Genomic DNA, 54815 nt, shown 5'->3' on the forward strand with positions numbered 1-54815 from the left:
CCTGGACGGCGGCCGGCGGCCCCGGCATCGCCGCGCCGCCGGCCACCCTGGCGCTGCAGATGATCGACCCGCCGAAGAACTGATCGGGCCCCCGGCTCCCGCCCGGCACCCCGGAAGCCGTGCCACGCCCGGGGCCTTGTCACGGTCGGCCAAGGGGTGCGGGTGAATCTTGGTGGTTTACGTCAGCGGTTACCCATCAGTCGCTGGCAAGACTGGGGGATCCTGCCGACGATCGAACCACCGAGGGGGTCCCGGGATGACCGGCACTCGCATTGCCGCGCTCGGGCACTACCAGCCCGCCAAGGTGCTCACCAACCACGACCTCGCCGCACTGGTCGACACCGACGACGCCTGGATCACCAGCCGGGTCGGCATCCGCACCCGGCACGTCGCCGGGCCCGACGAGCCCGTCGACGAACTCGCCGCGCACGCCGCGGGCAAGGCCCTGGCCACGGCCGGGCTCACCCCCGACGACATCGACCTCGTCCTCGTCGCCACCTCCACGGCCATCGACCGCTCGCCCAACACGGCCGCCCGCGTCGCCGCCCGCCTCGGCATGACCTCGCCCGCCACCATGGACCTCAACGTGGTCTGCGCCGGGTTCACCCACGCCCTGGCCACCGCCGACCACGCCGTACGGGCCGGCGGAGCGCGCCGTGTCCTGGTCGTCGGCGCCGACAAGATGACCGACGTGACCGACTGGACGGACCGCACCACCTGCGTCCTCGTCGGCGACGGCGCGGGCGCCGCGATCGTCGAGGCCACGGAGTCCGACACCGGCGCCATCGGACCGGTCCTGTGGGGTTCCGTCCCGGGCATGGGCAACGCCGTCCGGATCGAGGGCACCCCGCCCCGCTTCGCGCAGGAGGGCCAGAGCGTCTACCGCTGGGCCACCCAGCGGCTGCCCGCCCTCGCCCGGCAGGCCTGCGAGCGGTCGGGGATCGCCCCCGAGGACCTCGCGGGCGTGGTCCTGCACCAGGCCAACCTGCGGATCATCGAACCGCTCGCCGCGAAGATCGGCGCCGTCAACGCGATCGTCGCCCGCGACGTCGTCGACTCCGGCAACACCTCGGCCGCCTCGATCCCGCTCGCCCTCGCCAAGCTCGTCGAACGCGGTGAACTGGCCTCCGGCGCGCCGGTCCTCCTGTTCGGGTTCGGCGGAAACCTCTCGTACGCGGGTCAGGTCGTCCGGGTTCCCTGACGGCGGCGGGTCGCAACCCGTTCGGCGGGGCCCGGTGGCGGCGCGCCGGGGGCGGACCTAGCTTCGATCGCGGTGAGGGTCGTCGCCTTCCGGCACGGAATCGCTCCGCGGCCGGGCCCTCCCGGGATCTGGAGGACACCGCCATGCGCGCGATACGTGCCGCCGCCGCAGCCCTGCTGAGCGCCGCCGCCGTGGTCGCGGTCGCGCCGGGGGCCCTGGCGGGCGAGGAGAAGCCCGACGTCACCTCGTTCGGTTTCTCCGTCAGCCCCGAGACCGTCGCCCCCGGCGGCACGGTCACCCTCACCTCCGAGGGCTGCGAGGTGCCGTCGGTGAGCGTCACCTCCGGTGTCTTCGACACCGTGACCCTGGAAGAGGGCCGTCCGGGCACCGCGACCGTCGACTTCGACGCCAAGGCCGGCGCCCAGTACGAGATCACCTTCGACTGCCAGGGCGAACGCGGCACGACCACCCTCACCGTCGCCCAGGCCGACACCGGCGGGAAGACGACCGGGCACGACGACCGCACGCAGGTCGCGGCGCACAAGGGCGTCAAGGCCGGCTACGGGACCGTCGCCGCATCCGAGGCGGAGTCCGACGGCCTCGGCGTCGCCGAGGTGGTCACCGGCGTCCTGCTCATCGCGGGGGCGCTCGGCGCCGCCGTCGTCCTGATCCGCCGACGCGGCGCCGACCGCATCTGACGGCCGGGAACCGGGGGCCTCCGTCGGCCCCTCCGCCCCGGTGTGACGAGGTCCGGGGCGGAGGGGCGCCATGCCCACCGGCGAGGACGCGAGGAGGGACCCGGGTCGGCCGGGCCGACGGGGCGGTCGAAGATGACGGTACGGAGCGGTGGAGCGGAACGGGGCGGTCGTACGTGACAGGGTGGGCGGACGGTACGGGACGGCGCGGCGCCTGGGGTGTCGTGGCCGTGGTCCTGCTCGTCGGCGTCCACCTCGTGCGCGGCGGTACGGAGGAACTCCGTCCCGCGGGCCCGCCGCAGCCCCTCGCCGCCGCCGCGCCCCACGGCGACCGGGCGGCCGCCGTGCCCGTACCCGGTCCGCTGCCCCCGTCCACACCCGTACGGGTCCGTGTCCCCGCCGTCCGGATCGACGCGCCCGTCACCACGGTCGGGCTCGACGCCGACGGCTGGATCGAGGCCCCGCCGCCCGAGGACGACCGGCTCGCGGGCTGGTTCAGCGGTGCCGTCACGCCCGGCGAGCGCGGCACCGCCGTCGTCGTCGGCCACGTCGACGTCCCGAGCGGACGGGCCGTCTTCCACGACCTCGGGGCCCTCGGCAGAGGAAACCGGGTGGAGATCACGCGCCGCGACGGACGGACCGCCGTCTTCGCCGTGTACGGGGTCGAGGTCGTCCCCAAGGAGGGCTTCCCCGCCGAACGGGTCTACGGCGACGCCGGCGTCCCCGAACTCCGCCTGATCACCTGCGGCGGCACCTTCACCGAGGAGAGCGGCTATGCCGGGAACGTGGTGGTATCGGCCCGCCTGGTGCAGGTCAACTGACCTGACGGACTCCCGGGCGGAGGATTGGCCTGGACCGCGTGGAGGTCGCAAGGTTGCCTCCACGGAGCCGGCGTCGGGGGGCGCCGGGCTCCCCACCCCGCCACCGACCGCGCACGGGGGCGAGCGGTCCGTGACGGGTCCGGGGGAATCGGGTCGCCCCACCCCACTGACCACGGAAAACGTGGGTGAAAGGCGCCTCGAACCCCTGGTAGAGTTACATCTGTCGCCGCGAGGGAAACCCCGAAGCGACAGACACCTTGTCCGGGTGGCGGAATGGCAGACGCGCTAGCTTGAGGTGCTAGTGCCCTTTATCGGGCGTGGGGGTTCAAGTCCCCCCTCGGACACCAGTGGAAATGCCGGTCGATCTTCGGATCGACCGGCATTTCGCGTATGCGCGCCCTCGATCAGGCCGTTCGCTCCTGGGGCTTCCGTGCCACCACGAGCCGGCACCGCGGGCTCCCGTCCTCCCTGCGGCCCAGGGTCTCGACCGGGGTGAGGGAGACGTCGAAGCCCGCCTCCCGCAGTCGGCCGCGGACGTCCGCGAGGCGGAAGGTGCGGTAGTACATGACGAACGGCGGGCGCCACACGGCGTTGCGGACGCGCATCGCCGCGTCGAAGCCCCACAGGATCCAGTAGAGGCGGGATCCGACCGGCGGCGGGGCCGGCAGGGGGAAGGCGAAGGTGCCCCCGGGGCGGAGGGAGGCGTGGACCTGGCCGAACAGGGTGCGCTGGGCGTCCGGGAGGAAGTGCCCGAAGGCGCCGAAGCTGACCGCCAGGTCGAAGACCGGGGCGAAGGGCAGGGCCAGGGCGTCGGCACGGACCAGGTCGGCGCCGGGGTGCGCGTCGCGGGCCCGGCCGAGCATGCCCGTACTGAAGTCGACGCCGGTGACCCGGCCCGCGCAGACCGCGCGGAGGACGCCGAGCCCCGCGCCGGTACCGCAGCAGACGTCGAGCCCGGAGTCGAAGGGCCCGAGGGGCTCCAGGGTGCGGGTGACGGCGGTCAGCAGTCGGTCGGAGGTACGGAACGGGGTCGCGTCGAAGGCGTCGGCGAGGAGGTCGTAGCCGTGCTCGACCGAGGAGAGGCCCTGGACGGCCAGCTCGCGGAGGCTGGGACCCTGCGGGGTGAACATGCTCCCGACCCTATGCCGTCCGTGGCCCCCGCGGTCAGAGCGTGCTGCCCACCTGCGGCGCCGTCCAGGACGGTGCGATCCCCGTCAGCTGGCAGACCAGCAGGTAGAGGGGGATCGGCGGGGTGTACGGCGAGGTGCCGTCGGGGTGGTGGATGAGGCGCGGCCGGCGGTCCGGGATCTCGGCGCCCGGCGCGTAGCAGCCGGGCAGGGGCCAGGCCAGGTCGTGGTCGGAGCCGGCCGGGACCAGCCACCACCACCAGTCGGCGTCCGCGTAGACGCAGCCCTTGGCGGGGAGGCGGGAGAGGATCTTGAAGCCGAAGCGGGCGGGGACGCCGACGGCGTCGCAGCCGAGGCCGGTGTGCAGCCCGGCGGGGACGGTGAGCCGGGTGGCGCCCAGTTCGCGAGGGCGGCCGGCACCGGAGCGGAGTCCGGAGGAGAGGCGGGGCTCCTGTGCGCGGCCGGAGCCGGGGGACCTGCGGGTCCCGGGGAGCAGCGGGATCATGCGGGTGGCCCTCGACCTCAGCATGGTTCCCCCATGCCGTGGGCCAGTTCCGCCCAGACGACCTGGGCCGTACCGAGTCCGGTGCGGTCGGCTCCCCAGGCGGTGCACAGCGCGTCGACGATCAGGAGTCCGCGGCCGCGCTCGTCCTCGCCGCAGTTGTCGCGTATGCACGGTCCCGCCGGGCCGCCCTCGTCCCGTACGGCTATCCGCAGGGTCTCCTCGTCCTCGCGGATCTCGCAGACCACCCGGCCGCTCGCGGTGTGCACGACGGCGTTGGTGACCAGCTCGGAGACGACCAGGGACACCGTGTCGCGGATGCCGGGGCCGCAGCCCCAGAGGATGAGCCGCTCCTCGGCGAGTCTGCGGGCCCGTGCGACCGAGGCGGTGAGGGCGGGGAGCTCGAAGGCGAACCGGCGGACGGAATCGGCGTGCGGCAGTGGGCGCTGGGCCATGACCCTGGGGGCTCGAGGACTCAAGAGACCTGAGGGCTGCGCGTTACCAGAAGCCACGACCGGTTCCTCACAACAGTGGGCAGGACTGCCGTACGGCGCTGTCGCCGTGGCTGGGTGGCGCACGGCGGCAGCGTGTACTGGTTCACCGGAACACTGTCCTCCTGAGTCGGACACTTGGCAAGTGGCACTCTGAAAATTGCAGAGTGCCGTGTTCTCAGGGGCCCTGCTTCGTGGCACACTCATCGAAACAGTGCGTCGGGGAGGTCTGAGAGTGAGCGAGCCGCGGTCCGCCCCCACGGTGGGACAGGTCGTTCTCGGGAGGCGCCTGCAGGATCTGCGGGAGCGTGCCGGCCTGAAGAGGGAAGAGGCCGCGAAGATCCTCCGGGTGGCCCCGGCCACCGTCCGGCGGATGGAGACCGCCGAGGTCGCACTGAAGATCCCGTACGTGCAGCTCCTGTTGAAGGAGTACGGGATCACGGACTCCGAGGCGGAGGGCTTCATCGCCCTCGCGGAGGAGGCCAACCTCCCCGGCTGGTGGCAGCGGTTCCACGACGTGCTGCCCGGCTGGTTCTCCATGTACGTGAGCCTGGAGGGGGCCGCCAGCCTCATCCGGGCGTACGAGCCCCAGTTCGTCCCCGGCCTGCTCCAGACCGGGGACTACGCCCGCGCCATTCTGCGCAGCGGGGCGGTCGGTGGCGGCAGCGATGCCGACAAGGAAGAGGAGACCGAACGGCATGTAGCCCTGCGGATGGAGCGCCAGTCCCTGCTGACCAGGGAGGACGCCCCGAAGTTCTGGGTGATCATGGACGAGACGGTCTTCCGCCGACCGGTCGGCGCCGGGCCCGAAGTGATGCGCGACCAGCTCGACCGGCTGCTCGAAGCGTCCGAGCTGCCGAACGTCACCCTGCAGATCGCGGAGTTCGCGTCCGGCCACCACCCCGGCACCTACGGACCGTTCGTCCTCTTCCGCTTCGCCATGCCGGAACTCCCGGACATGGTCTACAGCGAGTACCTGACCGGCGCCGTCTATCTCGACGCGCGCCCCGAGGTGGCATCCCACCTGGAGGTCATGGACCGCATGGCGGCTCAGGCCGCGACTGCACAACGCACGAAGGAGATCCTCCGGGACCTCCGCAAGGAGCTGTGAATGGATCGCATATACAACGGCATGCCCGCCGCTGAGCTCGGTGCCGAGGGTTGGCACAAGCCCTGGAGCGGCGGGAACGGGGGCAACTGCGTGGAGGCCATGAAGCTGGCCGACGGCAGAGTCGCCGTGCGACAGTCCGCAGACCCTGAAGGACCCGCGCTCATCTACACCCACGGGGAGATCGCCGCCTTCATCCAGGGGGCAAAATCCGGTCAGGCTGACTTTCTCCTCACCTGACCCCTTCCGCCCCGGCCCTACCGTCGCGTAACTCTTGCGGCAGCGCCACTCGTTCATCCCGACCAGGAGAGCCGATGACCCAGGACCCGACCGTCCCGCGGAGTGAGATCCGCATCGACACCAGCACGCCCCACCCGGCGCGCATGTACGACTGGTTCCTGGGCGGCAAGGACAACTACCCGGTCGACGAGGCGATGGCCCGCCAGCTGCTCACCGTCGACGCCCGGGGCCGGGACATGGCCCGCGTCAACCGGGCCTTCATGCACCGCGCCATCCGCTGGCTCAGCGCCCACGGCGTCCGCCAGTACCTGGACGTCGGCACGGGCATCCCGACCGAGCCCAACCTGCACCAGATCGCGCAGGAGGCCGCGCCGGAGTCCCGCATCGTCTACTGCGACAACGACCCGATCGTGCTCGCCCACGCGGCCGCGCTGCTGCGCTCGACCCCCCAGGGGGCCACCGAGTACATCCAGGCGGACGCCCGCGAACCCGAGATCATCCTCGAAAGGGCCGGTAAGGTCCTTGACTTCGATCAGCCCATCGCGCTTTCGATGCTCGCCCTGCTGCACTTCGTCGGGGACGAGGACGGCGCGTACGAGCTGGTGTCCAAGATCGTCGACAAGCTCGCCCCGGGCAGCTATCTGGTCCTCTCCCATGTCACCGGGGACTTCGACCCCGAGGGCGCGGCGAAGGCGGCCGCGATGTACAGGGCGCGCGGCCTGACCCTGCGGCCCCGCTCGCGGGACGAGCTGGCCGCGTTCTTCGACGGCCTGGAGTTCGTCGAGCCCGGCGTCTCGCTCACCGCGGAGTGGCACCCGGAGCTGGGCGAACCCGTCCCGGTCATGGGCGACGAGCCCATCCCGGGCTGGGCGGGCGTGGCGCGGAAGCCCTGACCCCGCCCCTGCGAACGGCGCGAACGGGCCCGCGGACCGAGGAGGTCCGCGGGCCCGAGCCGTCTCCGCGAGCCCGCCCGTCTCCGCGGGCCGACCCGTCTCAGCGTCCCGGCGGCACCAGCGTCACCAGGAAGCTCCGGGCCGGGCCCACGTTGCCGGCCGCGTCGATCGTGCGGTACTCGATCCGGTGCGTGCCGAGGTCGGGGGTCGCGTCGTCCCACGGCACGGCCCGGCTCCGGCCCAGCTTCCCGTACACCAGGCCGTCGATCACCGTGCCGGCCGGCGTGAAGCGGAACGGCGCGTCGGCGTCCGTCGGCCAGCCGTAGTACGTGTACCAGCCGTCGCCGTCCACCCGGAACTGGCTCACCACCGCGCCCTCCTGGTCGTCACGGGCGGTCAGCCGCATGGTGAACGGGCCGTCGTGGACGTACTCCACGGGCCGCCCGGGACGCCGCACGGTACGCAGCGGTTCGGACAGTTCGTACGCGGCCGTGGCCGGACGGGCGTCCACCGTCCAGGTCAGCTCCTCGTCCCCGCCGGCGAGACGCGCCGTCAGGGTATGGGTCCCGGGAGCGAGGCGGAGCCGGCGCAGGTCCAGGTCGCGGTCGCCGGGACCGGTCGCGACGGGACGCCCGTCGAGCCGCCACCGTACGGCCGGAACGCGGTCCACCGGGTGCGTGGTGTCCGCGTGGACGACGGTCCGGGCCCCGACGGGCGAACCGGTGGGGGTGTGGCCGGTGAACGCGGCCCGGGTCCCGTCCCGCACGGTGGTGAGGGACGGGTCCACCGTCCAGCTCACGGTCCGGGTGAGGGCGGCGGAGGCGCGGACCGCCGGGTCGCGGACGAAGGGCGTCGGGTCGGTGACCGTCGCCGTCAGGGTGTGCGGGCCGGGGGAGAGCCGCAGCCTCCGCAGGTCGACCGTGCGGGCGCCGCGCGCGGGAAGCGTCCGCCCGTCGAGGCGCCAGGTCACGGAGAGCGCGCCGCCCAGAGGGTGCAGGGTGTCCACCCACACCGTCCGGTCCGCCCCGATGGACGAGGTGTTCGGAGTGTGGTCCTGGACCAGGTTCACCTTGGCGGAGATCGCCTGGACCATGACCTCGCGCTCCACCTGGTCGAAGGCGTAGCCGAGGGTCTTCATGAGCGAGTGCCGGCTCGGGCGCCAGACGCCCTTCGTGCTGTACAGGCCGCCCTCGTGCCGTCCGATGACCCCGCCCGACTCGCTCTCCTCGCCCAGCCAGCGCCACCACTTGGCCCGCTGCTCCCGCAACTGGTCCTCCGTGAGCAGCGTGTGGTGGGCGGAGGAGGGCTCGGGGCCGGACCAGGGGCCGCCGGGGACGCCCCGCGCGTAGTAGTCGTACTCGTCCTGGAGGCCACCGAGGGAATGGCCCAGCTCGTGCGGGGTGATGAGCGCGGAGAGCGCGTTGCCGCCGGAAGCGGTGGCGTAACCGCCGCCCGCGCCCCCGTAGGTGGAGCTGTGCGCGAGCGCCACGACCTGCCGGTTGGCGCGGCTCGTGCCGGGGACGAGATCGGCGAGCTCCGCGGCCTTCCTGCTGTCGACGGTCAGGAGCCTCTGCACGCTGTCCGGGTCGCAGCCGCCCCAGAACCCCATGTCGAGCGCGGTGTCCCGGGCCGGGGCGTCCAGCCCGGGGTCGCAGTCCACGCCCGACTCGGCCGAAGGGGCCTCCACCGCCCACACGTTGACGTACGAGCGGTACGAGGCGAACGGCTCGATGCTCCACAGGGTGTTCAGATGCCGTTCGAGGTCCGCGCGGAACACCGGCATCTCCGCCGCGGTGTAGCCGTCGCCCATGAACACCAGGTTGAACCGCCGGTCCGCGGGCCCGGTGGTCTGCACGGGGACGACGACCGGGCCGTCCCCCCGCGTCGGCGTCTCCGCCGCCGCCGGTACGGTGCCCACCAGCCCGGCGGCCAGCAGACAGGCGGTGACGAGGCGGGCCACCTCTCGTCGAACACCTTTGTTCTGTGAGGTCATGGGGCGCGAGCCTAGGCCGCGCCCCCGGTGCCGTAAAGGTGTTCGTCAGCCGTACAGGCGGGTGTCGGCTCAGCGTCGCAGGTACGCCAGACCCGGGTGCTCCGCGGTGTAGCCGTCGACGAGCCGGCGGGCCACGGCCACCGAGTCGACGAGCGGATGCAGGGCGAAGGCCTTGACGGCGGTCGCCCGCGAGCCGCTCTCCGCCGCGGCGAGGACCTCCCGCTCCACCGCCTTCACCGCCGTCACCAGACCGACGGCGTGGTACGGCAGCGGCGACACCGACACCGGATGGGCGCCGTTCGCGTCCACGAGGCAGGGCACCTCGATCACCGCGTCCGCGTCGAGCGCGGCGAGCGTCGAGCCGTTGCGCACGTTGAGGATGAGCGTGGTCCGCTCGTCGCGCGCCACCGCCCGCATGAGGGCAAGGGCCACCTTCTCGTAGCCGCCCGACTCCAGGTCCTCCTCGTCGCGCTCCCCGGTCCCGGCGGCCTCCCGGTTGGCCGCCATGTACGTGGCCTCCCGGTCGGCGAGCGTACGGTGCCAGGCGGCCAGGGCGGGGGTGTCGGGCTTCCCCATCTCCTGGTAGAAACCGGCCTGCTGGTCACGGAGGTAGGCCCCGCGCGTCCGCTCGGCCGTCCGGTAGGCGTGCACGGCCTCCCGGTTGAAGTAGTAGTAGTGGAGGTACTCGTTGGGGATCGCGCCGAGCGACCGCAGCCACTCCGCACCGAACAGCCGACCCTCCTCGAACGAGCCGAGCGCCTCCTCGTCGGCGAGCAGCCGCGGCAGCTCGTCGCGGCCACCGATCCTCAGCCCCCGCAGCCAGCCCAGGTGGTTGAGGCCGACGTAGTCGATCCAGGCCTCGTCCGGGTCGGCGCCCAGGACGCGGGCGACCCTGCGGCCGAGCCCCACCGGGGAGTCGCAGATCCCGATGACCCGGTCACCGAGGATCCGGGACATCGCCTCCGTGACCAGGCCCGCCGGGTTCGTGAAGTTGATGACCCAGGCGTCAGGCGCGACTTCGGCGATCCTCCGGGCGACGCGCACCGCCACGGGCACGGTCCGCAGCCCGTACGCGATGCCGCCCGCCCCCACGGTCTCCTGGCCGAGCACGCCCTCGGCGAGCGCGATCCGCTCGTCGGCGGCCCTGCCGTCGAGTCCGCCGACCCGGATCGCGGAGAAGACGAAGTCCGCCCCGCGCAGCGCCTCGTCCAGGTCGGTCGTCGCCGTCACCCCGGGCGCGTCCCGCACCCCCTCGCCCTGCTCCGCGAGGACCCGGGCGATGGCCGAGAGCCGCCCCTCGTCGAGGTCGTACAGGGTGACGTGGGTGACCCGTCCCTCGGCGTGGTCGCCGAGGAGAGCCCCGTACACCAGCGGCACCCGGAACCCGCCGCCTCCGAGAATCGTCAGTTTCATGCTCGTACGCTACTCGGACGGGCCCTCCGGGCAGCGGGAACCCGGACCGGCGTCCACGGCGGCGTCCACATGCCGGGCGCGGCCCCCCGAGCCGGGTGGGGAACAATGGCGGCATGTCCCGTCGCAAGCCCCGCCCCCGTACGACCGCCGCCGCGGCCCCCGCCGTGACCCCGTCCTCGCCCTGCCCCTGCGGACTCGACGCCCCCTACGGCGCGTGCTGCGGCCGGTTCCACGCGGGAACGGGCGGCACCGCGCCCACGGCCGAGCTGCTCATGCGCTCCCGGTACAGCGCCTTCGTCGTCCGTGACGAGGCCTATCTGCTGCGCACCTGGGCGCCCGAGACGCGTCCGGACGAGGTCGACTTCGACCCGGGCCTGCGCTGGACCGGCCTGGAGATCGAGGAGGCCACCGAGGGGACGGCCTTCCACCAGCGCGGCTCCGTCACCTTCACGGCGCGCTACGTCCACGACGGCGAGCCCGGTGCGCTCGGCGAGCGGAGCCGCTTCGCCCGCCACGAGGGCGCGTGGGTGTACGTGGACGGGGACGTCGCCCCATAGGGGTCAGCGGGCGCCCGCCGACACGGGCGACCGGTCGCGGGGGAGGCCGGTCGCGAGGTCCTCGGCGACGATCCTCTTCGCGATGGCGTCCGTCGCCACCCGCAGCTCGGGGCCGCTGGGCCGGCCGCGTTCCTGCTCGACGCGGTCGGAGAGCCAGTCGCCCCACGCGTGCGTGATGACGTCCGCCTCGCGCTTTCCGGCCGGTGTGTGGGAGAGCAGACTGCCGTCGCGGGTGAGGAACCCCTCGTCGACCATCCGGTCGAAGACCGGCAGGAGCACCTCGGGCGGGACCCGGCGGCCCGCCGAGATCAGGCCCAGACTCGCGTGCCCGACCGTCCGGGTGAAGAGCTCGACCTGCATGACCGCCCACGCCCCGGCCATGTCGAGCCGTGTGTCGGAGGCGGCCACGATCCGGCGGGCGGTGTCGAGGTCGGCGCGGCGCAGGATCCGGCCGACGGACAGTTCGAGCAGCTTCGCCGAGTCGCCCGACATGGTGGGGGAGGCGAAGCCGTCGCCCATGTCGGGCGCGGCGGCGCGGGCCGAGTCGCGGAGCGTCACCTGTTTGAGGAAGAGCGCGACGACGAAGCCGACGGCGGCGACCGGCACGGTCCACAGGAAGACGGTGTGGAGGGTGTCGGCGTAGGCGTGGACGATGGGCTCCGCGATCGCGTCCGGCAGGGCGTGCACTCCGGCCGGGCTCTGCGCGGCCTGTGCGAGTCCGGCGGGGTCCACGCCGAGGCTCCCGGCGACGACGGAGGCCTCGCCGACGCCGGCCGCCAGGTTCGGTTGCAGGGAGTTGACGTAGATCGTGCCGAAGACGGCGGTGCCGAAGGAGCTGCCGAGCGTACGGAAGAAGGTGACGCCTGAGGTGGCGGTGCCGAGGTCGGCGTAGTCGACGGTGTTCTGCACGGCGATGGTGAGGACCTGCATGCACAGGCCGATGCCGACGCCGAGCACGAACATGTACAGCGACGCGAGCCAGGTACTGGTCCCCGGCTCCATGAGCGACAGCAGGTAGAGGCCGAGGCCCATCACCAGACAGCCCGCGATCGGGAAGATCCGGTAGTGGCCCGTCTTGCTGACCACGTTGCCGCTGAAGACCGAGGCGATGAGGAGGCCGACGACCATGGGCAGCGTGCGGATGCCGGAGACGGTCGCCGAGTCCCCGTCGACGTACTGGAGGTAGGTCGGCAGGAAGGTCATCGCACCGAGCATGGCGAAGCCGACGATGAAGCTCAGCACGGAGCACACGGTGAAGACGGGGTTGCCGAACAGCCGCATGGGCAGCATGGGTTCGGCGGCCCGGGTCTCCACCCAGCAGAACAGGGCGAGGGCGATGACACCGCCGGCGAAGAGGCCGATGATGACCCCCGAGCCCCAGGCGTACTCGTTGCCGCCCCAACTGGTCGCGAGGATCAGGGCGCTGGATCCGGCGGCGACGAGCGCGATGCCCGCGTAGTCGATGACGGGCTTGCTCGCCGAGCGCACCGAGGGGATCGTGCGGGCGGCGGCGATGACGACGAGGACGGCGATGGGCACGTTGACGTAGAAGGCCCAGCGCCAGCTGAGGTGGTCGGTGAACAGGCCGCCGAGGAGCGGGCCGATGACGGTGGAGACCCCGAACACGGCACCGATCGCGCCCTGGTACTTGCCGCGTTCGCGCAGTGGGATCACATCGGCGATGAGCGCCATGGAGGTGACCATCAGACCGCCGGCGCCGATGCCCTGCAGACCGCGCCAGACGATGAGCAGCGTCATGTTCGTGGCGAGTCCGCAGAGGAACGAGCCGGTGATGAACACGACCGCCGAGATCTGGAAGATCACCTTGCGGCCGAAGAGGTCGCCGAACTTGCCGACGAGGACCGTCGCGACCGTCTCCGCGAGCAGGTAGGCGGTGACCACCCACGACATGTGGGCGGCGCCGCCGAGGTCCGAGACGATCGTGGGCAGCGCGGTGCCGACGATCGTCTGGTCGAGCGCGGCGAGGAGGACACCCAGCATGATCGTGCCGAAGACGATGTTGCGGCGGCGGCGGTCGAGCACGGGCGGCTCGGGGGCGGCGGCCGGGGGCGCGGGCGCTGCGTCGCTGGTCGTGGTCACTCTCGCAGCGTCACACCGGCCCTGTGCGGGTGCATGCGGGGGACCGCCGAACGGGCGGACCGTCAGGAGGTGACGGGCAGCTTCGGGTGGTGCTTGGCGAGGATCTTGTTGGCCCGCGCGAGCGCGGCGAGGGCGTGCTCGCGGTCGGCCCGGTCCTCCGCGCACAGCGGCCCCCGGAACCGGTACACCTCGCGCACCGCGCAGTCCGCGTCGACCTCGGCCTGGAGGACGTGCAGCGGCAGACAGGAACCGATCAGCGCGGCCACGCGGTCGGGGATCGGCACGGGTACGAGGCGCGAGGGCGAGGTGATCACGGTTCAGTCCTAGTGGATCGGGGAAGGGCAGGGAAGAGTGTTCTCTCCATACGTACCGGATGCCCGTACGGGTTCCGGTACGGCGATGTCGCGGCGCTGCAACGACGGGGGAGCGCCCACGACGGCGCGCGCGGGAGCCGGGGTCGGGGACCGGCCGGGGACGCCGGGCGGACGCCGGGGCGTTCCCGCAGGTACGGGGCCGGGTGGCCGTCACCGTATTGCGCAGCACCCCTGTGTATCACCCGGGTGTGCGGCGAACGCATGCTCGGCGCGGGAGTGTTGGGGCGCCGTCGGCGGCCCAGGGAATGTGAAGCATCTCACTCAGCGGAATGGCATCTTCCGGACAGCCGCCGACCTGATCCGTACGAACACCGGATCTTTCCGGACGGCCGCCGCTCCTACCGGAGGATCTCCGACAGGTCGTACGAGGCCGGCTCGTCCAGTTGCCCGTAACCACAGGACTCCGGCGTGCGGTCCGGGCGCCACCGCTTGAACTGCGCCGTGTGGCGGAAGCGGTCACCCTCCATGTGGTCGTACCCGACCTCGCAGACCCGCTCGGGCCGCAGCGCCACCCATGACAGGTCCTTCTTCCCCGACCAGCGGCTCGGCGCCCCCGGCAGCCGCGCCCCCTCGTGCGCGGCCTCCTCCGCCCACGCCGCCCACGGGTGCCCGTTGGGCGGGTCCATCCGCAGCGGCTCCAGCTCCTCGACCAGCTCGGCCCGCCGGGCGGCGGTGAACGCCGCGCACACGCCGACGTGCTGGAGCGCGCCCCGGTCGTCGTACAGCCCGAGGAGCAGGGAGCCGACCACCGGCCCGCTCTTGTGGAAGCGGTACCCGGCCACCACGACATCGGCTGTCCGCTCGTGCTTGATCTTGTACATGAGCCGGGCGTCGGGCCGGTACGGCAGGTCGAGGGGCTTGGCGATCACCCCGTCGAGGCCCGCCCCCTCGTACTGCTCGAACCAGTGGCCGGCCAGTTCGGCGTCGTGGGTCGCCGGGGCCAGGTGGACCGGCGCGTCGACCCCGGCGAGCGCCCGTTCCAGAGCTTCCCGGCGAGCACTCAGGGGGGTGTCGAGCAGGGAGGCGTCCCCGAGGGCGAGCAGGTCGAAGGCGACGAACCGGGCCGGGGTGGTCTCGGCCAGCATGCGGACCCGGGAGTCGGCCGGGTGGATGCGCTCGCTGAGCCGGTCGAAGTCGAGCCGGCCCTCGTGCTCGATGACGATCTCCCCGTCGACCACGCACCGCTCCGGCAGCCGGGCCGCGAGCGCCTCGACCAGCTCGGGGAAGTACCGGGTGAGCGGCTTGCCGGTACGGCTGCCGATGACGAGCTCCGGTCCGTCCCGGTGCACGATCGCCCGGAAGCCGTCCCACTTCGCCTCGTACTGCATCCCGGGCGGAATCCGCTTCACGGACTTGGCGAGCATCGGTTTCACGGGCGGCATCACCGGAAGATCCATGAGGCGATTGTCCGGTATGCGGGAGTTGTCTGCGAGCCCTAGGCTGACCCGCATGGCAGGCAAGGCGGCAGCGGTGGAGTTGGAAGTCGGCGACCGGACCGTGCGCGTGTCCAATCCGGACAAGGTGTACTTCCCCGAACCCGGCTACACGAAGCTCGACATGGTCAGCTACTACCTGGCCGTGGGGGACGGCATCACCCGCGCCCTGCGCGACCGGCCGACCACCCTGGAGCGCTACCCCGACGGGGTGACCGGCGAGTCGTTCTTCCAGAAACGCGCGCCGAAGTACCTGCCCGACTGGATCCCGACCGCCCACATCACCTTCCCCAGCGGACGTTCGGCCGACGAGATGTGCCCCACCGAACCGGCGGCCGTGCTCTGGGCCGCCAACCTCGGCGCCGTCACCTTCCACCCCTGGCCGGTACGGCGGGACGACACCGACCACCCCGACGAACTCCGCATCGACCTCGACCCGCAGCCCGGCACCGACTACGCCGACGCCGTCCGGGCCGCCCACGAACTGCGCTCCGTCCTCGACGAGCACGGACTGCGCGGCTGGCCGAAGACCTCCGGCGGGCGGGGGCTCCATGTCTTCGTGCCGATCCTGCCCCACTGGACCTTCACGCAGGTCAGGCGGGCGGCCATCGCCTGCGGCCGGGAGCTGGAGCGGCGGATGCCGGAGCGCGTCACCATCAAGTGGTGGAAGGAGGAGCGCGGCGAGCGGATCTTCGTCGACTACAACCAGACGGCCCGGGACCGCACCATCGCCTCCGCCTACTCCGTACGCCCGCGCCCGCACGCCCCGGTCTCCGCGCCGCTGCGGTGGGAGGAGGTCGACGACGCCGTGCCGCAGGACTTCGACATCAGGAAGATGCCGGTCCGGTACGCCGAGGTCGGTGACGTGCACGCCGACATGGACGGCGAGCGGTTCAGTCTGGAGTCCCTGCTCGAACTGGCCCGGCGGGACGAGGCGGACCACGGCCTCGCCGACCTGCCGTACCCGCCGGAGTACCCGAAGATGCCGGGCGAGCCGAAGCGCGTCCAGCCGAGCCGGGCGAAGAAGGAGACCGGCTGACCGGAGGGCGGACCGGCGCTCTCCGGGTGGGCGCCGGCCCGCCTCCTCTTCGAGCCTAAAACAACACGAACGGTCGTGCTAGCATTTTCCCACTAGGACGACCGAGGAGATCCGGCATGTACCCGATGGCTCCACTCATCCGCACCGCCCTGAACGCCACCGCCCGCCTCGCCCCCGGAACGGCCGGACGCCTGGCCTTCCACCTCTTCGTCCGCCCGCTCGGCCGGGCCCGGGTCAGACCCGGGGAAGAGGCCCTCCTCGCCACCGCCCGCACCGGACACCTCCAGGTCCGGGGCAAGGACGTCGTCACCTACACCTGGGGCGACGGCCGACGGCCCGTCCTCGTCGTCCACGGCTGGTCCTCCCGCGCCTCGCGCCTCACCGCGCTCACCGAGGCGCTCCTCGCGCGCGGCTACAGCCCGGTCGCCTTCGACGCGCCCGGCCACGGCGACTCCTCCGGGCGGGCGAGCAACATCGTCGAATACCGGGAGATCATCCGGGAGTTGCACGCCCGGCACGGCGACTTCGACGCCGTCGTGGCGCACTCCTTCGGCGTCCTCGCCGCCCTCTTCGCCCTGCGGGACGGCGTCCGCACGGCCCGCTTCGTCGGTCTCGGCGGCGTCGGCTCCTTCGAGCTGCTGCTCGCGGGGTTCCGGGCCGGACTCGGCCTGGACGAGCGGGTCCTGCGGTGCATGCGGGACCATGTGGAGCGGCGGATCGCCCCCGACGAGCCCGGCATCTGGGACCGCTTCGACGCCGACCGCGACCCCGCCGAACTCGGCGCGCCCGTCCTGCTGTTCCACGACGAGGACGACGACATGGTGCCCCTCGCCCAGTCGCGCCTCCTCGCCGGAGCGCACGGCGACCGGGCCCGGCTCGTCGTCACCCGAGGACTCGGCCACCGCCGCATCCTGACGGACCCGGAGGTCGTGGCCGCGGCGGCGGATTTCCTGGCGGGGGAGGCGGGCGAGGCATGGGAGGTCCGCACGGCTCGCGCGGGCGAGGCCGTGGTCGACCGGGTGACGGCCGGCTGAGGACGGGGTGAGGGGCGGCCGAGGAGGGGGTGAGGGGCGGACCGGCGGCTAGGCGGCGTCGCCCATGCCGGCCAGGCCCCGGTCCGTGGCCTCGGCGCGCAGGCGGGCCGTGATGCCCCGCTCGGCACGGGCGTAGGTCCGGGTGTCGCCGAAGAGCACCGACTGGGCGTTCGCCGCCTCCATGAGCGCGATCACCTCGAACGCCAGCTGCTCCACGTCCAGGTCCGCCACGAAGTCGCCCGCCGCCCGCGCCTCCGTCAGCGCCCGCTCCATATAGGCGGTCCAGTCGTGGCGGGTCCGGGCGACGGCGTCGTGCACCGGACCGGTACGGGCGTCGAACTCGGCCGACACCGCGTAGAAGAAGCAGCCGCCGGCGAAGACCCGGTCCGAGGAGTACGCCAGCCAGTTCCGGCACAGCTCGCGCACCCGGCGCGCGCCCGGCGGCACGTCCTCCAGGGGCGTGACCACCCGGTCGGCGAAGACGGCGACGGCCGCCCTGACCGTGGCGAGCTGGAGCTCCTCCTTGGAGCCGAACAGTGCGAAGACGCCGCTCTTGCTCAGGTTCAGCTCGGTCGCGATCCGTCCCAGGGAGAGACCTTCGAGGCCCTCGACCGAGGCGATGTCCATGGTCCGGCCGAGTACGAGACGCCGGGTCTGGTTGCCGCGTTCGACGCGTCCGTCCGTCCGGGTCCCGGTGCCGCTGCTGCCGCTCATGCGCCCATCGTACTGACCGCACGACCGTACGGACATCTTCGCGCCGCCGGGCGGGCCGTACCGCTACCGGGCCGAAACGGACCGCTGCTGTCGGGTATGCGCCATTGATCGAACGTTGATGGCGCGTTTACGGCAGTACGACAGTGTGACGGTCATGCAGATGGACATGCGGAGGGATATGGACATGGAGACCGACGTGCTGACCGCCCCCGACCTCGCCTGGCGCGAGGACGCCCTGTGCGCCCAGGCTGGACCGGAGTTCTTCTTCCCGGCCCCCGGCTCGTCGACGCGCGAGGCGAAGCAGCTGTGCGGGGCGTGCGAGGGGCGCCTGGCGTGCCTGGAGTACGCGCTGAGCCACGATGAGAGGTTCGGGGTCTGGGGCGGGCTCTCCGAGAAGGAGCGCGTACGGCTCAAGCGACAGAGCCGCTGAGCCCCGGCGCGCCCCCGTCGGCAGGCCGCCCCGTGGCTGCCGCCCGGCCCTCGTCGCCCGGCGGCCGCAGTCGCCGGTGGCTCAGCCGGCGGCGCGCGCGGCCATGCGTGCCTTGCGGGCCGCGAGCTTCTCGTCGAACTTGCTGGCCTCGCTGTCGAGCCCGTTCATGTACAGGCCCAGCTCCTCCTGCGCCTGCAGGCCGTCCGGACCGAGTCCCTCGATCTGGAGGACCTTGAGGAAGCGCAGGACGGGCTGGAGGACGTCGTCGTGGTGGATGCGCATGTTGTAGATCTCGCCGATCGCCATCTGCGCCGCCGCCCGCTCGAAGCCGGGCATGCCGTGTCCGGGCATCCGGAAGTTGACCACCACGTCCCGCACGGCCTGCATGGTCAGGTCGGGGGCCAGCTCGAAGGCCGCACCCAGCAGGTTGCGGTAGAAGACCATGTGCAGGTTCTCGTCGGTGGCGATGCGGGCGAGCATCCGGTCGCAGACCGGGTCGCCGGACTGGTGGCCGGTGTTCCGGTGCGAGATGCGGGTCGCGAGCTCCTGGAAGGCGACGTACGCCACGGAGTGCAGCATCGAGTGCCGGTTGTCGGACTCGAAGCCCTCGCTCATGTGCGCCATCCGGAACTGCTCCAGCTTGTCCGGGTCGACGGCGCGCGAGGCGAGCAGGTAGTCGCGCATCACGATGCCGTGGCGGCCCTCCTCGGCGGTCCAGCGGTGCACCCAGGTGCCCCAGGCGCCGTCGCGGCCGAAGAGGCTGGCGATCTCGTGGTGGTAGCTCGGGAGGTTGTCCTCGGTGAGCAGGTTGACGACGAGGGCGATCTTGCCGATGTCGGTCACCTTCGACTGCGACGGGTCCCAGGCCTCGCCGTCCTCGAAGAGACCGGGGAAGTTCCGGGCGTCGGACCACGGCACGTACTCGTGCGGCATCCAGTCCTTGGTGACCTTGAGGTGCCGGTTGAGCTCCTTCTCCACGACCTCTTCGAGCGCGAAGAGGAGCCGGGCGTCGGTCCACTCTGCCGAGCTGTTGAGGTGGGGAGAGGTGAGCGTCACGGAGACTCCTGGGGACGGAGGGAAGCGGCATACGGAAATACCTACGGATTCGTAGGTTACGAAACCGTAGGTTAAGCCTCCGTAAGGCGTCGGCCAAGCCCGTCCCGGGCGATGTCCGATTACGTTCCGTTATGCCCGCTGCTCGGGTGGGGGGACGGAGACGCAGGTCACGTCCTGTGCGACACCCCGGCACTCTCCGTTTCGCTACACAGCGCAGATGCCCGACGGCTCGGTGTGGTGCCCGGCGGCGTCGGCCCCCGGGCGTTGGCACCGCACCTCTACCGCCCCTGGACCACGCCCGCCGTCCCCCGCACCTCCTCCTCCGTCGTCGACCGCAGCTCACCGTCGAGCAGCAGCCAGCGGGTGATCCCGAGCGACTCCAGGAACGTCACGTCGTGGCTCGCCACGATCAGCGCGCCCTCGTACGCGTCGAGGGCCGCCGTCAGCTTCCGTACCGAAGCCATGTCCAGGTTGTTGGTCGGCTCGTCCAGCATCAGCAGCTGCGGAGCCGGCTCCGCGAGGAGCAGCGCCGCGAGCGTCGCCCGGAACCGCTCCCCGCCCGACAGGGTGCCCACGGGCTGATCCGCCCGCGCCCCCCGGAACAGGAACCGTGCCAGCCGGGCCCTGATCGCGTTCCCCGTCGCCGTGGGCGCGAACCGGGCCACGTTCTCCGCCACGCTCAGCCCGTCGTCGAGGACGTCGAGCCGCTGCGGCAGGAAGCGGAGCGGCACCCGTGCCTCCACCTCGCCCGACAGTGGCCCCAGCTCCCCGGCGATCGTCCGGAGCAGGGTCGTCTTCCCGGCGCCGTTCCGGCCGACCAGCGCGATCCGCTCCGGGCCGCGCAGCTCGAACTCGCCGTGCACCCGGGCCCCGTACAGCAGTTCCAGATCCCGCAGGAGCAGCACCTCGCGGCCCGGCGGCACCGAGGTGCGCGGCAGCTCGACCCGGATCTCGTCGTCCTCCCGCACCGCCTCCACGGCCGCGTCGAGCCGCTCCCGGGCCTCCGAGAGCCGCTCCGTGTGCAGCGCGCGGTGCTTGCCGGCCGAGACCTGCGCCTCGCTCTTCCGGTTGTTCGCGACGATCTTCGGCACGACCTTGTTCTCGAAGCTCTTCTGCGCGTACCGCCTGCGACGGGCCAGTTTCTGCTGCGAGTCCATCAGTTCCCGCTTCTGGCGCTGCACATCGGCCTCGGCTACCCGCACCATCCGCTCCGCCGCCTCCTGTTCGGCCGCGAGTGCCTCCTCGTAGGCGGACCAGGCGCCGCCGTACCAGGTGACGGCGCCGTCCCGCAGATCGGCGATCTGGTCGACGCGCTCCAGGAGTTCACGGTCGTGGCTGACCACGACCAGGACCCCGGACCAGCGCTCCACCGCCTCGTACAGCCGCGCCCGGGCATGCCGGTCGAGGTTGTTCGTCGGCTCGTCGAGCAGCAGGACGTCGGGCCGGGCGAGCAGCAGCGCGGCGAGGCGCAGCAGGACGGACTCGCCGCCCGAGACCTCGCCGACGGTGCGGTCGAGACCGACGCCGTCGAGCCCGAGCTGGTCGAGGGTGGCGCGGGCCCGCTCCTCCACGTCCCAGTCGTCGGCCAGGGTGGTGAAGTGCTCCTCCGCCGGGTCCCCCGACTCGATGGCGTGCAGGGCCGTCCGCTTCGCGGCGATGCCCAGGATCTCGTCCACCCTGCGTGAGGTGTCCAGGACCAGGTTCTGCGGGAGGTAGCCGAGTTCGCCGGTGACCCGGACGGTGCCGGACGCCGGGGTCAGCTCACCCGCGATCAGCTTCAGGAGCGTGGACTTGCCGGAGCCGTTGAGTCCGACGAGCCCCGTACGGCCGGGGCCGACCGTGAGGCGGAAGTCGTCGAGGACCTCGGTGCCGTCCGGCCAGGAGAAGGAGACGGAGGTACAGGTGATGAACGTGGGGTGATGCGCCATGGGGGCCTCCCGGGTGCGCGAGCGCGAGCGTGACTGGATGCGACGCGTGGAGACACCGGGGCGCGGGCGGTAGAAGTACGGCTCGTACGCCGAGGTAGAGAACGGCACACGCGGCACAGGGGGCACGCGCGGCACGGTGTCTCAAGCCTCAGACGAGCAACGTCCTTCTCCGATCAGACGACGACTAGGTCGACACCGACCGTACGCATCGGCGCGGGAGGGCGGCAACCGATTTACGGGGGTGGGCCTCGGACCTCGTCACGGGTGCCCGTGCAGCAGCTTCGCCAGGTCCTCGTCCCAGTCCAGGTAGCGGTGCTCGCGGCCCGTCGGCACCAGGTGCTGCGAGCGCTCCAGGAAGCGGCGCAGCTCCGAGGTCCGCACATGGACCATGGCCACCCCCTCGGGGGCGTGGAACTCGACCACCGTGCGGTCGTACCCGTACGGACGCAGACGTACGTCGCCGTCCCCGGCCGGGCGCTCGACGCCCTGGACCAGCAGCTCGCGCGCGAAGGCCCAGGAGACCTCGACGCCCTCGAGGGTCGCGCGCGGCGGGAAGGCCATGGTCACCGCGTACGGGTCCTCACGGTCGTACCGCAGGGTGGCGGGGACCGTCTCCATCCGCGGAGTGGATGCGACCATTCGTGCCTCAACGGCTTGTTCGATGACGGCGGACAAGACCGGCTCCTCTCACGCGGGCTTCGGATCCTGTGCGTCTCCCCGACACCGGGGCACCTGACACCTGGCAAGACGAGCGAGGCGGCCGGAACGTGCACTCGGGACCCACGTGAGTTGCGTCACCGACCCGGCGGGTTCGAGCCCGTCACGGAGAGGAGTCGCAGGTCGACGCGGTGGGGGTACGCCGGCGGCGGGTTCGGCGGACGCCTCGGCGCGGGCGGAGTACGGCTGAATCCCCGAGGCCCGGCGGCCGTGCGGTGTCGCCCGCGGGGAGCTATCGGCGCGGCGCGAAGGTGACGCGGTCGCCGCCGGCCCCGGGCAACTCGCCCTGGGAAAGGCGCCCTGGACGCGGGCGGCCCGGGGTACTAGCTTCCGGCGCCATGACGTCCATGGGAAAGACGAGACGAATGATGTCGGTGGGGCTCGTCGGGGCGGCGCTCGCGCTGACCCTGACCTCCCCGGCGCGCGCCGGGGAGACCCCCGCGGCCGCGAGCGACGGCCGGACGGCGACGACCGAACGGCTCACGACAGGCTGGCAGTTGACGCAGACCGGGACCGAAGCCCGCTTCCGCGGCCTCGCGCCGGTCGACCGCAGGACCGCCTGGGCGGCCGGCTCCCGGGGCACGGTGCTGCGCACCACCGACGGCGGCAGAAGCTGGCGAAACGTCTCGCCACCCGGTGCGGCCGAGCTGGAACTCCGTGATGTGGAGGCCTTCGACGCCCGCCGGGCCGTCGTCCTCGCCATCGGGGAGGGCGAGGCCTCGCGGGTGCTGCGCACCGAGGACGGCGGAGCCACCTGGACCGAGTCCTTCCGCAACACCGATCCGCGCGCGTTCTACGACTGCATGACGTTCTTCGACCGCCGCCACGGACTCGCCATGAGCGACCCCGTCGACGGGAAGTACCGCATCCTCTCCACCCGCGACGGCGGCCGGTCCTGGGAGGTGCTGCCGAGCGCCGGGATGCCGGACGCGCTCCCCGGCGAGGCGGGCTTCGCGGCGAGCGGCCAGTGCCTGGTGTCGGCCGGGCCCCGGGACGTGTGGCTGGCGACGGGCGGCGGGGCCACCGCGCGCGTGCTCCACTCCGCCGACCGGGGGCTGACCTGGACCGCGACCGTCTCCCCCGTCCCGGCCGGGGACCCCGCCCGTGGCGTCTTCGGGCTCGCCTTCCGCGACCGCGCGCACGGCATCGCCGTCGGCGGCGACTACCGCAAGGACCAGCCGTCCCCGCGGGCCGCCGCGGTCACCCGTGACGGCGGCCGCACCTGGCGCGCCTCGGCCACGCCTCCGCCCGCGTACCGCTCCGGCGTCGCCTGGCTGCCGCACAGCCGCAGCGCGGCACTCGCCGTCGGCCCGACCGGCACGGACCTGACCACCGACGGCGGCCGCACGTGGCGCACGATCGACACCGGCTCGTACGACACGGTGTCCTGCACCCCCGACGGCTCCTGCTGGGCCTCGGGCGAGAAGGGCCGGATCGCGGTGGCGACCCGCCCGGGCAGGTCCTAGGAGGAGTCCGGGAGCAGCGCCTTCCGTCCGCAGAGCCGGACGCCCCCTAGGAGGGCAGCCGCTCCCGGTACGCGGCGAGGTCATCGGCCGTCTTGGTCGCGTAGAACTCCGTGATCCGGTACGCGCACACGCCCTCGACGCTGAAGGGGTCGGCCGCGACGATCTTCTCGATCTCCGCGCGGTCGACCCCGGCGGCCAGGATCACCCCGCCGTCACGGGGGTTCTTGCGCCCCGAGGCGACGATCACGCCCGCGGCGTACTGCGCGTCGAGCCACTCGATGTGCGCGTCGAGCAGCGCGTCGACCCGTTCGACGGGCGCGGTGTAGGTCAATTCCAGTACGAACATGATCGCCAGGCTACCCGGTGCCCTCCGGCGGGAGGCCGGTCCACGGGCGCGCATAGGGTGGCCCGCATCATGACGATCATCGAGATTCCGGCGGGCTGGCCCGCCGACGAGAGCGCCGCCCGAGCCGTCCAGCAGGAGCTGCGGGGACGCCTCGTGCGCGACGAGGAGGGGCCCGCGGCCGGCGAAGGGCATGTCACGGGGCTCGACGTGGCCTACGACGACGAGCGCGATCTCGTCGCCGCGGCGGCCGTCGTCCTCGACGCGCGGACCCACCAGGTGGTGGAGGAGGCCACCGCGGTCGGCCGGGTCTCGTTCCCGTACGTCCCCGGACTCCTCGCCTTCCGCGAGATCCCGACCGTCCTCGCCGCGCTCGACCGCCTCTCCGCCGACCCCGGCCTCCTCGTCTGCGACGGCTACGGCCTCGCCCACCCCCGCCGCTTCGGGCTCGCCAGCCACCTCGGCGTGCTCACCGGCAGGCCTTCCATCGGCGTCGCGAAGAACCCCTTCACCTTCACGTACGACCAACCCGGCACGGCACGCGGCGAGTTCGCCCCGCTGCTCGCCGACGGCGAGGAGGTGGGGCGTGCCCTGCGCACCCAGGCCGGGGTGAAGCCGGTGTTCGTCTCCGTCGGCCACCGCGTCTCCCTCGCCAACGCCTGCGCCCACACCCTCCACCTCACCCCGCGCTTCCGCCAACCCGAGACCACCCGCCTCGCCGACTCCCTCTGCCGCCGCGCCCTGAAGGAGGCGCTGGGGGAGGAGTGAGCTGCGCGGGCGCCTCACCCCTCGGGCTGGCCGGCGACGGTGAGGGGCAGCACACTGAGCGCATGCGCTATGAGACGAGGACCGAGAGAGCCAGGCTCCGGGCCGTGCAGGCCCTCATCACGCTGGCCGCCCTCGTCGCCTCGCCCGTTCTGCTGCTGGCAGGAGCGCCGATCCGGCGCCGCTACCTGCGCCACATCTCCCGCGACGGGGCCCCGCTCCTCGTCGACAAGCCGCGGGGCTGGGTCAGCGTCCACTACTTCGTGGTCATGCACCCTCTTCTCGACGCGCTCTGCCGGCCCACCGAGTGGCTCGCCCGCCTCTTCGCACGCCGAGGTTCGACGACAAGCTGAGTACCTGTACGGATACCGGGCCGTGTGTCCGCCCGGCAGAGTGAGGTCCATGACTTCACCCCTCCCCGTTCCGTCGCGCTCCGCCGGGCGCGGCCTCGACCTCGTCCTCGCCGGTGCCGGTCTCGTCGCGCTGGCCTGGGTCTGCGCCATGCTGTACGTCGTCGCCGCCTGGGTCCTCGCGTGATCGGGCGGCTGCGGTGCCTCGTTCTCGACTGTCCGGACGCCCGGGAACTCGCCGAGTTCTACCGGCAGTTGATCGGAGGCGAGGTGCAGGGATCCGATCCGCGGTGGGCCGTCGGCGAGGGTTCCGCCGTGCTGCGCGGCGACGCCGGACAGACCCTCGCCTTCCAGAGCGTGGCGGACCACCGCCCGCCGGTCTGGGGAGCGCCCGAGCAGCAGTTCCACCTCGACGTGCGGGTCGACGACCTGGAGGCCGCGCACAGGGCCGTCCTCGCGATCGGGGCCGTACCGCTCGGCGGGGGAGGGGTCGACGCCGGGGGCGGCGAGCCGGCCTGGCGTGTCTACGCCGACCCGGCCGGCCACCCGTTCCGCCTCGTGCGGCCCTGACCTCCCACGTACCGCCGACGCGCGTCCCGTGCGGCTCGATCCGCACGCGCCCGCCCCCGCGCGGCCCTGATCCCTCCCGTACCCGCCCGTCCGTGTGGCTCCGCTCAGCTCCGGTGCGCCACCCGGAAGCGGATGCCCGCCGCACGGAGCCGGGTGGTGAGGGCGTCGCCCATCGCCGCCGCCGTCGTCACCTGGCCCGCCGTCTTCGGGAGCGGGTCGAAGGCCAGGCAGAGGGCCGACTCGGCGAGCATCTTGGCCGTCTCGTCGTACCCCGGGTCGCCGCCCGACACCTCGGTGAAGACCCGGCGTCCGCCGCCCTCGCCGACGAAGCGCACCGTGAACCAGCTACGGGCCCGGCGCTCCTCGGACGGACCCTGACCCGCTTGGTAACGGCCCATCAGCCAGCTCCGCACCGGAGGCAGTTGGGCCGCCGCCACGCCCGCGCCGACGGCCGCCGCGCCCCCGAGCGCCATCGGGAGCGTCTTCACGGAGGCGTAGTGCCGGTAGCGGAAGTCCGGCCCGTACCGTTCCAGGGCCGCGGCCGACCGCGCCACCACCTGCGGGTCGAGCGTCGGCAGCGGCAGCGCCCACGTCCCGGTCTCCCTGCTGAAGCGCGGTCCGCCCAGCGGGGCGCGTGCCCGGCGTGTCACCGACCGCGGTTCGTGCAGGCGGCGTTCGCGCGCCGCCCGCAGGATCTCCCGGCCCCGGCCGAACGCGGTCAGCGCGGACGCGAACGTGCCGCCGGAGAAGGTCGCCCCGGCCCGGACGAAGCCGTCGACCCGGAGCGGTACGCCCTCAGGGAGCTGCTGGACGGTGAAGTACACGCCCAGGTCGTGCGGGACGGAGTCGAAGCCGCAGGCGTGCACGATCCGGGCGCCGGTCTCCCGGGCGCGCGCGTCGTGCCGGACGTAGGTCAGGTCGACGAACTCGGCCTCGCCGGTGAGGTCCACACAGTCCGTGCCGGCCTCCGCGCAGGCGGCGACCAGCCCGTCGCCGTACCAGACGTACGGGCCGACGGTGGTGGCCACCACCCGGGTGGACTCGGCGAGTTCGCGCAGCGAGCGGGGGTCGGTGGCGTCGGCGACGACGAGCGGCAGCCCGGCGCAGTGCGGCCACCGGGCGGCGAGCCGGTCGCGCAGCGCGATGAGCCCGTCCCGGTTGCGGCCCGCGAGCGCCCAGCGGCACTCCGCGGGGGCGTGCTCGGCCAGGTACGCGGCGGTGAGCTCGCCCACGAACCCGGTCGCCCCGAACAGGACCACGTCGTACGGCCTGCCCCCGCGCTCGGCTCCGGTCCCGGCGGCCTGGGTCAAGGCCTCGGCACCCGACGCCCGCGCCCCGTCCGCCGGCGGCGCAGGCCGCCCCGGCCCCGAACCCGCTTCGTCCTCACGTCCCACGCCCGCCGCCCCTGTCTCCATCCAGCCCCTCATTTCGGCCGTACCGCGCCGCCGCGCGCGGTTGTCGTCGTCGGCGGAGGATAGCGGGTCCCGCGCCAGGTCCGGCCCGCGCCCCGGGCGCCGTAATTTCCAAGCGCTTGCTCGGCCGGGGGGCTTGTGCCGAGTGGAACACGTTCCTAGCATCTCCGGTGTTACATCATTGGTGTCACACAGGCCTGGGGGCTGGATGAGCACGACACACACCACCGCGACCGGCCCGCTCGCCGGGGTACGCGTGGTCGAACTCGCCGGCATCGGCCCCGGCCCCTTCGCCGCCATGCTCCTCGCCGACCTGGGGGCCGACGTCGTCCGCGTCGACCGCCCCGGCGGCCCCGGTCTCGGCATCGACCCGGCCCGCGACCTCACCAACCGCAACAAGCGCTCGGTCCTCGTCGACCTCAAGGCCGACGTGGGCCCGGCCACCGTCCTGGACCTCGTCGAGCGGGCCGACATTCTCATCGAGGGCTACCGGCCCGGGGTCGCCGAGCGCCTCGGCGTGGGCCCCGACGACTGCCTCGCCCGCAATCCGCGGCTCGTCTACGGGCGGATGACCGGCTGGGGCCAGGACGGGCCCCTCGCCGCCGCCGCGGGCCACGACATCGGCTACATCGCGATCACCGGCGCGCTCGGCATGATCGGCCCCGACCCCGAAGGACCGCCCACCGTCCCGGCCAACCTCGTCGGCGACTACGCGGGCGGCTCCCTCTACCTCGTCATCGGCGTCCTCGCCGCGCTCCAGCACGCCCGCGCGCACGGCGAGGGCCAGGTCGTGGACGCCGCCATCGTCGACGGCACCGCACACCTCACCACCATGATCCACGGCATGCTCGCGGCCGGCGGCTGGCAGGACCGGCGGGGCGTCAACCTCCTCGACGGCGGCTGCCCCTTCTACGGCGTGTACGAGACCTCCGACGGCGGTCACATGGCGGTCGGCGCGCTGGAGGAGCGGTTCTACGCGGAGTTCGTCCGCCTCCTCGGCGTCGAGGACGTGGCACCCGCACGCCGCGACCTCGCCCGCTGGCCCGAGCTGCGGGAGGCCGTCGCCCGCCGTTTCCGGAGCCGTACCCGCGAGGAGTGGACGGCCGTCTTCGACGGCAGTGACGCCTGCGTCGCGCCCGTCCTCTCGCTGCGCGAGGCCCCGGCCCATCCGCACCTCGCCGCCCGCGCCACCTTCTCCGAGCGCGACGGGATCGCCCAGCCCGCCCCCGCGCCCCGTTTCTCCGTCACCCCCGGCACCCTGCGTACGGGCCCCGCCCTGCCCGGTGCCGACACCGCGGCCGTGGCCCGTGACTGGGCCGTCCCCGCGCTCGACGGACCGCAGCAGACCCAGGAGACCGAAGCATGAAGCGTCAGCTCTACACCGCCGACCACGAGGCCTTCCGGGCGACGGTCCGCACCTTCCTCGAGAAGGAGGTGCTCCCGCACTACGAGCGGTGGGAGAAGGACGGCGTCGTCTCCCGCGAGGTCTGGCTCGCCGCCGGACGGCAGGGCCTGCTCGGGCTCGCCGTCGACGAGGAGTACGGAGGCGGCGGCACCCCCGACTTCCGCTACGGCGCCGTCCTCGCCGAGGAGTTCACCCGGGCCGGCGCCCCGGGGCTCGCCATCGGGCTGCACAACGACATCATCGGCCCCTACCTCACCTCGCTCGGCACCGAGGAGCAGAAGCGGCGCTGGCTGCCCGGCTTCTGCTCCGGCGAGCTGATCACCGCCATCGCCATGACGGAACCCGGCGCCGGCTCGGACCTCCAGGGGATCCGTACGACCGCGGAGGACCACGGCGACCACTGGGTCCTCAACGGCTCCAAGACCTTCATCTCCAACGGCATCCTCGCCGACCTCGTGATCGTCGTCGCCCGCACCACCCCGGAGGGGGGCGCGCACGGCCTCTCCCTCCTCGTCGTCGAGCGCGGAGCCGAGGGCTTCGAGCGCGGCCGGAACCTGGACAAGATCGGCCAGAAGTCCCAGGACACCGCCGAACTGTTCTTCGAGGACGTCCGCGTCCCCAAGGAGAACCTGCTCGGCGAGCTCAACGGCGCCTTCCTCCACCTCATGACCAACCTCGCGCAGGAGCGGCTCGCCATCGCCGTCGCGGGCATCGCCGGCGCCGAGCACCTCCTGGAGATCACCACCCGGTACGTCAAGGAGCGGGAGGCCTTCGGCCGGCCCCTCGCCCGGCTCCAGCACATCCGCTTCGAGATCGCGGAGATGGCCACCGAGTGCGCCGTCACCCGGACCTTCGTCGACCGCTGCATCACCGAGCACACCGAGGGGGGACTCGACGCCGTCCACGCCTCCATGGCCAAGTGGTGGGCCACCGAACTCCAGAAGCGGGTCGCCGACCGGTGCCTGCAACTGCACGGCGGATACGGCTACATGAGCGAATTCCCGGTCGCCCGCGCCTACACCGACGGCCGGATCCAGACCATCTACGGCGGCACCACCGAGATCATGAAGGAGATCATCGGCCGTTCGCTCCTCGGCTGACCTCCCCCTCGACCTCCCCGCGGAACCTCCCCACCCTCAACCCTCGCGAAAGGCTTTCCGTGAGCACCGAAGCGTACGTGTACGACGCGATCCGCACCCCGCGCGGACGCGGCAAGGCCAACGGCTCCCTGCACGGCACCAAGCCCATCGACCTGGTCGTCGGCCTCATCCGGGAGATCCAGTCCCGCAACCCCGACCTCGACCCCGCCGCGATCGACGACATCGTCCTCGGCGTCGTCGGCCCGGTCGGCGACCAGGGCTCCGACATCGCCCGCATCGCCGCCATCGCCGCCGGGCTCCCCGACACCGTGGCCGGCGTCCAGGAGAACCGCTTCTGTGCCTCCGGCCTCGAAGCGGTCAACATGGCCGCGATGAAGGTCCGCTCCGGCTGGGAGGACCTCGTCCTCGCCGGCGGCGTCGAGTCCATGTCCCGCGTGCCGATGGCCTCCGACGGCGGCGCCTGGTTCTCCGACCCGATGACGAACCTCGACACCAACTTCGTCCCGCAGGGCATCGGCGCCGACCTCATCGCCACCATCGAGGGCTTCACCCGCCGCGACGTCGACGAGTACGCCGAACTCTCCCAGGAGCGGGCCGCCACCGCCTGGAAGGACGGGCGCTTCGCCCGCTCCGTCGTCCCGGTCCTCGACCGCAGCGGACTCGTCGTCCTCGACCACGACGAGCACCTGCGCCCCGGCACCACCGCCGACTCCCTCGCCCGGCTCAAGCCCTCCTTCGCCGACATCGGCGAGCTCGGCGGCTTCGACGCCGTGGCGCTGCAGAAGTACCACTGGGTCGAGGAGATCGACCACGTCCACCACGCCGGCAACTCCTCCGGCATCGTCGACGGCGCCTCCCTCGTCGCCATCGGCTCGAAGGAGGTCGGTGAGCGGTACGGGCTGACGCCGCGCGCCCGGATCGTCTCGGCCGCGGTCTCCGGATCCGAGCCGACCATCATGCTCACCGGCCCCGCCCCGGCGACCCGCAAGGCACTCGCCAAGGCCGGCCTCACGATCGACGACATCGACCTGATCGAGATCAACGAGGCCTTCGCGGCCGTCGTCCTGCGCTTCGTGAAGGACATGGGGATCTCCCTGGACAAGGTCAACGTCAACGGCGGAGCCATCGCGCTCGGCCACCCGCTCGGCGCCACCGGCGCGATGATCCTCGGCACCCTCGTCGACGAGCTGGAGCGGCAGGACAAGCGCTACGGCCTCGCCACCCTCTGCGTGGGCGGCGGCATGGGCATCGCCACCGTCGTCGAGCGCGTCTGACCGTCCCGTCCGAACCCCTCAAACGGAGAAGCATCAGTCATGAGCGAGAGCACCACCATCCGCTGGGAGCAGGACGCGACCGGGATCGTCACCCTCGTCCTGGACGACCCCGACCAGTCCGCCAACACCATGAACCAGGCCTTCCGGGCCTCGGTCATCGCCGTCGCCGACCGCGTGGAGGCCGAGAAGGACTCCATCCGCGGCATCATCTACACCTCCGCCAAGAAGACCTTCTTCGCCGGCGGCGACCTCAAGGACATGGTCCAGGCGGGCCCCGAGCACGCCCAGGACATCTTCGACGCGGCCATCGAGATGAAGAAGGCGCTGCGCCGCATCGAGACCCTCGGCAAGCCGGTCGTCGCCGCGATCAACGGCGCCGCGCTCGGCGGCGGCTACGAGATCGCGCTCGCCTCCCACCACCGCGTGGCGCTCGACGCCCCCGGCTCCAAGATCGGCCTGCCCGAGGTCACCCTCGGCCTGCTGCCGGGCGGCGGCGGCGTCGCCCGCACCGTACGCCTCATGGGCATCACGGACGCCCTGCTCAAGGTGCTGCTCCAGGGCACCCAGTACACCCCGAAGCGCGCCCTGGAGAACGGCCTCGTCGACGCCGTGGCCGCCACCCCCGAGGAGATGATGGCCAAGGCCATCGCCTTCATCGACGCGCACCCCGAGTCCCGGCAGCCCTGGGACGTGCCCGGCCACAGGATCCCCGGCGGCACGCCGTCGAACCCGAAGTTCGCCGCCAACCTGCCCGCCTTCCCGGCCAACCTCCGCAAGCAGCTCGGCGGCGCGCCCTACCCGGCGCCGCGCGCCATCATGGCCGCCGCCGTCGAGGGCTCCCAGGTCGACTTCGAGACCGCGCTCACCATCGAGTCCCGCTACTTCACCGAGCTGGTCGTCGGCCGGACCGCGAAGAACATGATCCAGGCCTTCTTCTTCGACCTCCAGGCCGTGAACTCGGGCGCGAGCCGTCCGAAGGACATCGCGCGGAGCCAGGTCCGCAAGGTCGCCGTCCTCGGCGCCGGCATGATGGGCGCCGGCATCGCGTACTCCTGCGCCCGCGCCGGCATCGAGGTCGTCCTCAAGGACGTCTCCGCCGAGTCCGCCGCCAAGGGCAAGGCCTACTCCGAGGCGCTCTGCGCCAAGGCCGTCTCCCGCGGCCGCACCACCCAGGACAAGGCCGACGCGCTCCTGGCCCGGATCACCCCGACCGCCGAGGTCCGCGACCTGGCGGGCTGCGACGCCGTCATCGAGGCCGTCTTCGAGGACACCGCGCTCAAGCACAAGGTCTTCCAGGAGATCCAGGCCGTCGTCGCCCCCGACGCGCTGCTCTGCTCCAACACCTCCACCCTGCCGATCTCCGTCCTCGCGGAGGGCGTGGAGCGCCAGGCCGACTTCATCGGCCTGCACTTCTTCTCGCCCGTCGACAAGATGCCGCTCGTCGAGATCATCAAGGGCGAGCGGACCGGCGACGAGGCCCTCGCCCGCGCGTTCGACCTCGTCCGGCAGATCAACAAGACGCCGATCGTCGTCAACGACTCGCGCGGCTTCTTCACCTCCCGGGTGATCGGCCACTTCATCAACGAGGGCGTCGCCATGCTCGGCGAGGGAATCGAGCCCGCCTCGATCGAGCAGGCCGCGGCCCAGGCCGGCTACCCCGCCAAGGTCCTCTCCCTGATGGACGAGCTGACCCTGACCCTGCCCCGCAAGATCCGCAACGAGACCAGGCGGGCGGTCGAGGAGGCCGGCGGCACCTGGACCAGCCACCCCGGCGAGGCCGTGATCGACCGCATGGTCGACGAGTTCGGCCGCCCCGGCCGCAGCGGCGGCGCCGGCTTCTACGAGTACGGGGAGGACGGCAGGCGCGGCAGGCTCTGGCCCGGCCTGCGCGAGCACTTCACCAAGCCCGGACACGAGATCCCGTTCCGCGACATGCAGGAGCGGATGCTCTTCGCCGAGGCCCTGGACACCGTCCGGCTCCTGGAGGAGGGCGTCCTGACCTCGGTCGCCGACGCCAACATCGGCTCCATCATGGGCATCGGCTTCCCGGCCTGGACCGGCGGCGTCCTGCAGTACATCAACGGCTACGAGGGCGGTGCCGCCGGCTTCGTGACCCGCGCCCGCGAGCTGGCGGCCACCTACGGGGAGCGGTTCGAGCCCCCGGCCCTGCTGGTGGAGAAGGCGGACCGGGGCGAGGTCTTCACCGACTCCTGAACGCGGCCCTCAGCTCCTCGCTCAGCGAGCGCTGGAAGGCGGTGACGAGGGCCTGGACCACCATCGGCTGCATGTGCGCCGAGAGCGACTTCATCGCGGTCAGGTGGTCCGGGTCCTCACCGCTCTCCCGGTACGGGTTCCACACCTGCTCCTGGAAGAGCCGCGAGAGTTCCTGTGCGGCGGCGCGGGCGTGCTCCAGGAGCACGGTCCGGGAGGCGAGGATCGTCTCGTGCTCGATCGGCACGTCGAGGAGCTCCACGCCGAGCCTCAGGAGCGCGCCGTCGAGCCGGAAGGCGTCGGGGTCGTCGGTCCGGTCGAGGACGCCCATCGCGGCCAGCCGCCCGACGTCCTGCTCCGTCAGCGGCCGCCCGGCGCGCCGCTCCAGATCGCGCCGGGTGATGACCTCGGCCGACTCGGGCGCCCAGGAGGCCACCAGGGCCCGGTGGATGGCGAGGTCCTGGGCACTGAGGTCGGGCGGCAGCTGTTCCACGTACCGCTCGATCGCCGCCAGCGTCATGCCCTGCCGCTGGAGCTCCTCGATGAGCGCGAGCCGCGACAGGTGCCCCGGCCCGTAGTGCCCGACCCGCCGTGCCCCGATCACGGGCGGCGGCAGCAGCCCCCGGGTCCCGTAGAACCGCACGGTCCGCACGGTGACCCCGGCCCGCGCGGCCAGCTCGTCGACGGTGTAGCTCGGCACGTCACCAGCCGGCACGTCGCCACCGGGAACGTCCGGGCCGTCCGGCGTGTCGCCACCCGTCATGTCACCGCCCGGCGCGTCGTCACCCAGCACGTCCCCACGGGGCACCTCCCCCTCGCCGCTCCCGACGCCCATCCGAGGTGCCCTCACTTCCCTGCCGGTCGACCCGCCGGTCCGGGTCACTTGAACAGTATTGCTGTCTCACCACCGCTGTAAAAGAGTGCGCGTGCGGGACATCACCGGGCCCGCAGTAGACTCGACCTCCGTGGCGGATACACAGTACGAAGACCTGTTGCGACTGGTGCTCACCTCCGGGACGGCCAAGGCCGACCGGACCGGGACCGGCACCCGAAGTGTCTTCGGGCACCAGCTCCGCTATGACCTCTCGCAGGGGTTCCCGCTGGTGACCACCAAGAAGGTGCACCTCAAGTCGATCGTGTACGAGCTGCTGTGGTTCCTCCGCGGCGACTCGAACGTCGGCTGGCTCCAGGAGCACGGCGTCAGCATCTGGAACGAGTGGGCGGACGCGAACGGCGAGCTCGGCCCGGTCTACGGCGTCCAGTGGCGCTCCTGGCCCACGCCCGACGGCCGGCACATCGACCAGATCAGCCAGGTCCTCGACACCCTGCGCGACGACCCGGACTCCCGGCGGATGATCGTCTCCGCCTGGAACGTCTCCGAGCTGGACCGGATGGCGCTCGCCCCGTGCCACGCCTTCTTCCAGTTCTACGTCGCCGACGGCAGGCTCTCCTGCCAGCTGTACCAGCGCAGCGCCGACCTGTTCCTCGGCGTCCCCTTCAACATCGCGAGCTACGCCCTGCTCACCCACATGGTGGCGCAGCAGACGGGCCTGGAACCGGGCGACTTCATCTGGACCGGCGGCGACTGCCACATCTACGACAACCACGTGGAGCAGGTCACCGAGCAGCTCACGCGCACCCCGTTCGACTTCCCGGAGCTGCGCCTCCACAAGGTGGACTCGCTCTTCGACTACGCCTACGCCGACGTGGAGGTCGTGGACTACCGCCACCACCCGGCGATCAAGGCCCCGGTCGCCGTATGAACGTCGGACTGATCTGGGCGCAGACGCCCGAGGGCGTGATCGGCGCGGGCAACGCGATCCCGTGGCGCCTTCCCGAGGACATGGCGCACTTCAAGGCGACCACCCTCGGCCACCCGGTGATCATGGGGCGCAAGACCTGGGACTCGCTGCCCGCGCGTTTCCGCCCGCTGTCCGGCCGGCGCAACATCGTGGTCACGCGCGATCCGCGCTGGACGGCCGAGGGCGCGGAGCGCGCCGGCTCCGTCGAAGCGGCCCTCAGCCTCGCGGGCGAGTCGGCCGAGCCGGCCGAGACGGCCATGACGTGGGTGATCGGCGGTGGCGAGATCTACCGCGCCGCCCTGCCCCACGCCGGAACGCTCTCGGTGACGGAGGTGGACGCCCCGGTCACCGGCGACACCTACGCACCCGTTCTCGACCCGGCCTGGCAGCTCACCGACGACACCGGCTGGCAGCTCTCCACCACGAGCCTCCGCTACCGCGTCCGCCGCTACACCCGCGCCTGAACCACCCCCCGCCCTGGGCCGGTCGGGCGCGACCGCCGGAACCGCGCTGTCAGTGGCGGCGCGTAGCGTGATCACCATGACCGGCATCACGTATGTCCAGGGGGACGCCACCTCGCCGCGGGGCAAGGGCGTCAAGATCATCGCCCATGTCTGCAACGACCTCGGTGGCTGGGGCAAGGGCTTCGTCCTGGCCGTCTCCCGCCGCTGGAGCGGGCCGGAGGCGGCGTACCGCAGGTGGCACCGCGAGCGGGCGGGGAACGACTTCGGCCTCGGCGCCGCCCAGTTCGTGCAGGTCGAGCCGTACGTCTGGGTGGCCAACCTGGTGGGGCAGCGGGGGACGCGCACCGGGCGCAGCAGCGGTGTGCCCGTGCGGTACGAGGCGATCGACGCCGCTCTCGGGCTGCTCGCCGACCGTGCGGTCGAGCTCGGCGCCTCGGTCCACATGCCGCGCATCGGCTGCGGGCTCGCGGGCGGCTCCTGGGCGCGGGTCGAGCCGCTGGTCGACCGGCGGCTGGTGGAGCGGGGGATACCGGTCACCGTGTACGACTTCGGCGCGTAAGGGGCGAGGGGCCGGGGTGTGGTGGGGCGTCCGGCGTCCGGCGGCTAGAGTCGGCGGCTGTCCGGACCAGGGGCATGGGGAGCAGGGGATGCAGATGTACGCGCAACTCAGGGAGACGGCCGACGAGTTGGCCGGCGTCCTGTGGCGGGAGCACACCGTCTACCGGGAGCGGGGCGGTGGTGTGGTGATACGGGGCGAGCACGTGCGGCGCTGGATCAGCCTCGGGCCGACCGGGGGCAAGGACCAGGCCCTGCTGCGGGCGGGGCGGCTCCTCGACGGCGGGACCACCGCGCCGGCCCGGACCGAGGTGGTCGTGGACCTGACGGCGGGGACGGCGGAGCTGGCGGCGGTCTGCCGGGGCCTCCTCGCCGAGGTCGCCGCGGTCGCCGAACCGGCTCCCGCCGCGACGCGAAGGTCCCGGCCTTCCGGGAAGCAGCGGAAGCCGGGCCGGGCGGCCCGCGCCGCCCGGCCCGGCAAGGGGCGGCACACGAGCCTGGGTTCCTTCGTCGTGCTGCTCTGTGTCGCCGGGGTCCTCGGCGCCTGGCTCTACAGTCTCTTCGGCGGACCCGGGTACTGAGCCGGGCCCGCCGCCGGTCGTCGGGTCAGAACCCGACGACCGGGTAGTGGTCGGAGAGGTTGGTGTACGTGTACCGCGTGCCCCAGCTGGAGACGGTCCACGGGGCGCTCTGCTCCAGGATCACGTGGTTGGTCCAGCCGGCGGGGCGGGCGTTCCCGGCGCGGAAGAGGACGTAGTCGAGGTCCTCGCGCGGGTCGTCCGGGTAGCGCTCGGAGGCGATCGAGTTCAGGTCGGTGTCGAAGGAGTACGGGTGGCCGGTGCGGGCGTCGGCGCCCGCCAGGCCCGCGTCGGCGAGCATCGTGCCGTACTCGGGCGTGTGCGAGTCGACGTTCATGTCACCGGCGACGATCACCTGCTCGTTCGCCGGGATGTTCTTGGCGTCGAGGAAGGCGTCGATCGCCTTGAACTGGCGGCTGCGCATCTGCGCCGCCTCGCCCGCCGAGCAGCCCGGGTCGGTGGACTGGGCGTGGGTGCCGACGACGTGGACCTTGCTGCCGTTCACGTCCAGCACGGCGTACGCGAAGCCCTTGTTCGACCACCAGTCGGCGCCGCAGGCGTCCTTGTAGACGTGCTGCTCCTTGCGGATGATCGGCCACTTGCTGAGGATCGTCACCCCGCCGTCCTCGGGGGTGGTCGAGGAGTACGCCCCGCCGGTGGCGTCCCAGCCGCTCTTGCTGCGGCCCACGACCGGGGTCTGGTGCGGGTAGCGGTCGGCGGCGTTCGCCTTGAGCGCGTCCGAGGCGCCGTTGTCGAAGGCCTCCTGGAGGACGACGACGTCCTGCCCCTGGAAGAAGGAGGCGGCGGGGATCGCCGCGGCCCGGTGGTCCTGTCCCCAGTTCGGGTAGAGGCTCTTGGAGAAGAGGAACGCGTTGTACGAGAGCACCTTCAGCCGCGGGGCCTCGGCGGCCGTGGTGGGGGCCGCGGTCGCGCCCGGTGCGGTCGCCGCCAGCGTGGCGGCGGCGAGGGCGAGCGAGAGAGCGGCGCCGGGGGCGCGGCGGAGTGCGGCGAACGACACGTGAACTCCCAGAAGAGGGTGGGGGGTTGACCTTGCGCCGCACATACAATCAGCCGTGGTTACCTTCCGGTAGCCTTTGGGTGCCGGGAATCTTGCCGGGCCCGCACAAGCGCGCCAACTCTCCTGCGGCTGTCTGATTTGTGGTGTTTTTGTCCAGGTAGAATGCGCGCATGACCCTCGCGAGCAACTCACAGATCTTCAACATGGACCTCGGTCCGCTCAACCCCGTCCTGGCCGAGCTCATCCTCGGCGCGGTTCTGTTCGGGCTCACCTTCCTCCTCCTTGCGAAGGGCATCCTGCCCAAGATCCGTCGCACCCTCGACGCCCGCGAGGACGCCATCGAGGGCGGCACCGACCGCGCCGACGGCCTGCGCGCCGAGGCCACGCAGATCCGTGAGCAGTACGAGGCCGAGCTCGCCGAGGCCCGCCACGACGCCGCCCGCATCCGCTCCAAGGCCGTCGAGGAGGGTTCCGTCGCCATCGCCGCCGCCCGCGCCGAGGGCAGCGCCGAGCGCGACGCGATCCTCGCCGCCGGTGCCGAGAAGATCGCCGCCGAGCGCGCCGCCGCCGAGCGCGAGCTCACCGCCGACGTCGACGCCTGGGCCCACGCCCTCGCCGCCCGCATCGTCGGCGAGCCGGTCGGCGCCGACCGCGCCTGACCCGTACACCCCGGAAGGGGCCGTCACCAGGGTGCACAGGGCCCGGGTGACGGCCCCTTCGTCGTGGGTCAGCCTTGAGGGTGAGGAGAGCCCCATGGACCACGTAAGCCCCACCGGTCCCACCGACCCGGCGCCGCCGCCCGTCGGTGGGGTGCTGTGGAGCGTCGCCGGCGACATCCGGGCGCTCCTGATGCTGCCCGCCGCCCTCACCATGCAGGTCGCGCACCCGGCGATCGGCGCCGGCGTGGACGCGCACTCCGTCTTCCGCACCGACCCCTGGGGCCGCGGCGAGCGGTCCCTGCGCTCGCTCCAGCTGTGGATCTACGGCGGCGAGGACGCCGCCCGCGAGGGGCGCCGACTGCGGGAGCTGCACCGCACGATCCAGGGCACCGACGCCCACGGACGCCGCTACCACGCCCTCACCCCCGCCTACTACGCCTGGGTCCACGCGACCGGCTTCCCCGTCTACACCTGGGGACTCCGTCTCCTCGCCCGTCCCCTCACCGAGGCGCAGGAACGGCAGCTGTACCGGGAGTGGCTCCAGGTCGGCCGGATCCTCGGCATCCACGACCGTGACATGCCGCAGACGATCGAGGAGTTCTGGCCGTACTACCGGAAGGTGCTGGCGGACGAGCTGGAGGCGACCGTCGTCGTCCGGGAACTGCTCGACCCCGACCAGCCGGTGCCCGCCCCTGACCGCGGCCCGCTGCCGCTGAGGCTCGCCCTCCGACTGCTCTGGCCCGTCCTGCGCCGCCCCTTCCTGCGGCTGCGGGCCTTCCTCACCGTCGGCCTGATGCCACCGGACGCCCGGGAGGCCATCGGCCTCGAGTGGACCGACCAGCAGGAGCGCGCCCTGCGCTGCCTCGCCCGGGTCGTCCGGGCCGTGGTGCCCGTGCTGCCGGAGCGGCTGCGTTATCTGCCCCTGGCCCGCCGAGCACGCGAGGCCGCCCGCCGCGCATCGCGCTGACGGACGGCCGGTGACCGGGGGCCCCGGGTGACGGGGCCCCCGGTCACCGGCCGGGCACCTCAGCCGTGTGACCGGGGGCTCGGGACGACCGGGTGACGGGGGTCGGATGGCCGTGGGCCGTCACCGGTCGACGGTGGCTCCCCATCGATCAGTGGGCGTGGTGCTCCCCGGTCTCGTGGATCGTGTTCGTCGCCGCGATCTTCTTCCACGACTTGGGCTGCGCCGGCTTCGCGCGCTCCGTCGCCGGCCGTCCCGCCGTCGGAGCGGCCGCCCGCGCGGCCGGGGCGGACAGGCCGGCCGCGGCCGCCGTCGACGCGGAGGGCTTCGACGGCTGGTACAGCCAGGTGTCGAAGAGCCCGGCCAGCGGCTTGCCGGAGACCCGCTCCGCGTACCGCACGAAGTCCGACACCCGCGCGTTGCCATAGGCGAACTCCGCCGGCCAGCCCTTCAGGATCGCGAAGAAGTCCTCGTCGCCGATCTCGTTGCGCAGCGCCTGGAGCGCCAGCGCGCCCCGGTCGTAGACGGCGATGTGGAACTGGTTCTCCGCCCCCGGGTCGCCCGGCTTCACCGTCCAGAACGGGTCCTCGGCCGTCCGCGTGGCGTACACGTAGTCCGCGAGCTCCTGTGCCGTGCCCTCGCCCTCCTTCTCCGACCACAGCCACTGGCTGTAGCGGGCGAAGCCCTCGTTGACCCAGATGTCCTTCCAGTCACGGACGGACACGCTGTCGCCGTACCACTGGTGCGCCAGCTCGTGGACGACCACCGACACGTTCGCGCCGTTGGCGAACTGCCGCGGGCTGTAGAACGGGCGGGTCTGCGTCTCCAGGGCGTACCCGCTGGTGACGTTCGGCACGTACCCGCCGAGGGAGTTGAAGGGGTACGGCCCGAAGACCCCCTCCAGCCACTCCGCCACCTCGGTCGTGCGCTCGATCGAGGCGCGCGCGGCACCGTCGTTGTCGCCGAGGTCCTTGCTGTACGCGTTGAGGACCGGCAGCCCGTTCGCCGTCCTGTCCGTCGTGATGTCGAACCTGCCGACCGCCAGCGTGGCCAGGTACGTCGCCTGCGGCTTGTTCGAGCGCCAGTTGAAGCGGGTCCAGCCGAGTCGCGAGGACTGCGACTGCAGCACGCCGTTGCTGATGGCCTGGTGCCCGTCCGGCACCGAGACGGACACGTCGAAGGTGGCCTTGTCGAGCGGGTGGTCGTTGGACGGGAACCACCAGACGGCCGAATCCGGCTCCTGCGCGGCGACGCCGCCGTCCGGCGTACGGGCCCAGGCCGACCAGCCGTCGATCTTCACCTCGGAGGGCTTGCCCGCGTAGCGGACGACGACCGAGATCGCCTTGTTCCGCTCCAGCGGTACGGCCGGGGTGACTTCCAGCTCGTGCGCGCCCGAGGCGGTGAACTTCGCGACGCGGCCGTTGACCCTGACCTCACTGACCTTGAGGCCGAGGTCGAGGTTGAACCGGGACAGGTTCTGCTTCGTCGTGGCGAGAATCGTCGCCGTGCCCTCCAGCAGGTCCGTGGCGGGCTGGTACGTCAGGCGCAGGTCGTAGTGGGAGACGTCGTAGCCGCCGTTGCCACTGGTGGGGTAGTAGGAGTCGCCGATGCCCGGCGCCCCCGGCGCGAAGTCCGCCGCCGATGCCGGGATCGCCAGCAGCAGGGCGGCCGCGAGGGCGCTCGGAACGATGATTCTGCGGTGCACAGGTGCTCCCCAAGTCATAAGAAACGTAAGACGCGCGGGTGGGCGTCGGTCCTTAGTCCGGACACTATTCAGCTCCCCGACGCACCGTCACGTCCAGAGGACCCCCTGTCACACGATTGCTATTCGGCCGACATGAACCCCTGCGTCTCCGGGATCACCCCGAATCACCCCTGATTCCCTGCGGCACTCTTTTGTACGGGAGTTGACCGGGGTACGTTCCCGCCCATGCCGATGCGAACGCGGAGAACCCGCGGAGCCCGACTGCCGTACGGAGCCCTCGTGGCCGCGGCCACCGCCGCCCTGCTCGCGACCCTGGTCACGCCCGCCGGCGCGCGGCCCGAGCCGTCCCCCTCGTCCTCCGCCTCCTCCGTGCGGGAGTCCCGGCCCGTCCACTCGTACGCCGACGCCATACGCGAGTCCGTCTGGGTCGACACCGGACTCGACGGCGACGGCGACGGGCGCGCGGACCGGGTCGCCGTCGACATCGTGCGCCCCCGGGAGCCCGCGGCGGCCGGCCGGAAGATCCCGGTCATCATGGACGCCAGCCCCTACTACGCCTGCTGCGGACGCGGCAACGAGGGACAGAAGAAGACCTACGACGCCGACGGCGACCCCGTCCTGTTCCCGCTCTTCTACGACAACTTCTTCGTCCCCCGCGGGTACGCGTACGTCGCCGTCGACCTGGCCGGCACCAGCCGCTCCGACGGCTGCGACGACGTCGGCGGGCGCTCCGACGTCCAGTCGGCCAAGGCGGTCGTCGACTGGCTGGGCGGCCGGGCCCGCGGCTACACCTCCCGTACGGGCGACACCCGGGCCCGCGCCACCACCTGGAGCACCGGGAACGTCGGCATGATCGGCNAAGAGCTGGGACGGCACCGTCGCCAACGGCGTCGCCGCCACCGGCGTCGAAGGCCTGAAGACGATCGTCCCGATCGGCGCCATCTCCTCCTGGTACGACTACTTCCACTCCCAGGGCGCCCCCCTCTACGACGCCAACCCGAGCTGGCTCTCCGCGTACGTCAACAGCCCCGAGGCGCAGGCCCGCTGCGGCGCCGTCCAGGACCGCATCACCGTCGGCACCCCCTACAGCGGCGACCGGACCCCGGCCTGGACCGAGCGCGACCACGTCAGGGACGCGGGCAAGGTCAGGGCGAGCGTCTTCGTCGTGCACGGTCAGCAGGACCTCAACGTGCGCGCGAACCAGTTCGGCCGGTGGTGGGACGCGCTCGCCGCCCACGGCGTCGAGCGGAAGATCTGGCTCTCCCAGACCGGCCACGTCGACCCCTTCGACTTCCGCCGCGCCGAGTGGGTCCGCACCCTGCACCGCTGGTTCGACCACCACCTCCTCGGCTACGAGAACGGCATCGACCGCGAGCCGGTCGCCGACATCGAGCGGGCACCGGACCGCTGGACCACCGACCGGCACTGGCCGCCCCGCACCACCGCGCCCACCACCCTGCGCCCCGCCCCTGGCGCCCCGGCGGGACCCGGCGTCCTCGGCCGCGCCCCCGCCGCCCCCGGTTCCACCGCGACCTTCACCGACGACCCGGGCCTCGGCGAGCTCGACTGGTCGGCCCGCATCGACAGCGCGACCCCGGAGAAGGCCGGATTCGTCACCCGCCCCCTCTCCCGCGACCTGCGGATCTCCGGCTCCTCGAAGGTGACGCTCACCGCCACCCCGAGCACCAGCACCGCCCACCTCACCGCCGTCCTCGTCGACCTGGGCCCCGACACGATTCGCGACTACGGCGCCGCCGGCGAAGGCATCACCACCCTCACCGACCGCACCTGCTGGGGCGCGAGCACCCCCGGCGACAGCGCCTGCTTCAAGGAGACCGAGGCCCGCACGACGGACGTCGGCTTCACGGTCGTCAGCCGGGGATGGGCCGATCTCGGTACCTGGGCCGACCCGGGCCGGGAGCGCCCGCTGACCCCCGGCAGGGCGTACACGATGACCCTGGACCTCGCCTCCACCGACCATGTCGTCCCGGCCGGGCACCGGCTCGCCCTGATCGTCGGAGGTACCGACAAGGACCTCCTCGATCCCCCGTCGACCACCCCGACCCTGGTCCTCGACCTCGCCCGGACCCGGGCCGAGCTGCCGCTGGTGGGCGGCGCCGCGGCCTTCGCCCGGGCCACCTCGGGGCCGTACCCGGCCGTGCCGGCGCCCTCCGCCGTACCGTCCCCGCTCGGCGCCGAACCGCCGGTCGCGGTCACCGGTCCCCGCCTCCCCGGAGCAGGAGCCGCCCGATGACGTCCCCCGCCGCCCTCCGGAGCTCACGGCGCGCCCTCGCCCTCGTGGCGGGCGCCGCGGCGCTCGCCCTGCCGCTCGTCACCGTCCCCGCCGAGGCCGCGGACAGCGCACCCGTGAAACCCCTCCCGCGCACCGGGTTCGAGACGACCCGCGGCGCGCGATGGACCACCGAGGCCGAGGAGCGGGACTTCCTCACGGCCGTCGACCGGGCGAGCGAGCGCGTGTCGCTGCGGGTCATCGGCACCACCGCCCAGGGCCGCCCGCTCCGGCTCGCCACCCTCGGCACGGGCCGCACCACGGTGCTGCTCGTCTGCAGCCAGCACGGCGACGAGCCGGCGGGCCGCGAGGCCTGTCTGAGCACGGTGCGCGACCTCGCCCACGCCCAGGACCCGGAGACCCGGCGTCTCCTCGCCCGGACGACCCTCCTGGTCGTCCCCACCGCCAACCCCGACGGCCGGGAGGCCGACACCCGGGGCAACGGCGACGGGGTCGACGTCAACCGCGACCACATCGCGTTGCGGACCGCCGAGGCACGGGCGGTCGCCGCCGTCATCCGCGACCGTCGCCCCGAACTCGTCTACGACCTGCACGAGTACGGTGCCACCCCCCGGTACTACGACAAGGACCTGCTCGCCCTCTGGCCGCGCAGCCTCGACACCGACCCGCACGTCCACGACGAGTCCCGGACCCTCTCCGAGGCCTACGTCCGGCCCGCCGCCGGGCTCGCCGGCTACAGCAGCGGCATCTACGGCATCTGGACCGACCCCCTCACCGGCAAGCCGATCAAGCAGGTCGCCGGCGACGGCCAGGAACGGATCCTGCGCAACACGGCCGGCATCAAGCACTCCGCGGGCCTGCTCGTCGAGACCCGGGTGGACGCGCTCGACGAGGCCGAGCAGAACGATCCCGCACGCAACCACCGGCGTCGGGTCGCCACCCAGCACGCCGCCCTCGAGGGCGCCTTCGCCTATGTAGAGGAGCGCCGCGGCCCGCTCACGGCGGCCACCGCCGCCGCCCGGCTCGCCGGGTTCGCCGACCGGGGGCCGGTCCACCTCGGCGGCGCGGACAACGATCCGCCGGAGCCCGGCGAGATCATCGCCGACCCACCGTGCGGCTACCGCCTCGACGCCGCCCAGTACGCCGAGGTCGGCGACGAACTGGCCCTGCACGGCGTCACCGTACGCCCGGAGAGCGCGGGGGTGTTCGTGCCGCTGCGCCAGTCGCGGCGCGCGCTCGTCCCGCTGCTCCTGGACGCGCGGGCCACCTATCACCTCGTCAGTGGCAGTCCTGTGGAGGAGTGTTGACGATCACGTGCCGCGGGGACGCGATGGCGTGATTCCGATCTTTGCCGAGGTAAAGTTACCGACTGGTACTGACCATGCCTCGAACGGGTCCCCACGGCCCGGAAGTTGGAGCGAACCACCATGCGCCACACGAAGACCGCACGTCGCGTCCTGACGTCACTGCTCGCCACCACGCTGCTCGCCGGAGGCGTACTGCTCGGCCAGACGGTGACCGCCGAGCCCGCCGCCGCCGGCACCATCACCTGCAACGTCACCAAGCTGCGGACCGACGCCCGCAAGGAGCGCGACCGGGCCGCCCAGCTCAAGCGTCTCGGCGCCACGACGGAGGCCCGCAAGGCCCTCGCCCGCGCCGACGCGCTGGAGCGCCGCGCCCGCCAGTGCGCCGACGCCGACAACAACAGCAGGCCGCCGCTCTGGAAGTGACGGCCGTACGCGGGGCGGGGACCGGTCGACGAGACCGGCCCCCGCCCCGCGGTCGCCTCCGGCCTCTGCCCCCGCGGTCGCCTCCGGCGCCCCCGCCCCTGCCCCGCCGCCGTCTCCGAGCCGCGCGCCCGGGGGCGGTCCGTACCGGGACCGGTACATTTCCGGGACGGCCCAGCCATGGAACGGGGCCTCCCACCGGGGAATGCTTGCAGTCATGCCGGCCGCGTACACGACTCTCGACCTCGCCCCCGCCGTCCTCCCGGACGGTGCCCCTCCCTGGGGCTCGCCCCACCCCCGGCCCGACGACCTCGACCTCGTCGTCGACGGCCGCCAGCTGCTCCACCGCCTCGACGAGGCCGACGGCACCGACGCGGTCTCGCCCCTGGCGGCCGACCTGCCGCCCACCCTCCGCGCCGAGCACGTCCGCCGGCTCCTCGACCCCGTCCCCTCGCTCGCGGACGGCCGCCAGGTGATCCACTCCTGCCCCGACTGCGCGGACCCCGGCTGCGGAGCCGTCACGGCCGTCGTCGAGCGCGCTGGGGAGCACGGCGAGGACATCGTCTGGCGCGACTTCGCCTGGCAGACCGGCCCCACCGCCGACCCGCGTGAGGGCTACCCCGGCGTCGGCCCCTTCCGCTTCCACGGCGCCACCTACCGGGCCGTGCTGATGCGGCTCCTCGACGCCTCGGCACGGCGTTCGGGACAGGCCCTAGAATTCGTTCCCTGATGACTGCAACCCTCGTCGCCAAGGACCTCGCCGCCGGCCACGGCGAACGCACCCTCTTCGCCTCGCTCGACCTCGTCGTCGCCCCCGGCGACGTCATCGGCCTCGTCGGTGTCAACGGCGCCGGGAAGTCGACCCTGCTGCGGCTCCTCGCCGGGATCGACACCCCCGAGGAGGGCGAGCTCCGGCTCTCCCCGCCCACCGCCGCCGTCGGCCACCTCCCGCAGGAGCCGGAGCGCCGCACCGGGGAGACCGTGCGGGAGTTCCTCGCCCGCCGCACCGGCGTCGCCGCCGCCCAGGCCGCCATGGACGAGGCCACCCAGGGCCTCGTCGACGGCACGCCCGGCTCCGACGACGCGTACGCCACGACCCTGGAGACGTGGCTGAACCTCGGCGGCGCGGACCTCGACGAGCGCGCCGAGGAGGTCGCCGACTCCCTCGGCCTCACCGTCGGCCTCGACCAGCCGATGACCTCCCTCTCCGGCGGCCAGGCCGCCCGCGCCGGCCTCGCCTCGCTCCTCCTCTCGCGCTACGACGTCTTCCTCCTCGACGAGCCCACGAACGACCTGGACCTCGAAGGCCTGGAGCGCCTGGAGTCCTTCGTCAAGGGGCTGCGCGCCGGGACGGTCGTCGTCAGCCACGACCGCGAGTTCCTCACCCGTACCGTCACCAAGGTCCTCGAACTCGATCTCGCCCAGCAGCAGATCACCCTGTACGGCGGCGGTTACGAGGCGTACCTGGAGGAGCGGGACACCGCCAGGCGCCACGCGCGCGAGGAGTTCGAGGAGTACGCCGGCAGGAAGGCCGCCCTCGAAGCGCGCGGCCACATGCAGCGGTCCTGGATGGACAAGGGCGTCAGGAACGCCCGCCGCAAGGCCACCGACGGCGACAAGCTCGGACGCAACGCCCGCAGCGAGGCCAGCGAGAAGCAGGCCGCGAAGGCCCGCCAGACCCAGCGCATGATCGAACGCCTCGACGTCGTCGACGAGCCCCGCAAGGAGTGGGAGCTGCGCATGGAGATCGCGGCCGCGCCGCGCTCCGGCTCGGTCGTCGCGACCCTGCGCGAGGCCGAGGTGCGCCGCGGCGACTTCGCCTTCGGCCCGGTCACCCTCCAGATCGACTGGGCCGACCGGGTCGCCGTCACCGGCGCCAACGGCGCCGGGAAGTCGACCCTGCTCGCCGCCCTCCTGGGCCGGCTGCCACTGGACGCGGGTGACGCGGTCCTCGGCTCGGGTGTCGTCGTCGGCGAGGTCGACCAGGCCCGCAAGCTCTTCCACGGCACGGAGACCCTGCTGGAGGCGTTCTGCGCGGCCGTGCCCGACACGGAGCCCGCGGAGGTCCGTACCCTGCTGGCCAAGTTCGGCCTCAAGGCCGCCCATGTGATGCGGCCCGCGACCACGCTCTCCCCGGGCGAGCGGACCAGGGCCGCGCTCGCCCTGCTCCAGGGGCGGGGCGTGAACCTGCTCGTCCTCGACGAGCCGACCAACCATCTGGACCTGCCGGCCATCGAGCAGCTGGAGACCGCGCTCGACTCGTACACCGGCACCCTGCTGCTCGTCACCCATGACCGGCGGATGCTCGACGCGGTCCGCACCACCCGGCGCGTCGAGGTCGCCGACGGCAAGGTGACCGAACTCTGATGGCGGTCGCCTTCGGCTGGGGGCCCGTGGCGGCACGGGTCCTCGCCCCCTCGGCCGCCTGCGTGGTCGTCGTGGACGTGCTGTCCTTCACCACGGCCGTGGGCGTCGCCGTCGAGGGCGGCACCGCCGTCCACCCGTACCGCTGGCGGGACGCCACCGCCGTCGCGTACGCGCGGGAGAAGGGCGCCGTCCTCGCCGTCGGCCGGAGCGAGGCCACGCCGGCGCATCCGTGGACGCTCTCCCCGGCCGCGCTGCGGGCGGCGCCCGTGCCCGACCGGCTCGTCCTGCCGTCCCCGAACGGCTCCACGATCGCGGCGGAGGCCGCGTCGCACGGCGCCACCGTCGTCGCCGCCTCCCTGCGCAACCACACGGCCGTCGCCCGCTGGCTCACCGACCGGGGCCACGGATCGGCCGAGCGCCCGCTCGCCGTCATCGCCGCCGGGGAGCGGTGGCCCGACGGCTCGCTGCGCCCGGCGTTGGAAGACCTGCTGGGCGCCGGCGCCGTCCTGGCCGGGCTCGCGGGCCCGCACCCCCTGACCCCGGAGGCGACCGCGGCGGCCACGCTGTGGTCGGCCACCGAGGACCCGGGCACCGCCTTGCACGGCTGTGACTCGGGCCGTGAACTGTACGAGTACGGCTTTCCGCAGGACGTGGCCGTGGCCGCGGAGGTCGACAGCTCGACGGCCGTCCCCGTCCTCGTGGACGGCGCTTTCCAGGAGGCACCATGACCGACCTACTGACCCGGCTCACCGAGATGCTGGACGATCTGGACGCGGACGTCGACGAGACGATCGACCTCGCCGACGAGATCGCGGCCTCGGGCGACGCCGGGCTCCTGCCGCGCCTCCAGGCGGAGCTGGACCAGGCCCTGGCCGACCGGAACGCCTACGCCCGTGAGCTCCTCGGCGGTGTCCTCGCCGCCATCGGCGGCCCGGACGCCCTGCCCGCGCTGATCCGCGCCTCCGCCGTCGACCTCGGAGACGACCAGGACGGTCTGGCCGCCGAGATCGTCGACCTGGTCCAGGCGGACCCGAAGACGGCCCGCGCCCTCCTCCAGCCCCTCACGGCGGACGAGGACCTCTCGGTCGCCAACCGCGCCGACTGGGCCATGCGCTTCCTGCCGTAGACCGCGTCGACGTCGTAGACGCCGCAGACCTGTCCGCAAGGTCCCGTCCGGAACAGGTGCCGGGCGCGCACGACCACGGCGTCGGCGTCGGCCCACCGCGTCGGAACGGTCTCCCCGGGGGCGGGGCCACGACCCGTCGGGCCGTGGCCCCGCCCCCCGTGCGGTCAGCGGCGCTTGCCGCCGCCCTCGCCCAGGAGGCCTGCCTTGCGCAGGGCGTCGGCCATCGCGCTGTTCGCGGGCGCGGGGGCGGAGGCGCGGTCCCGGCCGCCCCGCTCCGACTGCCCGCCCCGGCCGCTCCGGTCGCCCTGACCGCCACCCCGGCCGTCCCGGCCCCGGTCGGCCTGCCCGGCGCGGTCGGGCTGCCCGCCCCGGTTCCCGCGCTCGCCCCGGCCGCCGCCCTGCCGCTGCTGCGGCGGCCGACCGGAGCGCTCGCCCCGCTCACGCCGGGGAGCGCCGTCAGGGGCCTCGGCGCCCGTCCGGTCGTCGAGCCGCAGCGTCAGCGAGATCCGCTTGCGCGGGATGTCGACGTCCTGGACCTTCACCTTGACCACGTCGCCGGGCTTCACCACGTCGCGCGGGTCCTTGACGAAGTTCTTCGACATCGCGGACACGTGCACCAGACCGTCCTGGTGCACACCGATGTCGACGAACGCCCCGAAGGCGGCGACGTTGGTGACGACCCCTTCGAGGACCATCCCGGACTCCAGGTCGCCGATCTTCTCGACGCCCTCCTTGAAGGTGGCCGTCCTGAACGCCGGTCGCGGGTCCCGGCCCGGCTTCTCCAGCTCGCGCAGGATGTCCGTCACCGTCGGCAGACCGAAGGTCTCGTCGACGAAGTCGTCCGCCCGGAGCGAGCGCAGCGTGCCCGTGTCACCGATGAGCGCCGCGACCTCGCCGCCCGTCGCCTTCACCATCCGGCGCACCACCGGGTACGCCTCGGGGTGCACCGACGAGGCGTCGAGCGGGTCGTCGCCGCCCCGGATGCGCAGGAAGCCCGCGCACTGCTCGTACGCCTTCGGACCCAGCCTGGCCACGTCCTTCAGCGCCCGGCGGGAGCGGAAGGGGCCGTTGGCGTCCCGGTGCGCGACGATGTTCTCCGCGAGACCGGAGCTGATGCCCGAGACCCGCGAGAGGAGCGGCGCGGAGGCGGTGTTGACGTCGACGCCGACGCCGTTCACACAGTCCTCGACGACCGCGTCGAGGGAGCGCGAGAGCTTCACCTCGGCCAGGTCGTGCTGGTACTGGCCGACGCCGATGGACTTCGGGTCGATCTTCACGAGCTCCGCGAGCGGGTCCTGGAGCCGCCGCGCGATGGACACGGCGCCGCGCAACGACACGTCGAGACCGGGAAGTTCCTGGGAGGCGAACGCGGAGGCCGAGTAGACCGAGGCCCCCGCCTCCGAGACCATCACCTTGGTCAGGTTCAACTCGGGGTGCTTGTCGAGCAGTTCGGCCGCCAGCTTGTCGGTCTCGCGGGAGGCCGTGCCGTTGCCGATCGCGACCAGCTCGACCGCGTGCTCCTTCGCCAGGCGGGCCAGCCTCTCCAGCGCCTGGTCCCACTTGTTGGCGGGCACGTGCGGATAGATCGTGTCGGTGGCCACGACCTTCCCGGTCGCGTCGACCACGGCGACCTTCACACCCGTACGGAAGCCGGGGTCGAGGCCCAGCGTCGCCCGGGTGCCGGCGGGCGCGGCGAGCAGCAGGTCGCGCAGGTTGGCCGCGAAGACCCGGACCGCCTCGTCCTCGGCGGCCGTCCGCAGCCGCAGCCGCAGGTCGATCCCGAGGTGGACCAGGATCCGCGTCCGCCAGGCCCAGCGGACGGTGTCCTGGAGCCACTTGTCGCCGGGGCGCCCCCGGTCGGCCACGCCGAAGCGGTGCGCGACGATCCCCTCGTACGAGGAGGGCCCGGGGGTCTCGGAGGGCTCCTCCGGCTCCAGGTCGAGGCTGAGGACGTCCTCCTTCTCGCCGCGCAGCATGGCGAGCACCCGGTGGGAGGGCAGCGCCGTGAACGGTTCGGCGAAGTCGAAGTAGTCGGCGAACTTCGCCCCGGCCTCCTCCTTGCCCTCACGCACCTTCGCCACGAGCCGGCCCCGGCCCCACATGCGCTCGCGCAGCTCCCCGATGAGGTCGGCGTCCTCGGAGAACCTCTCCGCGAGGATCGCCCGTGCCCCCTCCAGGGCAGCGGCGGCGTCCGCGACGCCCTTGTCCGCGTCCACGAAAGCCGCGGCGGCGGCCGCCGGCTCCACCGACGGGTCGGCCAGCAGCCCCTCCGCCAGCGGTTCGAGACCGGCTTCGCGCGCGATCTGGGCCTTGGTCCGGCGCTTCGGCTTGAAGGGCAGGTAGATGTCCTCCAGGCGCGCCTTGGTGTCGGCGGCCCGGATCCGGGCCTCCAGCTCCTCCGTCAGCTTGCCCTGCTCGCGGACCGAGTCGAGGACCGCCGACCGGCGGTCCTCGAGTTCGCGCAGATAGCGCAGCCGCTCCTCCAGGGTGCGCAGCTGCGCGTCGTCGAGCATCTCCGTCGCTTCCTTGCGGTAGCGCGCGATGAACGGCACGGTCGAGCCGCCGTCGAGCAGCTCGACGGCTGCCTTCACCTGTCGCTCGCGTACGCCGAGCTCCTCGGCGATCCTTGCTTCGATGGACGTCGTCACGGTGTCCCGACTCGCCTTCTCGTGCCTCAAGCTTGCGAGTGCATTGTGCCGGGTCGCTCACCCGTACGCGGCATCCGACCCGGTGACGCGCGCGCCGGGACCCCCGGCGCGCCTCAGCCCTTGCCGAGGAGGTCGGCCGGGAAGGCGCCCGCACCGGCCGCCGCGACGGCGAAGCCACGGGCCAGTTCGGTGAGCCGCTCGACCCCGGCCGCGCCGAGGTGGTCGTACGGCGCGGTGTCCAGCCGGTCCGTGACCTCCTCCACGTCCTCCCGCAGCCTCGTCCCCGCCTCGGTCAGCTCCCCGTCGGCGTCGAGCAGGCCGCGGTCGCGCAGCCGCTCGGCCGCCGCCTCCCAGTCGGCGCGCCGCCAGCCGCGGCTGCCGAGGAACCATCGCGGGCTCATGGCCCTGCCGGTCGCCGTGTGCGAGACGACCGCCTCGATGGGGTCGAGGCCCAGCGTGAGCAGGGCCGTGAGGTGGCCGTCGCCCCGGTGCTCGCGCAGCAGGGTCGCGGCGTGCCAGTAGGCGAGGTGGGGGGCCTCGGGCACCGGCAGGTCGGCGTTGGCGGAGTAGAGCGGCCGGGCGTGGCGGGTGCAGGCCTCGGCGGCGCGCAGGGCGAGCTCGGCGGCCTCGGCCATCTCGGGGGAGGAGGCCGTCTCCTCGCCGAACAGCCGCCGCAGGGTCGTGTCGGCGGCGCGCAGGCGCGCGTCGAGGACGGCCGCGGGGGAGGCGGTCTCCCAGACGGCGGGCAGGTGCCGGGCGAGCAGCTCGTGGTTGTAGTTGTAGAAGGTCGCGGAGACGGTTCCGGCGCCGACGGCGCCGAGGGGGGCGCTGCGCGCGGCGAGTCGCGCCGCCGAGGTGTCGGTGATGCCGAGGGCGCCGCACTCGCGGTCGAGGTCGGGCGAGAAGTAGAGCGTGGTGTGGACCGTGTTGACGGCGTTGTGGCAACGGCGTCCGGCGCGCGGGGGGAGCGTGGTCGTCATGGATCGAACGTTACCGACTGGTCGGTACGACGGGAACAGCGGGCGGCTCCCGGCGTCCGCCCCATGGCAGGAAAGGTGGGTTCTCCGTCGTTGCGGACACCGCGGGTCCCGCCAAGGATGGAGCCATGACGCAGCGACCCGTACTCGTCGTCCTCTTCGACGGCGTCCAGAGCCTCGACGTGACCGGCCCCTTCGAGGTGTTCGCCGGTGCGGGCCGCGCCGCCGGGGACCCGGCCGCGTACCCCCTGCGCACCGCCTCCCTGGACGGCGGACCGGTCCGTACGCACAGCGGGCTGCGGCTGCTCCCCGACACCACCCTCGCCGAGGCGGTCGCCGACGGCCCCCCGCACACCCTCGTCGTTCCCGGCGGCGAGGGGACCCGCGCCCCCGCCCCCGCCCTGATCGACTGGCTGCGCACCCACGCTCCCGACGCCGGCCGCCTGGTCTCCGTGTGCACCGGGGCGCTGCTGCTCGCCGAGGCCGGTCTCCTCGACGGGCACCGGGCGACGACCCACTGGGCCACCTGCGACCACCTCGCCCGCCGCTATCCCGAGGTCGACGTGGACCCGGACCCGATCTTCGTACGGGACGGCCGGCTCTCCACCTCCGCCGGCGTCACGGCCGGCATCGACCTGTCGCTCGCCCTGGTGGAGGAGGACCTCGGCCGGGACGTGGCCCTGACCGTCGCCCGCCACCTGGTGGTCTTCCTGCGCCGCCCCGGCAACCAGGCCCAGTTCAGCGCCCAGCTGTCCGCCCAGACCGCCCGCCGGGAGCCGCTGCGCGACCTCCAGCTGTGGATCACCGAGCACCCCGCGGAGGACCTCTCCGTCGAGGCGCTCGCCGCCCGCGTCCGGCTCTCGCCCCGCCACTTCGCCCGAGCCTTCCACGCGGAGACCGGCACCCCGCCCGGCCGCTACGTCGACCGGGTCAGGCTCGAACACGCCCGCAGGCTCCTGGAGGAGACCTCGCGCGGTGTCGAGGAGGTCGCCCGAGCCTCGGGCTACGGCACCCCCGAGGCGATGCGCCGCGCCTTCCTCAAGGCCCTGGGGACCGCCCCCGCGGAGTACCGCCGCCGATTCCACGCCGTTCTCGGCTGACCCGTCCCACCCACCGAAGGGGAACACCTATGCAGATCGCCGTCCTGCTCTACGAAGGCCTCACCACCCTCGACGCCGTCGGCCCGTACGAACTGCTCGCCCGGCTTCCCGGAGCCGAGACCGTCTTCGTCGCCAAGGAGGCGGGCCAGGTCAGGAACGACCAGGGCAGTCTCGCGCTCGTCGCCGACAGGAGCCTCACCGAGGTCCCGCACCCGGACATCGTGCTCGTGCCCGGCGGGCCCGGCTCCCGGAGGTTCCAGGACGACCCAGAGATCCAGGCCTGGCTCCGTACCGCGGACGAGACCAGCACCTGGACCACCTCGGTCTGCACGGGGTCGCTGCTCCTCGCCTCCGCCGGGCTGCTGAACGGCCGCCGCGCCACCACCCACTGGCTCGCCTACGACGAACTCAGGGCGCTGGGCGTCGAACCCACCGGCGAGCGGGTGGTCTTCGACGGCAAGTACGTCACGGCCGCCGGCGTCTCCTCCGGCATCGACATGGCCCTGCACCTGCTCGGCCGGATCGCGGGGGACGAGGTCGCCCAGACGGTCCAGCTGCTCGCCGAGTACGACCCGCAGCCGCCGTACGACGCCGGCTCGCCGGACAAGGCCCCGGCCGGGATCGTCGCGCGCTGGCGCGGCGAGAGCGAGACCGTGCTGGCGGGCTGAGGCTCAGAGCCCGTAGGAGAAGCGGGGCGCGCGGCGCTCAAGGAAGGCGGCGACACCCTCCTCGGTGTCGCCGCTGCCGTGTGCCTGCGCGGCCCAGTGGGCGTCCCGGTCCAGGCGCCCGTCGGCGAACTCCTTGGCCGCCGCCTGCGTCAGGAGCGAGCGCGAGGCCAGCACCCGGGCGAACTCGGCCACCCGCTTGTCCAGCTCGCCCACGGGGTGGACCTCGTCCACGAACCCGGTCCGCAGCGCCCGTTCCGCGTCGATCAACTCGCCGGAGAACAGCAGGTACTTGGCGGCCGACGGCCCCACGAGAGCGGCGAGCCTCCGGGTCGAGGAGGACGGATAGACGATCCCGAGCTTCGCCGGGGTGATCCCGAAGCGGGCGCCCTCCTCGGCGAACCGCAGGTCGCAGGCGGCGGCGAGCTGGCTGCCGCCGCCGACGCAGAAGCCCCGGACCGCGGCGAGGGTCGGCTTGGGAAAGGCCGCGAGGGTCTCCTCGGCCGCCACCGCGAGCCTCTGCTGCTCGTCACCGGGCTCGCGGAGCGCCGAGATGTCCGCCCCGGCGCAGAAGGTGTCGCCCGCGCCCGTCAGGACCAGGACCCGCACCGCCGGGTCGACGGCGAGCCGCTCCAGGACGCCGGGCAGGGCGCGCCACATGCCGGCGCTCATCGCGTTGCGCTTGGCGGGGTTGGCGATGACGACGGTGGCGATCCCGTCCGTGACGCTGTCCTTCAGCTGCGGCTCCATGGGCCGGATGCTATCCGCCGTACCCGAACGTACGATCAGGAAGGGGTCGCCCCGAGGAGGCGCCGCATGGCCAAGGACACCACGCCCGGGCATCCGGATCCCGCCGAGGACATGGCCCGGGAGGGGAAGCGGCTCAGCCGCAGCTTCGGCAGGCTCGCCGCGCTCGGCATCCTGCTCGCCATCGGCGGAGTCGTCGGCCTGGTCTACACGGGCCTCGCCACCCTGACCTCGATGCTTCTCTTCGGTTGGCTGCTGCTGATCGGCGGCGTCGTGGGTCTGCTCCAGGCCATCCAGTCGCGGGGCACCAGCTACTTCTGGCTCGCCGTCGTGGTGGCCGCCCTGAACATCGCCGCCGGGATCGTGGTGATCCGTCACCCGGAGGGCTCGGCGGAGGCGCTGACGATGTTCGCCGCCCTGCTCTTCCTGACCGGCGGTGTCTTCCGGCTGGTCGGCAGCGTGGTGGTGCGCGGGCCGCAGTTCGGCTGGACCCTCCTCCAGGGAGCCTTCGGCCTGCTCCTCGGCCTGCTCGTCCTGTTCGACTGGCCGGAGAGCAGCCGGTACGTCCTCGGGGTCTTCTTCTCGCTCGCGCTGCTCTTCGACGGCCTCGGCCTGATCGCGATCGGGGTCGGCGGGCGCAGGATCGTCGGCATGGTGACCCCGGAACCGGCAGTCGCCGCTGGGGCGCCTCCGGAGTCGT

At 73.0% G+C, this 54815-nt stretch carries 56 protein-coding genes, 1 tRNA gene and 1 pseudogene (2 of these 58 running past the window's edge); 38 read left to right on the forward strand and 20 right to left on the reverse strand.

Features of this window, described 5'->3' with window-relative positions:
* From AMK29_RS14435 to AMK29_RS14455, 5 genes are all read left to right on the forward strand, one after another.
* Window positions 1-83, forward strand: the 3' portion of a protein-coding gene (locus AMK29_RS14435; RefSeq protein ID WP_073812651.1) for a hypothetical protein. It extends 301 nt beyond the left edge of the window; only the last 83 of its 384 coding nucleotides appear in the window; its start codon lies off the left edge, out of view; it ends in the stop codon at window positions 81-83.
* Window positions 84-256: 173 nt separating this feature from the next.
* Window positions 257-1201 (forward strand): beta-ketoacyl-ACP synthase III, encoded by a 945-nt coding sequence (locus AMK29_RS14440; RefSeq protein ID WP_073812652.1) that lies wholly within the window; start codon window positions 257-259, stop codon window positions 1199-1201.
* A 143-nt stretch (window positions 1202-1344) separates the two neighbouring features.
* Window positions 1345-1899 carry a hypothetical protein gene (locus AMK29_RS14445; protein WP_073812653.1) on the forward strand — a complete coding sequence of 185 codons (555 nt, stop codon included), beginning with the start codon at window positions 1345-1347 and terminating at the stop codon, window positions 1897-1899.
* Between the two features lie 173 nt (window positions 1900-2072).
* A complete protein-coding gene (locus AMK29_RS14450) occupies window positions 2073-2717 on the forward strand; it encodes a class F sortase (RefSeq protein ID WP_073812655.1) in 645 nt (214 codons plus the stop codon).
* Between the two features lie 259 nt (window positions 2718-2976).
* Window positions 2977-3064: transfer RNA gene (locus tag AMK29_RS14455), tRNA-Leu, on the forward strand.
* 57 nt (window positions 3065-3121) lie between these two features.
* Here AMK29_RS14455 and AMK29_RS14460 read toward each other — a convergent pair.
* From AMK29_RS14460 to AMK29_RS14470, 3 genes are read right to left on the reverse strand one after another with little or no spacing between them, the layout of a single operon-like run.
* Window positions 3122-3847, reverse strand: coding sequence for a class I SAM-dependent methyltransferase (locus AMK29_RS14460; protein ID WP_073812657.1), 726 nt, complete (start codon window positions 3845-3847; stop codon window positions 3122-3124).
* 34 nt (window positions 3848-3881) lie between these two features.
* Window positions 3882-4373, reverse strand: coding sequence for a hypothetical protein (locus AMK29_RS14465; protein WP_079196888.1), 492 nt, complete (start codon window positions 4371-4373; stop codon window positions 3882-3884).
* Window positions 4367-4801 (reverse strand): ATP-binding protein, encoded by a 435-nt coding sequence (locus AMK29_RS14470; protein WP_073812663.1) that lies wholly within the window; start codon window positions 4799-4801, stop codon window positions 4367-4369. Before AMK29_RS14470 ends, AMK29_RS14465 begins: the two co-directional genes overlap by 7 nt.
* A gap of 271 nt (window positions 4802-5072) precedes the next feature.
* On the opposite strand from AMK29_RS14470, the gene AMK29_RS14475 reads away from it, so the two are divergent.
* The 3 genes from AMK29_RS14475 to AMK29_RS14485 all read left to right on the forward strand — a co-directional run bounded on the left by AMK29_RS14475 (window position 5073) and on the right by AMK29_RS14485 (window position 7078).
* Window positions 5073-5948 (forward strand): helix-turn-helix domain-containing protein, encoded by an 876-nt coding sequence (locus AMK29_RS14475; protein WP_073812665.1) that lies wholly within the window; start codon window positions 5073-5075, stop codon window positions 5946-5948.
* On the forward strand, window positions 5949-6185 hold the full coding sequence (locus AMK29_RS14480; protein WP_015037566.1) for a DUF397 domain-containing protein: 237 nt from the start codon (window positions 5949-5951) through the stop codon (window positions 6183-6185). It begins immediately after the preceding gene.
* A gap of 74 nt (window positions 6186-6259) precedes the next feature.
* The gene (locus AMK29_RS14485) at window positions 6260-7078 is read left to right on the forward strand and encodes an SAM-dependent methyltransferase (RefSeq protein ID WP_073812668.1); all 819 of its coding nucleotides are present in this window, start codon (window positions 6260-6262) and stop codon (window positions 7076-7078) included.
* Between the two features lie 100 nt (window positions 7079-7178).
* Here the strand turns inward: AMK29_RS14485 and AMK29_RS14490 are convergent, their stop codons facing one another.
* Together AMK29_RS14490 and AMK29_RS14495 are read right to left on the reverse strand one after the other, a co-directional pair.
* Entirely contained in the window at window positions 7179-9071 is a 1893-nt protein-coding gene (locus AMK29_RS14490) for a M64 family metallopeptidase (RefSeq protein WP_073812670.1), read from the reverse strand.
* Between the two features lie 69 nt (window positions 9072-9140).
* A complete protein-coding gene (locus AMK29_RS14495) occupies window positions 9141-10484 on the reverse strand; it encodes a 6-phospho-beta-glucosidase (protein WP_073812673.1) in 1344 nt (447 codons plus the stop codon).
* 113 nt (window positions 10485-10597) lie between these two features.
* Between AMK29_RS14495 and AMK29_RS14500 the strand changes: the two genes are divergently transcribed.
* Window positions 10598-11041 (forward strand): YchJ family protein, encoded by a 444-nt coding sequence (locus tag AMK29_RS14500; protein ID WP_073812676.1) that lies wholly within the window; start codon window positions 10598-10600, stop codon window positions 11039-11041.
* Window positions 11042-11044: 3 nt separating this feature from the next.
* Here the strand turns inward: AMK29_RS14500 and AMK29_RS14505 are convergent, their stop codons facing one another.
* The 3 genes from AMK29_RS14505 to AMK29_RS14515 form a co-directional block, all read right to left on the reverse strand.
* The gene (locus AMK29_RS14505) at window positions 11045-13141 is read right to left on the reverse strand and encodes an MDR family MFS transporter (RefSeq protein WP_073812679.1); all 2097 of its coding nucleotides are present in this window, start codon (window positions 13139-13141) and stop codon (window positions 11045-11047) included.
* Window positions 13142-13203: 62 nt separating this feature from the next.
* Entirely contained in the window at window positions 13204-13455 is a 252-nt protein-coding gene (locus AMK29_RS14510; RefSeq protein WP_073812682.1) for a hypothetical protein, read from the reverse strand.
* 398 nt (window positions 13456-13853) lie between these two features.
* The gene (locus AMK29_RS14515; protein ID WP_073812685.1) at window positions 13854-14912 is read right to left on the reverse strand and encodes an ATP-dependent DNA ligase; all 1059 of its coding nucleotides are present in this window, start codon (window positions 14910-14912) and stop codon (window positions 13854-13856) included.
* A 52-nt stretch (window positions 14913-14964) separates the two neighbouring features.
* On the opposite strand from AMK29_RS14515, the gene ligD reads away from it, so the two are divergent.
* Together ligD and AMK29_RS14525 are read left to right on the forward strand one after the other, a co-directional pair.
* A complete protein-coding gene (gene ligD / locus AMK29_RS14520) occupies window positions 14965-15987 on the forward strand; it encodes a non-homologous end-joining DNA ligase (RefSeq protein WP_073812687.1) in 1023 nt (340 codons plus the stop codon).
* 116 nt (window positions 15988-16103) lie between these two features.
* On the forward strand, window positions 16104-17021 hold the full coding sequence (locus AMK29_RS14525; RefSeq protein WP_073812690.1) for an alpha/beta fold hydrolase: 918 nt from the start codon (window positions 16104-16106) through the stop codon (window positions 17019-17021).
* A gap of 48 nt (window positions 17022-17069) precedes the next feature.
* Here the strand turns inward: AMK29_RS14525 and AMK29_RS14530 are convergent, their stop codons facing one another.
* The gene (locus tag AMK29_RS14530; protein ID WP_073812693.1) at window positions 17070-17735 is read right to left on the reverse strand and encodes a TetR/AcrR family transcriptional regulator; all 666 of its coding nucleotides are present in this window, start codon (window positions 17733-17735) and stop codon (window positions 17070-17072) included.
* Window positions 17736-17913: 178 nt separating this feature from the next.
* Here AMK29_RS14530 and AMK29_RS14535 point away from each other — a divergent pair, with 178 nt between their 5' ends.
* On the forward strand, window positions 17914-18165 hold the full coding sequence (locus AMK29_RS14535) for a WhiB family transcriptional regulator (RefSeq protein ID WP_382615684.1): 252 nt from the start codon (window positions 17914-17916) through the stop codon (window positions 18163-18165).
* A gap of 81 nt (window positions 18166-18246) precedes the next feature.
* Here the strand turns inward: AMK29_RS14535 and AMK29_RS14540 are convergent, their stop codons facing one another.
* The 3 genes from AMK29_RS14540 to AMK29_RS14550 all read right to left on the reverse strand — a co-directional run bounded on the left by AMK29_RS14540 (window position 18247) and on the right by AMK29_RS14550 (window position 21824).
* The gene (locus AMK29_RS14540; protein WP_073812696.1) at window positions 18247-19221 is read right to left on the reverse strand and encodes an acyl-ACP desaturase; all 975 of its coding nucleotides are present in this window, start codon (window positions 19219-19221) and stop codon (window positions 18247-18249) included.
* 278 nt (window positions 19222-19499) lie between these two features.
* Window positions 19500-21149 carry an ABC-F family ATP-binding cassette domain-containing protein gene (locus tag AMK29_RS14545; protein WP_073812698.1) on the reverse strand — a complete coding sequence of 550 codons (1650 nt, stop codon included), beginning with the start codon at window positions 21147-21149 and terminating at the stop codon, window positions 19500-19502.
* A gap of 258 nt (window positions 21150-21407) precedes the next feature.
* On the reverse strand, window positions 21408-21824 hold the full coding sequence (locus tag AMK29_RS14550) for an SsgA family sporulation/cell division regulator (protein ID WP_073812701.1): 417 nt from the start codon (window positions 21822-21824) through the stop codon (window positions 21408-21410).
* A 380-nt stretch (window positions 21825-22204) separates the two neighbouring features.
* On the opposite strand from AMK29_RS14550, the gene AMK29_RS14555 reads away from it, so the two are divergent.
* Complete coding sequence (locus AMK29_RS14555; RefSeq protein ID WP_398851211.1) at window positions 22205-23332, forward strand: WD40/YVTN/BNR-like repeat-containing protein; 1128 nt, start codon at window positions 22205-22207, stop codon at window positions 23330-23332.
* A gap of 46 nt (window positions 23333-23378) precedes the next feature.
* On the opposite strand, the gene AMK29_RS14560 is transcribed toward AMK29_RS14555, so the two are convergent.
* On the reverse strand, window positions 23379-23678 hold the full coding sequence (locus AMK29_RS14560) for a YciI family protein (RefSeq protein ID WP_073812704.1): 300 nt from the start codon (window positions 23676-23678) through the stop codon (window positions 23379-23381).
* Window positions 23679-23747: 69 nt separating this feature from the next.
* On the opposite strand from AMK29_RS14560, the gene AMK29_RS14565 reads away from it, so the two are divergent.
* From AMK29_RS14565 to AMK29_RS14575, 4 genes are all read left to right on the forward strand, one after another.
* The gene (locus tag AMK29_RS14565; protein ID WP_073813793.1) at window positions 23748-24443 is read left to right on the forward strand and encodes an endonuclease V; all 696 of its coding nucleotides are present in this window, start codon (window positions 23748-23750) and stop codon (window positions 24441-24443) included.
* 62 nt (window positions 24444-24505) lie between these two features.
* Window positions 24506-24793: a hypothetical protein gene (locus AMK29_RS14570; protein WP_073813795.1), complete on the forward strand. Its 288-nt coding sequence runs from the start codon at window positions 24506-24508 to the stop codon at window positions 24791-24793.
* Between the two features lie 49 nt (window positions 24794-24842).
* On the forward strand, window positions 24843-24977 hold the full coding sequence (mmpA, locus tag AMK29_RS37630) for a morphogenic membrane protein MmpA (protein WP_260461826.1): 135 nt from the start codon (window positions 24843-24845) through the stop codon (window positions 24975-24977).
* Window positions 24974-25360, forward strand: a complete 387-nt coding sequence (locus AMK29_RS14575) for a VOC family protein (RefSeq protein ID WP_073812706.1) — start codon at window positions 24974-24976, stop codon at window positions 25358-25360. Before mmpA ends, AMK29_RS14575 begins: the two co-directional genes overlap by 4 nt.
* Before the next feature lie 104 nt (window positions 25361-25464).
* Here AMK29_RS14575 and AMK29_RS14580 read toward each other — a convergent pair whose 3' ends face one another.
* Window positions 25465-26775, reverse strand: coding sequence for a saccharopine dehydrogenase NADP-binding domain-containing protein (locus AMK29_RS14580; RefSeq protein ID WP_079196889.1), 1311 nt, complete (start codon window positions 26773-26775; stop codon window positions 25465-25467).
* A 205-nt stretch (window positions 26776-26980) separates the two neighbouring features.
* Here AMK29_RS14580 and AMK29_RS14585 point away from each other — a divergent pair, with 205 nt between their 5' ends.
* From AMK29_RS14585 to AMK29_RS14600, 4 genes are read left to right on the forward strand one after another with little or no spacing between them, the layout of a single operon-like run.
* Complete coding sequence (locus AMK29_RS14585) at window positions 26981-28138, forward strand: CaiB/BaiF CoA transferase family protein (RefSeq protein WP_073812711.1); 1158 nt, start codon at window positions 26981-26983, stop codon at window positions 28136-28138.
* Complete coding sequence (locus AMK29_RS14590) at window positions 28135-29277, forward strand: acyl-CoA dehydrogenase family protein (protein WP_073812714.1); 1143 nt, start codon at window positions 28135-28137, stop codon at window positions 29275-29277. The genes AMK29_RS14585 and AMK29_RS14590 overlap by 4 nt, the downstream gene beginning before the upstream one ends.
* A gap of 59 nt (window positions 29278-29336) precedes the next feature.
* Window positions 29337-30551: an acetyl-CoA C-acetyltransferase gene (locus AMK29_RS14595; protein WP_073812717.1), complete on the forward strand. Its 1215-nt coding sequence runs from the start codon at window positions 29337-29339 to the stop codon at window positions 30549-30551.
* Between the two features lie 39 nt (window positions 30552-30590).
* On the forward strand, window positions 30591-32765 hold the full coding sequence (locus tag AMK29_RS14600) for a 3-hydroxyacyl-CoA dehydrogenase NAD-binding domain-containing protein (protein WP_073812719.1): 2175 nt from the start codon (window positions 30591-30593) through the stop codon (window positions 32763-32765).
* Here the strand turns inward: AMK29_RS14600 and AMK29_RS14605 are convergent.
* Window positions 32752-33525, reverse strand: a complete 774-nt coding sequence (locus AMK29_RS14605) for a MerR family transcriptional regulator (protein ID WP_073813797.1) — start codon at window positions 33523-33525, stop codon at window positions 32752-32754. The two genes, AMK29_RS14600 and AMK29_RS14605, sit on opposite strands and share 14 nt — an antisense overlap.
* Window positions 33526-33727: 202 nt before the next feature.
* Here AMK29_RS14605 and AMK29_RS14610 point away from each other — a divergent pair, with 202 nt between their 5' ends.
* The 4 genes from AMK29_RS14610 to AMK29_RS14625 all read left to right on the forward strand — a co-directional run bounded on the left by AMK29_RS14610 (window position 33728) and on the right by AMK29_RS14625 (window position 36164).
* Window positions 33728-34525 carry a thymidylate synthase gene (locus AMK29_RS14610; RefSeq protein ID WP_073813799.1) on the forward strand — a complete coding sequence of 266 codons (798 nt, stop codon included), beginning with the start codon at window positions 33728-33730 and terminating at the stop codon, window positions 34523-34525.
* On the forward strand, window positions 34522-35028 hold the full coding sequence (locus tag AMK29_RS14615) for a dihydrofolate reductase (protein ID WP_073812722.1): 507 nt from the start codon (window positions 34522-34524) through the stop codon (window positions 35026-35028). The genes AMK29_RS14610 and AMK29_RS14615 overlap by 4 nt, the downstream gene beginning before the upstream one ends.
* Before the next feature lie 76 nt (window positions 35029-35104).
* Entirely contained in the window at window positions 35105-35587 is a 483-nt protein-coding gene (locus AMK29_RS14620; RefSeq protein WP_073813801.1) for a macro domain-containing protein, read from the forward strand.
* A 94-nt stretch (window positions 35588-35681) separates the two neighbouring features.
* Window positions 35682-36164 (forward strand): hypothetical protein, encoded by a 483-nt coding sequence (locus tag AMK29_RS14625; protein WP_073813803.1) that lies wholly within the window; start codon window positions 35682-35684, stop codon window positions 36162-36164.
* Window positions 36165-36189: 25 nt separating this feature from the next.
* Here AMK29_RS14625 and sph read toward each other — a convergent pair whose 3' ends face one another.
* The gene (gene sph / locus AMK29_RS14630) at window positions 36190-37224 is read right to left on the reverse strand and encodes a sphingomyelin phosphodiesterase (protein WP_073812724.1); all 1035 of its coding nucleotides are present in this window, start codon (window positions 37222-37224) and stop codon (window positions 36190-36192) included.
* A gap of 125 nt (window positions 37225-37349) precedes the next feature.
* On the opposite strand from sph, the gene AMK29_RS14635 reads away from it, so the two are divergent.
* Both AMK29_RS14635 and AMK29_RS14640 read left to right on the forward strand, forming a co-directional pair.
* Window positions 37350-37838 (forward strand): F0F1 ATP synthase subunit B family protein, encoded by a 489-nt coding sequence (locus AMK29_RS14635; protein WP_073812727.1) that lies wholly within the window; start codon window positions 37350-37352, stop codon window positions 37836-37838.
* A 94-nt stretch (window positions 37839-37932) separates the two neighbouring features.
* On the forward strand, window positions 37933-38805 hold the full coding sequence (locus AMK29_RS14640) for an oxygenase MpaB family protein (protein ID WP_073812729.1): 873 nt from the start codon (window positions 37933-37935) through the stop codon (window positions 38803-38805).
* 148 nt (window positions 38806-38953) lie between these two features.
* On the opposite strand, the gene AMK29_RS14645 is transcribed toward AMK29_RS14640, so the two are convergent.
* Window positions 38954-40507, reverse strand: a complete 1554-nt coding sequence (locus AMK29_RS14645; RefSeq protein ID WP_073812731.1) for a M1 family metallopeptidase — start codon at window positions 40505-40507, stop codon at window positions 38954-38956.
* A gap of 225 nt (window positions 40508-40732) precedes the next feature.
* Here AMK29_RS14645 and AMK29_RS37045 point away from each other — a divergent pair.
* The 8 genes and pseudogenes from AMK29_RS37045 to AMK29_RS14680 all read left to right on the forward strand — a co-directional run.
* Window positions 40733-41365, forward strand: a 633-nt coding sequence (locus AMK29_RS37045) for a CocE/NonD family hydrolase (protein ID WP_443334065.1), incomplete at its 3' end; no start/stop codon positions are given.
* Between the two features lies 1 nt (window position 41366).
* Window positions 41367-42761: pseudogene (locus tag AMK29_RS14650) on the forward strand (CocE/NonD family hydrolase C-terminal non-catalytic domain-containing protein); the annotation flags it as partial.
* Window positions 42758-44065 (forward strand): M14 family metallopeptidase, encoded by a 1308-nt coding sequence (locus AMK29_RS14655; RefSeq protein ID WP_073812733.1) that lies wholly within the window; start codon window positions 42758-42760, stop codon window positions 44063-44065. The pseudogene AMK29_RS14650 and the gene AMK29_RS14655, both read left to right, overlap by 4 nt.
* Window positions 44066-44185: 120 nt before the next feature.
* Window positions 44186-44488, forward strand: a complete 303-nt coding sequence (locus AMK29_RS14660; protein ID WP_073812734.1) for a hypothetical protein — start codon at window positions 44186-44188, stop codon at window positions 44486-44488.
* Between the two features lie 214 nt (window positions 44489-44702).
* Complete coding sequence (locus tag AMK29_RS14665) at window positions 44703-45215, forward strand: hypothetical protein (RefSeq protein WP_073812736.1); 513 nt, start codon at window positions 44703-44705, stop codon at window positions 45213-45215.
* Entirely contained in the window at window positions 45215-46852 is a 1638-nt protein-coding gene (locus AMK29_RS14670; RefSeq protein WP_073812737.1) for an ABC-F family ATP-binding cassette domain-containing protein, read from the forward strand. Before AMK29_RS14665 ends, AMK29_RS14670 begins: the two co-directional genes overlap by 1 nt.
* The gene (locus tag AMK29_RS14675; protein ID WP_073812739.1) at window positions 46852-47580 is read left to right on the forward strand and encodes a 2-phosphosulfolactate phosphatase; all 729 of its coding nucleotides are present in this window, start codon (window positions 46852-46854) and stop codon (window positions 47578-47580) included. The genes AMK29_RS14670 and AMK29_RS14675 overlap by 1 nt, the downstream gene beginning before the upstream one ends.
* A complete protein-coding gene (locus AMK29_RS14680) occupies window positions 47577-47978 on the forward strand; it encodes a hypothetical protein (protein ID WP_073812740.1) in 402 nt (133 codons plus the stop codon). The genes AMK29_RS14675 and AMK29_RS14680 overlap by 4 nt, the downstream gene beginning before the upstream one ends.
* A gap of 164 nt (window positions 47979-48142) precedes the next feature.
* Here AMK29_RS14680 and AMK29_RS14685 read toward each other — a convergent pair whose 3' ends face one another.
* A complete protein-coding gene (locus AMK29_RS14685; RefSeq protein WP_073812742.1) occupies window positions 48143-50626 on the reverse strand; it encodes a Tex family protein in 2484 nt (827 codons plus the stop codon).
* A gap of 113 nt (window positions 50627-50739) precedes the next feature.
* On the reverse strand, window positions 50740-51606 hold the full coding sequence (locus tag AMK29_RS14690) for an SCO6745 family protein (protein WP_073812743.1): 867 nt from the start codon (window positions 51604-51606) through the stop codon (window positions 50740-50742).
* A 125-nt stretch (window positions 51607-51731) separates the two neighbouring features.
* On the opposite strand from AMK29_RS14690, the gene AMK29_RS14695 reads away from it, so the two are divergent.
* Both AMK29_RS14695 and AMK29_RS14700 read left to right on the forward strand, forming a co-directional pair.
* Window positions 51732-52703: a GlxA family transcriptional regulator gene (locus AMK29_RS14695; protein ID WP_073812745.1), complete on the forward strand. Its 972-nt coding sequence runs from the start codon at window positions 51732-51734 to the stop codon at window positions 52701-52703.
* 29 nt (window positions 52704-52732) lie between these two features.
* Window positions 52733-53371, forward strand: a complete 639-nt coding sequence (locus AMK29_RS14700) for a DJ-1/PfpI family protein (protein WP_073812747.1) — start codon at window positions 52733-52735, stop codon at window positions 53369-53371.
* 3 nt (window positions 53372-53374) lie between these two features.
* Here AMK29_RS14700 and AMK29_RS14705 read toward each other — a convergent pair whose 3' ends face one another.
* Window positions 53375-54118: an enoyl-CoA hydratase/isomerase family protein gene (locus AMK29_RS14705; RefSeq protein ID WP_073812748.1), complete on the reverse strand. Its 744-nt coding sequence runs from the start codon at window positions 54116-54118 to the stop codon at window positions 53375-53377.
* A gap of 66 nt (window positions 54119-54184) precedes the next feature.
* On the opposite strand from AMK29_RS14705, the gene AMK29_RS14710 reads away from it, so the two are divergent.
* Window positions 54185-54815 carry the 5' portion of an HdeD family acid-resistance protein gene (locus AMK29_RS14710; RefSeq protein ID WP_198942243.1) on the forward strand. It continues 32 nt past the right edge of the window, so only the first 631 of its 663 coding nucleotides appear in the window; its start codon is at window positions 54185-54187; the stop codon falls past the right edge of the window.

The sequence above is a fragment of the Streptomyces sp. CB02261 genome (assembly GCF_001905665.1).
Classification (GTDB): Bacteria; Actinomycetota; Actinomycetes; order Streptomycetales; family Streptomycetaceae; genus Streptomyces.

Excerpts from the sequence above, each read along its gene's own strand:
- AMK29_RS14440 (WP_073812652.1), top strand. The coding sequence starts at position 257 with ATGACCGGCACTCGCATTGCCGCGCTCGGGCACTACCAGCCCGCCAAG.
- AMK29_RS14445 (WP_073812653.1), top strand. The coding sequence starts at position 1,345 with ATGCGCGCGATACGTGCCGCCGCCGCAGCCCTGCTGAGCGCCGCCGCC.
- AMK29_RS14460 (WP_073812657.1), bottom strand. The coding sequence starts at position 3,847 with ATGTTCACCCCGCAGGGTCCCAGCCTCCGCGAGCTGGCCGTCCAGGGC.
- AMK29_RS14465 (WP_079196888.1), bottom strand. The coding sequence starts at position 4,373 with ATGCTGAGGTCGAGGGCCACCCGCATGATCCCGCTGCTCCCCGGGACC.
- AMK29_RS14470 (WP_073812663.1), bottom strand. The coding sequence starts at position 4,801 with ATGGCCCAGCGCCCACTGCCGCACGCCGATTCCGTCCGCCGGTTCGCC.
- AMK29_RS14480 (WP_015037566.1), top strand. The coding sequence starts at position 5,949 with ATGGATCGCATATACAACGGCATGCCCGCCGCTGAGCTCGGTGCCGAG.
- AMK29_RS14485 (WP_073812668.1), top strand. The coding sequence starts at position 6,260 with ATGACCCAGGACCCGACCGTCCCGCGGAGTGAGATCCGCATCGACACC.
- AMK29_RS14490 (WP_073812670.1), bottom strand. The coding sequence starts at position 9,071 with ATGACCTCACAGAACAAAGGTGTTCGACGAGAGGTGGCCCGCCTCGTC.
- AMK29_RS14495 (WP_073812673.1), bottom strand. The coding sequence starts at position 10,484 with ATGAAACTGACGATTCTCGGAGGCGGCGGGTTCCGGGTGCCGCTGGTG.
- AMK29_RS14500 (WP_073812676.1), top strand. The coding sequence starts at position 10,598 with ATGTCCCGTCGCAAGCCCCGCCCCCGTACGACCGCCGCCGCGGCCCCC.
- AMK29_RS14515 (WP_073812685.1), bottom strand. The coding sequence starts at position 14,912 with ATGGATCTTCCGGTGATGCCGCCCGTGAAACCGATGCTCGCCAAGTCC.
- ligD (WP_073812687.1), top strand. The coding sequence starts at position 14,965 with ATGGCAGGCAAGGCGGCAGCGGTGGAGTTGGAAGTCGGCGACCGGACC.
- AMK29_RS14525 (WP_073812690.1), top strand. The coding sequence starts at position 16,104 with ATGTACCCGATGGCTCCACTCATCCGCACCGCCCTGAACGCCACCGCC.
- AMK29_RS14530 (WP_073812693.1), bottom strand. The coding sequence starts at position 17,735 with ATGAGCGGCAGCAGCGGCACCGGGACCCGGACGGACGGACGCGTCGAA.
- AMK29_RS14535 (WP_382615684.1), top strand. The coding sequence starts at position 17,914 with ATGGACATGGAGACCGACGTGCTGACCGCCCCCGACCTCGCCTGGCGC.
- AMK29_RS14545 (WP_073812698.1), bottom strand. The coding sequence starts at position 21,149 with ATGGCGCATCACCCCACGTTCATCACCTGTACCTCCGTCTCCTTCTCC.
- AMK29_RS14555 (WP_398851211.1), top strand. The coding sequence starts at position 22,205 with ATGACGTCCATGGGAAAGACGAGACGAATGATGTCGGTGGGGCTCGTC.
- AMK29_RS14560 (WP_073812704.1), bottom strand. The coding sequence starts at position 23,678 with ATGTTCGTACTGGAATTGACCTACACCGCGCCCGTCGAACGGGTCGAC.
- AMK29_RS14565 (WP_073813793.1), top strand. The coding sequence starts at position 23,748 with ATGACGATCATCGAGATTCCGGCGGGCTGGCCCGCCGACGAGAGCGCC.
- AMK29_RS14570 (WP_073813795.1), top strand. The coding sequence starts at position 24,506 with ATGCGCTATGAGACGAGGACCGAGAGAGCCAGGCTCCGGGCCGTGCAG.
- mmpA (WP_260461826.1), top strand. The coding sequence starts at position 24,843 with ATGACTTCACCCCTCCCCGTTCCGTCGCGCTCCGCCGGGCGCGGCCTC.
- AMK29_RS14580 (WP_079196889.1), bottom strand. The coding sequence starts at position 26,775 with ATGGAGACAGGGGCGGCGGGCGTGGGACGTGAGGACGAAGCGGGTTCG.
- AMK29_RS14585 (WP_073812711.1), top strand. The coding sequence starts at position 26,981 with ATGAGCACGACACACACCACCGCGACCGGCCCGCTCGCCGGGGTACGC.
- AMK29_RS14590 (WP_073812714.1), top strand. The coding sequence starts at position 28,135 with ATGAAGCGTCAGCTCTACACCGCCGACCACGAGGCCTTCCGGGCGACG.
- AMK29_RS14600 (WP_073812719.1), top strand. The coding sequence starts at position 30,591 with ATGAGCGAGAGCACCACCATCCGCTGGGAGCAGGACGCGACCGGGATC.
- AMK29_RS14605 (WP_073813797.1), bottom strand. The coding sequence starts at position 33,525 with ATGACGGGTGGCGACACGCCGGACGGCCCGGACGTTCCCGGTGGCGAC.
- AMK29_RS14615 (WP_073812722.1), top strand. The coding sequence starts at position 34,522 with ATGAACGTCGGACTGATCTGGGCGCAGACGCCCGAGGGCGTGATCGGC.
- AMK29_RS14620 (WP_073813801.1), top strand. The coding sequence starts at position 35,105 with ATGACCGGCATCACGTATGTCCAGGGGGACGCCACCTCGCCGCGGGGC.
- AMK29_RS14625 (WP_073813803.1), top strand. The coding sequence starts at position 35,682 with ATGTACGCGCAACTCAGGGAGACGGCCGACGAGTTGGCCGGCGTCCTG.
- sph (WP_073812724.1), bottom strand. The coding sequence starts at position 37,224 with ATGTGCGGCGCAAGGTCAACCCCCCACCCTCTTCTGGGAGTTCACGTG.
- AMK29_RS14635 (WP_073812727.1), top strand. The coding sequence starts at position 37,350 with ATGACCCTCGCGAGCAACTCACAGATCTTCAACATGGACCTCGGTCCG.
- AMK29_RS14640 (WP_073812729.1), top strand. The coding sequence starts at position 37,933 with ATGGACCACGTAAGCCCCACCGGTCCCACCGACCCGGCGCCGCCGCCC.
- AMK29_RS14655 (WP_073812733.1), top strand. The coding sequence starts at position 42,758 with ATGACGTCCCCCGCCGCCCTCCGGAGCTCACGGCGCGCCCTCGCCCTC.
- AMK29_RS14660 (WP_073812734.1), top strand. The coding sequence starts at position 44,186 with ATGCGCCACACGAAGACCGCACGTCGCGTCCTGACGTCACTGCTCGCC.
- AMK29_RS14665 (WP_073812736.1), top strand. The coding sequence starts at position 44,703 with ATGCCGGCCGCGTACACGACTCTCGACCTCGCCCCCGCCGTCCTCCCG.
- AMK29_RS14670 (WP_073812737.1), top strand. The coding sequence starts at position 45,215 with ATGACTGCAACCCTCGTCGCCAAGGACCTCGCCGCCGGCCACGGCGAA.
- AMK29_RS14675 (WP_073812739.1), top strand. The coding sequence starts at position 46,852 with ATGGCGGTCGCCTTCGGCTGGGGGCCCGTGGCGGCACGGGTCCTCGCC.
- AMK29_RS14680 (WP_073812740.1), top strand. The coding sequence starts at position 47,577 with ATGACCGACCTACTGACCCGGCTCACCGAGATGCTGGACGATCTGGAC.
- AMK29_RS14690 (WP_073812743.1), bottom strand. The coding sequence starts at position 51,606 with ATGACGACCACGCTCCCCCCGCGCGCCGGACGCCGTTGCCACAACGCC.
- AMK29_RS14695 (WP_073812745.1), top strand. The coding sequence starts at position 51,732 with ATGACGCAGCGACCCGTACTCGTCGTCCTCTTCGACGGCGTCCAGAGC.
- AMK29_RS14700 (WP_073812747.1), top strand. The coding sequence starts at position 52,733 with ATGCAGATCGCCGTCCTGCTCTACGAAGGCCTCACCACCCTCGACGCC.
- AMK29_RS14705 (WP_073812748.1), bottom strand. The coding sequence starts at position 54,118 with ATGGAGCCGCAGCTGAAGGACAGCGTCACGGACGGGATCGCCACCGTC.